Origin of the sequence: Apibacter muscae, from assembly GCF_007845595.1 — a bacterium.
Lineage (GTDB): Bacteria > Bacteroidota > Bacteroidia > Flavobacteriales > Weeksellaceae > Apibacter > Apibacter muscae.
In genome coordinates, this window is sequence record NZ_SELI01000017.1 from 115344 (window position 1) to 173014 (window position 57671).

General features: G+C 30.3%; 46 protein-coding genes (2 of these 46 cut by a window edge). 32 read left to right on the plus strand and 14 right to left on the minus strand.

The window, feature by feature from the left end:
* Window positions 1-1118: the 3' portion of a TROVE domain-containing protein gene (locus tag ETU10_RS05040; RefSeq protein ID WP_146310366.1), read on the plus strand. 463 nt of this gene lie to the left of the window's left edge; only the last 1118 of its 1581 coding nucleotides appear in the window; its start codon lies off the left edge, out of view; its stop codon occupies window positions 1116-1118.
* A gap of 96 nt (window positions 1119-1214) precedes the next feature.
* Here the strand turns inward: ETU10_RS05040 and nadC are convergent, their stop codons facing one another.
* From nadC to nadA, 3 genes are all read right to left on the minus strand, one after another.
* Window positions 1215-2075 carry a carboxylating nicotinate-nucleotide diphosphorylase gene (nadC, locus tag ETU10_RS05045; protein WP_146310368.1) on the minus strand — a complete coding sequence of 287 codons (861 nt, stop codon included), beginning with the start codon at window positions 2073-2075 and terminating at the stop codon, window positions 1215-1217.
* A gap of 2 nt (window positions 2076-2077) precedes the next feature.
* Window positions 2078-3652, minus strand: coding sequence for an L-aspartate oxidase (gene nadB, locus ETU10_RS05050; RefSeq protein WP_146310370.1), 1575 nt, complete (start codon window positions 3650-3652; stop codon window positions 2078-2080).
* A 72-nt stretch (window positions 3653-3724) separates the two neighbouring features.
* Complete coding sequence (nadA, locus tag ETU10_RS05055) at window positions 3725-4729, minus strand: quinolinate synthase NadA (RefSeq protein ID WP_146310372.1); 1005 nt, start codon at window positions 4727-4729, stop codon at window positions 3725-3727.
* 1596 nt (window positions 4730-6325) lie between these two features.
* Between nadA and ETU10_RS05060 the strand changes: the two genes are divergently transcribed.
* From ETU10_RS05060 to ETU10_RS05070, 3 genes are read left to right on the plus strand one after another with little or no spacing between them, the layout of a single operon-like run.
* The gene (locus tag ETU10_RS05060) at window positions 6326-7063 is read left to right on the plus strand and encodes a hypothetical protein (RefSeq protein WP_221410365.1); all 738 of its coding nucleotides are present in this window, start codon (window positions 6326-6328) and stop codon (window positions 7061-7063) included.
* 2 nt (window positions 7064-7065) lie between these two features.
* Entirely contained in the window at window positions 7066-9009 is a 1944-nt protein-coding gene (locus tag ETU10_RS05065; RefSeq protein WP_146310374.1) for a hypothetical protein, read from the plus strand.
* 1 nt (window position 9010) lies between these two features.
* A complete protein-coding gene (locus ETU10_RS05070; RefSeq protein WP_146310376.1) occupies window positions 9011-10357 on the plus strand; it encodes a hypothetical protein in 1347 nt (448 codons plus the stop codon).
* Window positions 10358-10372: 15 nt separating this feature from the next.
* Here ETU10_RS05070 and ETU10_RS05075 read toward each other — a convergent pair whose 3' ends face one another.
* From ETU10_RS05075 to ETU10_RS05085, 3 genes are all read right to left on the minus strand, one after another.
* On the minus strand, window positions 10373-11041 hold the full coding sequence (locus ETU10_RS05075; RefSeq protein ID WP_146262292.1) for an ABC transporter ATP-binding protein: 669 nt from the start codon (window positions 11039-11041) through the stop codon (window positions 10373-10375).
* 23 nt (window positions 11042-11064) lie between these two features.
* A complete protein-coding gene (locus ETU10_RS05080; protein ID WP_146310378.1) occupies window positions 11065-12723 on the minus strand; it encodes an ArnT family glycosyltransferase in 1659 nt (552 codons plus the stop codon).
* A gap of 101 nt (window positions 12724-12824) precedes the next feature.
* Window positions 12825-13874, minus strand: coding sequence for a branched-chain amino acid aminotransferase (locus ETU10_RS05085; RefSeq protein ID WP_146310380.1), 1050 nt, complete (start codon window positions 13872-13874; stop codon window positions 12825-12827).
* Window positions 13875-13968: 94 nt separating this feature from the next.
* Here ETU10_RS05085 and mnmD point away from each other — a divergent pair, with 94 nt between their 5' ends.
* The 3 genes from mnmD (at window position 13969) to ETU10_RS05100 (ending at window position 15449) form a co-directional block, all read left to right on the plus strand.
* A complete protein-coding gene (gene mnmD, locus ETU10_RS05090) occupies window positions 13969-14640 on the plus strand; it encodes a tRNA (5-methylaminomethyl-2-thiouridine)(34)-methyltransferase MnmD (protein ID WP_146292687.1) in 672 nt (223 codons plus the stop codon).
* On the plus strand, window positions 14628-15062 hold the full coding sequence (locus ETU10_RS05095; protein WP_146292685.1) for an NUDIX domain-containing protein: 435 nt from the start codon (window positions 14628-14630) through the stop codon (window positions 15060-15062). The genes mnmD and ETU10_RS05095 overlap by 13 nt, the downstream gene beginning before the upstream one ends.
* 135 nt (window positions 15063-15197) lie before the next feature.
* A complete protein-coding gene (locus ETU10_RS05100; RefSeq protein ID WP_146292683.1) occupies window positions 15198-15449 on the plus strand; it encodes a hypothetical protein in 252 nt (83 codons plus the stop codon).
* Between the two features lie 72 nt (window positions 15450-15521).
* Here ETU10_RS05100 and ETU10_RS05105 read toward each other — a convergent pair whose 3' ends face one another.
* Together ETU10_RS05105 and ETU10_RS05110 are read right to left on the minus strand one after the other, a co-directional pair.
* Window positions 15522-16781, minus strand: coding sequence for a cation:proton antiporter (locus tag ETU10_RS05105; protein ID WP_146310382.1), 1260 nt, complete (start codon window positions 16779-16781; stop codon window positions 15522-15524).
* A 170-nt stretch (window positions 16782-16951) separates the two neighbouring features.
* A complete protein-coding gene (locus ETU10_RS05110) occupies window positions 16952-18205 on the minus strand; it encodes a CinA family nicotinamide mononucleotide deamidase-related protein (RefSeq protein ID WP_146310385.1) in 1254 nt (417 codons plus the stop codon).
* Between the two features lie 244 nt (window positions 18206-18449).
* Here ETU10_RS05110 and ETU10_RS05115 point away from each other — a divergent pair, with 244 nt between their 5' ends.
* From ETU10_RS05115 to tssD (ETU10_RS05195), 17 genes are all read left to right on the plus strand, one after another.
* Window positions 18450-20735, plus strand: a complete 2286-nt coding sequence (locus ETU10_RS05115; RefSeq protein ID WP_146310386.1) for a cation:proton antiporter — start codon at window positions 18450-18452, stop codon at window positions 20733-20735.
* Window positions 20735-21400 (plus strand): HAD family hydrolase, encoded by a 666-nt coding sequence (locus tag ETU10_RS05120; RefSeq protein WP_146310388.1) that lies wholly within the window; start codon window positions 20735-20737, stop codon window positions 21398-21400. The genes ETU10_RS05115 and ETU10_RS05120 overlap by 1 nt, the downstream gene beginning before the upstream one ends.
* Window positions 21401-22316: 916 nt before the next feature.
* Window positions 22317-23408 (plus strand): PKD domain-containing protein, encoded by a 1092-nt coding sequence (locus ETU10_RS05125; protein WP_146262282.1) that lies wholly within the window; start codon window positions 22317-22319, stop codon window positions 23406-23408.
* A gap of 16 nt (window positions 23409-23424) precedes the next feature.
* Window positions 23425-25881, plus strand: a complete 2457-nt coding sequence (locus tag ETU10_RS05130) for an AAA family ATPase (RefSeq protein ID WP_146310390.1) — start codon at window positions 23425-23427, stop codon at window positions 25879-25881.
* A 20-nt stretch (window positions 25882-25901) separates the two neighbouring features.
* Window positions 25902-26348, plus strand: coding sequence for a hypothetical protein (locus ETU10_RS05135; RefSeq protein WP_146262280.1), 447 nt, complete (start codon window positions 25902-25904; stop codon window positions 26346-26348).
* A 2-nt stretch (window positions 26349-26350) separates the two neighbouring features.
* Window positions 26351-27721, plus strand: coding sequence for a DUF5458 family protein (locus ETU10_RS05140; protein WP_146262279.1), 1371 nt, complete (start codon window positions 26351-26353; stop codon window positions 27719-27721).
* 53 nt (window positions 27722-27774) lie between these two features.
* Window positions 27775-28371, plus strand: coding sequence for a hypothetical protein (locus tag ETU10_RS05145; protein WP_146310392.1), 597 nt, complete (start codon window positions 27775-27777; stop codon window positions 28369-28371).
* A 2-nt stretch (window positions 28372-28373) separates the two neighbouring features.
* Window positions 28374-29087 carry a hypothetical protein gene (locus tag ETU10_RS05150; protein ID WP_146310394.1) on the plus strand — a complete coding sequence of 238 codons (714 nt, stop codon included), beginning with the start codon at window positions 28374-28376 and terminating at the stop codon, window positions 29085-29087.
* A gap of 21 nt (window positions 29088-29108) precedes the next feature.
* A complete protein-coding gene (locus ETU10_RS05155) occupies window positions 29109-29543 on the plus strand; it encodes a GPW/gp25 family protein (protein WP_146310396.1) in 435 nt (144 codons plus the stop codon).
* Between the two features lie 3 nt (window positions 29544-29546).
* On the plus strand, window positions 29547-31400 hold the full coding sequence (locus tag ETU10_RS05160; protein ID WP_146292671.1) for a type VI secretion system baseplate subunit TssF: 1854 nt from the start codon (window positions 29547-29549) through the stop codon (window positions 31398-31400).
* Window positions 31397-32050: a C40 family peptidase gene (locus ETU10_RS05165; protein WP_146310398.1), complete on the plus strand. Its 654-nt coding sequence runs from the start codon at window positions 31397-31399 to the stop codon at window positions 32048-32050. Before ETU10_RS05160 ends, ETU10_RS05165 begins: the two co-directional genes overlap by 4 nt.
* A gap of 5 nt (window positions 32051-32055) precedes the next feature.
* Window positions 32056-33003 carry a type VI secretion system baseplate subunit TssG gene (locus ETU10_RS05170; RefSeq protein ID WP_146262273.1) on the plus strand — a complete coding sequence of 316 codons (948 nt, stop codon included), beginning with the start codon at window positions 32056-32058 and terminating at the stop codon, window positions 33001-33003.
* Complete coding sequence (locus ETU10_RS05175; RefSeq protein WP_146262272.1) at window positions 33000-33989, plus strand: TssN family type VI secretion system protein; 990 nt, start codon at window positions 33000-33002, stop codon at window positions 33987-33989. The genes ETU10_RS05170 and ETU10_RS05175 overlap by 4 nt, the downstream gene beginning before the upstream one ends.
* Window positions 33990-34008: 19 nt before the next feature.
* Complete coding sequence (locus tag ETU10_RS05180) at window positions 34009-35169, plus strand: hypothetical protein (RefSeq protein WP_146262271.1); 1161 nt, start codon at window positions 34009-34011, stop codon at window positions 35167-35169.
* 12 nt (window positions 35170-35181) lie between these two features.
* Window positions 35182-35706 carry a type VI secretion system TssO gene (tssO, locus tag ETU10_RS05185; protein WP_146310400.1) on the plus strand — a complete coding sequence of 175 codons (525 nt, stop codon included), beginning with the start codon at window positions 35182-35184 and terminating at the stop codon, window positions 35704-35706.
* A gap of 99 nt (window positions 35707-35805) precedes the next feature.
* The gene (gene tssD, locus ETU10_RS05190) at window positions 35806-36192 is read left to right on the plus strand and encodes a type VI secretion system tube protein TssD (protein ID WP_146262269.1); all 387 of its coding nucleotides are present in this window, start codon (window positions 35806-35808) and stop codon (window positions 36190-36192) included.
* Between the two features lie 124 nt (window positions 36193-36316).
* Window positions 36317-36712, plus strand: a complete 396-nt coding sequence (tssD, locus tag ETU10_RS05195; RefSeq protein WP_146262268.1) for a type VI secretion system tube protein TssD — start codon at window positions 36317-36319, stop codon at window positions 36710-36712.
* A 67-nt stretch (window positions 36713-36779) separates the two neighbouring features.
* On the opposite strand, the gene ETU10_RS05200 is transcribed toward tssD (ETU10_RS05195), so the two are convergent.
* Window positions 36780-37706, minus strand: coding sequence for a manganese-dependent inorganic pyrophosphatase (locus tag ETU10_RS05200; RefSeq protein WP_146310402.1), 927 nt, complete (start codon window positions 37704-37706; stop codon window positions 36780-36782).
* A gap of 193 nt (window positions 37707-37899) precedes the next feature.
* Between ETU10_RS05200 and ffh the strand changes: the two genes are divergently transcribed.
* Window positions 37900-39252, plus strand: a complete 1353-nt coding sequence (ffh, locus tag ETU10_RS05205; protein WP_146310404.1) for a signal recognition particle protein — start codon at window positions 37900-37902, stop codon at window positions 39250-39252.
* A gap of 77 nt (window positions 39253-39329) precedes the next feature.
* Here the strand turns inward: ffh and ligA are convergent, their stop codons facing one another.
* The gene (ligA, locus tag ETU10_RS05210) at window positions 39330-41324 is read right to left on the minus strand and encodes an NAD-dependent DNA ligase LigA (protein WP_146310406.1); all 1995 of its coding nucleotides are present in this window, start codon (window positions 41322-41324) and stop codon (window positions 39330-39332) included.
* 63 nt (window positions 41325-41387) lie between these two features.
* Window positions 41388-42191, minus strand: a complete 804-nt coding sequence (locus tag ETU10_RS05215) for a glycosyltransferase family 25 protein (RefSeq protein WP_146262264.1) — start codon at window positions 42189-42191, stop codon at window positions 41388-41390.
* A gap of 111 nt (window positions 42192-42302) precedes the next feature.
* On the opposite strand from ETU10_RS05215, the gene ETU10_RS05220 reads away from it, so the two are divergent.
* Window positions 42303-43112: an enoyl-ACP reductase FabI gene (locus ETU10_RS05220; protein ID WP_146310408.1), complete on the plus strand. Its 810-nt coding sequence runs from the start codon at window positions 42303-42305 to the stop codon at window positions 43110-43112.
* Between the two features lie 178 nt (window positions 43113-43290).
* On the opposite strand, the gene ETU10_RS05225 is transcribed toward ETU10_RS05220, so the two are convergent.
* Window positions 43291-43827 carry a hypothetical protein gene (locus ETU10_RS05225; RefSeq protein WP_146310410.1) on the minus strand — a complete coding sequence of 179 codons (537 nt, stop codon included), beginning with the start codon at window positions 43825-43827 and terminating at the stop codon, window positions 43291-43293.
* Window positions 43828-43924: 97 nt separating this feature from the next.
* Here ETU10_RS05225 and abc-f point away from each other — a divergent pair, with 97 nt between their 5' ends.
* The 3 genes from abc-f (at window position 43925) to ETU10_RS05240 (ending at window position 52364) form a co-directional block, all read left to right on the plus strand.
* Entirely contained in the window at window positions 43925-45835 is a 1911-nt protein-coding gene (gene abc-f, locus ETU10_RS05230) for a ribosomal protection-like ABC-F family protein (protein ID WP_146310412.1), read from the plus strand.
* A 38-nt stretch (window positions 45836-45873) separates the two neighbouring features.
* Entirely contained in the window at window positions 45874-46200 is a 327-nt protein-coding gene (locus tag ETU10_RS05235; RefSeq protein ID WP_146292661.1) for a zinc-ribbon domain-containing protein, read from the plus strand.
* A gap of 359 nt (window positions 46201-46559) precedes the next feature.
* A complete protein-coding gene (locus ETU10_RS05240; protein ID WP_146310414.1) occupies window positions 46560-52364 on the plus strand; it encodes a DUF3320 domain-containing protein in 5805 nt (1934 codons plus the stop codon).
* Here ETU10_RS05240 and ETU10_RS05245 read toward each other — a convergent pair.
* Together ETU10_RS05245 and ETU10_RS05250 are read right to left on the minus strand one after the other, a co-directional pair.
* A complete protein-coding gene (locus tag ETU10_RS05245) occupies window positions 52357-53403 on the minus strand; it encodes a retron St85 family RNA-directed DNA polymerase (RefSeq protein WP_221410366.1) in 1047 nt (348 codons plus the stop codon). The two genes, ETU10_RS05240 and ETU10_RS05245, sit on opposite strands and share 8 nt — an antisense overlap.
* A 434-nt stretch (window positions 53404-53837) precedes the next feature.
* Complete coding sequence (locus ETU10_RS05250; protein WP_146310418.1) at window positions 53838-54785, minus strand: DUF4822 domain-containing protein; 948 nt, start codon at window positions 54783-54785, stop codon at window positions 53838-53840.
* Between the two features lie 354 nt (window positions 54786-55139).
* On the opposite strand from ETU10_RS05250, the gene ETU10_RS05255 reads away from it, so the two are divergent.
* The 3 genes from ETU10_RS05255 to ETU10_RS05265 all read left to right on the plus strand — a co-directional run.
* Window positions 55140-56435 carry an amidohydrolase gene (locus ETU10_RS05255; RefSeq protein ID WP_146310420.1) on the plus strand — a complete coding sequence of 432 codons (1296 nt, stop codon included), beginning with the start codon at window positions 55140-55142 and terminating at the stop codon, window positions 56433-56435.
* A 108-nt stretch (window positions 56436-56543) separates the two neighbouring features.
* Window positions 56544-57245, plus strand: coding sequence for a PspA/IM30 family protein (locus ETU10_RS05260; protein WP_146310422.1), 702 nt, complete (start codon window positions 56544-56546; stop codon window positions 57243-57245).
* A gap of 48 nt (window positions 57246-57293) precedes the next feature.
* Window positions 57294-57671 carry the start of an OB-fold-containig protein gene (locus ETU10_RS05265; RefSeq protein WP_146262254.1) on the plus strand. 387 nt of this gene lie beyond the right edge of the window, so the window shows 378 of its 765 coding nt (coding positions 1-378); its start codon is at window positions 57294-57296; its stop codon lies off the right edge, out of view.

Here is a 57671-nt window from a genome sequence, read left to right on the forward strand (position 1 = left end):
AATTCGCCAAATATAATTCTAAGTCTGAAGTTAGTTTACGTGATGCCTTATTTTTAGTTCATCCCAAGCCTAAAGACGAAAATCAACAAGAAATTTTTAACCGTATAGCTACCAATACATTAAACACTCCTTACACTTGGGAGACAGAGATGTCAGAACTAGGAAAGAAAAATTTCTCATCTGAGATTGAAAAGAAAAATGCCGTAGCCAAAAAATGGGAAGAATTAGTAGAAAGCGGTTCCTTAGGCTATATGGCTGTCTTAAGAAATATAAGAAATATTTTAATAAAAGGTACGGATCGTTCTCTGGATACATCAATTCAAATCCTTACCGATAGAGAACGTATTCATAAATCTAAGCAAATGCCATTTCGTTACCTATCTGCCTTTATTGAGATTGATAAATTGTCACAAGAAGATCAAATTTTTGAGAAGATCAAAGAAAAAACTGTAAGAGTTAAACATGCTTTAGAAATAGCTTTGCTTATCGCTTGTGAAAATATCCCCTACCAAGAAGGGAAAACAGCCATATTATCAGACAATTCGGGAAGCATGTATGGAGACTATGCCGGGAAATCCTTAGTATCAGCCATGAGTAGCCGTAAAACTGCCGATATAGCCAATTTATTTGCTGTACTTTATTGGGAAAAATGCAGAGATACGTGTGTGGGACTATTTGGAGATCATTTAGTTAATGCTAAATTAAGCCGAAATGAAAATGTGTTTGAAAATTTTAAAAGAATTGATGAAGCCGCTAAAGAATGCGGACCAGGCACAGAACGAGGCATCTTTGCATACATGGAAGAGATAATTAAAGAGAAAATAATTATTGATCGAATGATCATTTTCTCAGACTGCCAAATTGGAGATGGATGTAATTGGTTTGATGATAGGGGAAATACTGGAAATAACTTTAACTCTCTATTTAAGAAATATTTAAAAATAAATCCTGAGGTGAAAGTTTATACGGTAGATTTAAAAGGTTATGGTAATTCATTAACTAAAAGTTCCAAAAATATGGTGTATATTAGTGGTTGGAATGAACGGATTTTTGACATGATTTATTTCATTGAACAAGGATCTACCATTGTGGATGAAATTATGAAAATTAAATTATAAAATAAGGCTTTACGGATGCCGTAATATAGAGTTACTTCGATTTACAGAACAACAGTCTCTATATGAATGTTGCTCAGTAAAGCTTATTTTATTCAATTATTTAATGGCTTTTAGGCTCATATCCTTAACAGATGCGCCATAAATAATTGAACCTGAAGAAATATAATCAACTCCTATAGAGGCTATTTCCAATATTCTTTCTTTGGTTATTCCTCCGGATGCTTCAGTCTTTGCACATCCATCAATTAAAAGTACTGCTTTTTCCATTTCTTTAATGGTCATATTGTCTAACATAATTATATCTGCTTTAACGTCTATCGCTTGCTGAACTTCTAATAAATTACGTGTTTCAACTTCAATTTTTAAATCCAATTGTTTTTCCTGCAGGTATTTACGAACGGATGTTACTGATTGTACAATTCCACCAGCAAAATCATTGTGATTATCCTTAAGCATAACCATATCAAAAAGTCCATACCGATGATTAGTAGCTCCACCCATGTAAACTGCCCATTTTTCACACATACGAAAGTTAGGAGTAGTTTTGCGTGTATCTAGGATTTTAGTTTTTGTACCTTTCACTAAATCGCTCATTTCTTTACTTAATGTAGCTATACCGCTCATGCGTTGCATACAATTTAAAACGAGTCTTTCCATGGATAAGATAGATGATGCATTTCCGGATACAATAAAAGCTATTTCTCCTTTCGAAACTTGTTCTCCATCATTTTTCAAAACTTCAATTTGAAGGGATGGGTCATAAAAATTAAAAATCTCTAAGGCTAGATCAATTCCGGCTAATAAACAATCTTCTTTAATAATAAGATGTGCTTTTTGTTTGGAATGTGCCGGTACACTTCCAAGGGTAGAATGGTCGCCATTTTCAATGTCTTCCTTTATAGCTTCTGTAATGAAATGCTTTAATCTATCTTTAGTAACGTAAGGGGGTCTATTCATCTTTAATTTAAATCTTTGTTATAAAATGCTCCATTATTTCTTTTTTGTTCAAGGCTTTGGTTAATAATTAACCAGGCAACACTAACCAAATTTCTAAGTTCTGATAATTGTGGAGAAAGTCTGGACAAATGGTATAATTCTTTTACTGCTTTATATATTTCTTCCTCTTTCTGTTTAGCCATTTCTAGCCGTCGGTTGCTTCTCACAATGCCTACCAAATCACTCATCAAAATTTGTAAATCTTTACGAAGGTAATTAAGAATAGCCATCTCTTTACTTACTTCCATGCCTTTTTGGTCCCATTCTGGAATTTTATCAATTTTGTTGTATTGGAAGTTATCACTATTGAGCTTTTCAGTGGTTTTCATAGCACTTCTATGGGCGAAAACTAATGCTTCAAGTAAGGAGTTTGAGGCTAAACGGTTGGCACCATGAAGACCTGTATTGCTACATTCGCCTACAGCAAACATATTTTCTATAGTACTCTGTCCATAGATATCCACATCAATACCTCCGCAAAGATAATGACAGGCAGGAACTACAGGTACAAGATCCTTAAACATATCAAAACCCTCTTCTTTGCATTTTTGATAAATATTGGGAAAATGTTCAAGGAACTTCTCGTGATCAAGATGACGGCAATCTAAACAAACATAATCATCGCCGCGTAATTTCATTTCACTGTCAATAGCTCTTGCTACGATGTCTCGGGAAGCTAATTCCTCTCGTTCATCATATTTATGCATAAATTTTTCACCGGAAGTGGTTCTTAATTTAGCTCCAAATCCACGTACCGCTTCTGAAATTAGAGATAACTGACCAGATCTACGGCTATAAAAGGCGGTGGGGTGAAACTGAATATATTGCATATGGCTGATTTTAGCCTTAGCTCTATGGGCTAAACCAATGCCGTCTCCTGTGGCTATAAGGGGGTTGGTGGTATTTTTATAAACATGTCCGCATCCACCAGTAGCCATAAGGGTTATTTTGGAAGACATTTTTATGATTCTTTGTTTCTTTAAATCAAGTACATATGCTCCAAAGCAATTTTGATTATATTTATTGAAAGGCTCATTCGGGATATGATGTTCAGTTATGAGGTCAATAACATAATGATAATTAAGTAATTGAATGTTTTTATATTTATTTATAGCTTCAAGTAAAGCGCGTTCAATTTCTGCTCCCGTAATATCTTTAAAATGCACCACTCTATTTACTGTATGTCCTCCTTCTCTTCCTAGGTCGTAGGTTTGTTTATCATCTTTGTCAAAGTTAGTACCCCATTCCACAATTTCTTTAATTCGTTCCGGTCCATCTTTAACTACAATTTCTACCACTTCACGGTTGCATAATCCATCGCCAGCACGTAAAGTATCTTCAATATGCTTATCAAAACTATCTTGAATAAAATCCGTAACAACAGCTACACCTCCTTGTGCATATTTAGTATTGGATTCTTCATCATCAGCTTTGGTTAATATTGTAATGCTAGCTTCTGGGGATTTTTGTGCTATTTTAAGAGCATAAGATAAACCTGATATGCCTGAACCTATAACTAATACATCTGTATACAACATTAGCGGTGTGGGATTTTTATTGGTGTTTACTATGAAATTTATGGATAATTCAAAATAATTAATGTTATTGTACTACTTAATTTGAACTGAAAGTTCTAACATTTTGTTAATAGATTTTAAGGCTTTAATCCGCATATTTTCATCCAGAAGTATTTCTGGTAATTCGTATTTCATACACAGATATAATTTTTCTAAAGTATTCATCTTCATATAAAAACACTCACTACAATTACAAGATTCATCTTGTATTAAAGCGGGGATCAGTTCTTTATGTGGAGCTCGTTTATGCATTTCATGTAGAATACCTTCTTCAGTTGCTACGATAAATTTTTGGGAATCATTGTTTACTACATAATCAAGAAGTCTAGCGGTAGATCCTATATAATCTGCCAAAGCCAATACATTTTTTTGAGCTTCTGGGTGCGCGATTAGTTTAGCACCCGGATTCTCTAGCATTTGCTTGGCAATACGTTCGGCGGAAAATGCTTCGTGTATAATACAGGCTCCATCCCATAGTATCATGTTCCTACCAGTTACTTGGTTAATATATCTTCCTAGATTTCGATCGGGAGCAAAAATAATTTTTTGATTTTCTGGTAGTGATTTTATAATACTTTCAGCATTGGAAGAAGTTACAATTATATCACTTTCGGCTTTAACACCTATATCACAATTGATATAACTGACAACAATAGCACTGGGATATTTTTCTTTCATTTTGCGCAATCCATCTCCACTGCAATTATCAGCAAGAGAACAACCTGCATGTAAATCAGGTAAAACTACTTTTTTGGTAGGATTCAGAATTTTTGCTGTTTCAGCCATAAAATGAACGCCACAAAAGACAATCATATCTGCTTCTGTTTTCTCGGCAGCTCTTGCTAGTTGTAAGCTATCGCCTAGAAAATCAGAAAGATCTTGAATTTCTTTACTTTGGTAATAATGTGCAAGGATAATTGCATTTTTTTCTTTTTTAAGTTTTTGAATCTCTTTAACAAGATCTAAATTTTCAGGAACTATCAAATTCAAATAGCCTTTTTCCTTTAAAGATTCTATGGCATTATTCAATGTTGGCATGTTACAATTCAATTAATAATTGATAAATATAGATAAAATTCATTGAATGAATTTATAAATGAACTGATAATATAAACAATAATGTCTTTTTAGATATAACTTTATATCATGCATTAGTTTTCTTTAAGAATTTAAATGATTTAAAGACTTCTATTCTTAATTAGAATGATTGTAAGAATTTTCTTTTAGAATTTTAAATTTAATTTTAATAAAAAGTGCGCAAATATACTTCATACATAAGCCTTTACTTTGCATTGTAAATTTATATATGGTCTTTGAAATTGAGTGATTGAGATGGTTAAGAATTTAAACTTTATTATAAAATTATTTTTCACTAATGCAATATTTATGTATATGGTTGCAATTAATTAGGTTAATACAAATAATTTCCATCTATACTGGTTATTTATTTAAAAATAAATAATTTTTTGTGTAATATTTTATAAAATAATGTATTACACTATTCATATTATGCCCTTGTAGCTTAAAAGGTAAAGTCTATGGGAAAAGAACCGGTCGAGCCATAGAGTGTACGGATATCCCCGTTATTTTGGCGGGTAGAATTTGCAGATGCACCGAAAATATTTTAAAGTAAGTAGGGAAGCGCATTTAGAGCCGTACTGCTCCGTAAGGAGAATGTGAGTTCGAATCTCACCAAGGGAACAAAATTGGTAAACTAAAGTTCTGAATTTCTATTAATCAACGTATGATTCGCTGTGGTTTTATTAGTAGGAATTGCTAAATATACCTATTTTGATATCTGTATAATCTATAGATGTTCAATTTTAGATATTCTATGGTTTTTATTTATTATGGTATTTAAAACATAATATCACTTGGTTTAATTTACGTGTTTCTAAAATTTATATTATTCACTTTAAACTTTATGAATATTCAACCGACTTCATTAATTTCAAATAATTATTGGTTTAAGTTTATTTCTGTGTTTTTTTAACTTACGATTTATCTTTTATTTACAATATATTGAAAAATAATTGGTAATAAAGGAATTTTTTTTTGAAAATAACCATATTATAATGCAACTAAAAAATATTATTCCGTACCAAGAAATTAAAATTGTTGAGTATATATGAATACCTAGATATATTACTTATTGATTTCATTTGCCTCGTTGCCGAATGGTAATCAGAACAGGAAATAAATAAATCTCTTGCATTCTTTATTTTTAGAAGCATGGGAGAATATGAAGAAAATGAATAAATAAAAACAAAGGGAAACAAAACCAAGATTGGAGCCTCGTTTATATTTAGTAGCTCAACATATTTCTAATTTAAGTGAAATATAATTAAAAACATATTCTAGCGATATATAATATTTTTATTCATTGTTTAGGCCTTTATTACAAATTAAGAAGAGTAGGATAGGGAATACTACCTTTCACCCATATAAACAGTAAAACCATAATATTTCTCAACCACATCAATATTATATTTAATTCTAATTTTTGACTAATTAAATATGCCTATATAAAAATGAATTTCAATATTTTAAAAGATGATTTTGCTACAAATTTTAAATTATTTAGAGGGAATCCTAATAAATAAAAAAATAAGTTTAAGCTAAAGATAAAATAAGATGAATAAAAATATGCTTATATTTAACGGCTATAAACTAACTGCTATAATTATGGATCTTTATAAAACTTTTCTCATTAAAAATTGCAAATTTTTTCTTCTTTTTATACTGTCTCCTTTTCTAATTTCATGTTTTGAAATATTAGAAGAGGTGGATATGAATGCAGATGGAAGTGGGGAGATGACCATGACAATTAATCTCAGTCAAAGCAAAAATAAAATAGCCTCCATTATGTTGTTAGATAGTATTAATGGATATAAAGTTCCCAGTAAAAAAGATATTCAACAAGATATAAATGGTTTATCCACTAAACTAAAAAATATAGCAGGGATCAGTAATGTAAAAACGACTACAGATTTCACTAATTATATAGTTTCCGTAAGTTTTTCTTTTTCAGATGTATCTGTTTTAAATAAAGCAAGTAAAGATATTTTTGCGGCTTATAAAATGAAAGTTGAAGAGACTCCGGTTTATTCTTACAATAAAACAAGTAAAACCTTCAATTATGATTATAAAAATGGAAATAAAGAAGCTTACAATAAACTGAAAGCAGCAGATAAGGAAGTTTTTAAAAATGCAACTTATACCCAAATCTACAGATTCACCTCTACCATTGAAAAAAGCAACAATGCACAAGCAAAAATTTCTAAGAGTAAAAAAGCGATAATGCAGAAAAGTCTAATTTTAGATTTAATAAACAACAAAGTAAATATATCCAATCAAATAAAACTAAATTAATAATGAAATTACTACTATCAACCCTCTGTACCCTTTTGTATATAAGTATTTTTGCACAAGGGCAATTAGTTAATAAAATTCCACAAGATGCAAATGCAGTAATTCATGCAAAAGGGAATAAATTTTTAGAAAATATATCCCTACAGGAACTAAGCAAAACTAATTTAGGAGATAGCATTCTAAATAAAATATTCGGAAAAAAAAGAAACGGTAAAGATTTTAATGATTTAGGAATAAACTTTTCTTCCGATTTCTTCTATTTTAATCAAACAACCGATAGTATAAACTACAATGCACTATTATTTTCAATATCAGATGCAAATAAATTTGAAGAACTATTAAAAACTAAACAAGGAAAAAATATTAAAATTAAACAACAAGGAACTATAAAAGAATTTTATAAAAACAATAATCTAATACTTTGGGATAACGAAAAAGCAGTGGTTGTTTTCGGAGATTTTAAAAATAATTTTTTTGATGATTCTACTAATGTTGCACGTTATGGGGTGAATAATTCAGATGAGTATGTTTATAATTCGATAGATACCTTAGCTGCTACAGATGTTATGGAATCTGCCTCAGTAGAAGAATCTGATGAGGTAACTGACTATCCGGTGGCAACAATTGCTAATCCTGCTGAAAACGATGAGGAAACAACCGTCGCAGAAACCTCTACGGAAGATGATGATAGCGAATATGAAAATAGACAAAATTCTTATGAGAGAGAAAGGGAAAAGCAAGATAGTTTAAAAGCATCAGTTAATGAAAGATGGCTGAAAGAATATGCCTACAGAATTTATTATAGAAATACAGCCCCATCAATTTTAGATAATCCCAATTATAGAAAAGTAGAAGATAAAGAGGCAGCAATTACTTTTTTTACTGATAAATACGATAAAAGAAGATATTATTATGGTTGGTACCCAGAGAATAATGGTCTATTATCCACATATACTAAAAAATTTTTAGAATTTACAGGTTCACCACTAGCTTTAGGGGCTAAAAGTGTAAATGTAAAATTATACTTAAACAATCAGAATGTACTACTTAAAACAGCTGTTGAAGTAAATGAAAAAGATTTAGAGCAGTACAAGCAAATGTATAATTATAAATTGAATAAAAAGTTCTACCAATATATAGATGAAGATAAAGTTCCAGGTTTTATCAGTCTGTCTTTAAATACAGAAAAATACATGGAATTATATCCTAAATGGATGGCTAATTTAATTTTTAGTAAAGACGAAAAAGAAGAAGCTGAATTATTTACTGAATTTTTCAATATCATTTTAGATGAAAAAGCAATTGCCAAAGTAGCCAAAGGAGATGCCTTATTCCTTTTAAATGGCTTATCAGTCAGAGAGAGTACTTATAAAACCTATGAATATGAGGAAGATACTTATGATTCTAAAGAAGTAGAAAAAACTAAAAAAGAAACTTTACCCGAATTCCTATTTATGGCATCTTCTGAGGATACTCGCTTTCAAAAATCTTTGTTAAAATATGGAATGAAAAAAGGGATTGTATCTTTAGAAGATGGAATTTATACCATTGAAAATAAAGATTATAAAACCTATAAATTTTATTTGCTGATTAAAGACGGAATTATATTTATCGGCACTTCTCCTAATGATATTTCAAATATTAAAAACGGAACCTATGTGGCTAAAATAGGTAAAAAACAAAAAGAACTTCTATCTAAAAATAGTTCTGTTGTATATTTTGATCCTAAAAAAATAGTAAATCAAGTATCTATAGAAGAATTTGATGATATTAAAAAATTTGTGAAAACGCATAATTTATTAGATGAAATGGGAATTTCCTATGCAAAATATACAGGAATTTCAGAGAACTATATTAATACAGAAATAACATTTGAAACCACTGAAAAAGATGAAAATTCATTAAAATATTTCTTAAAAATGGTAGAAATATTAGCAGATTTTTAGAATGAAAAAAAAAGGGTATTGCATAACATTAACTATAATAATACTATTGGGTATCTCCTTATGGGGATACTTTCAATATCAAAAAAAACAATCCCATAAAGCAGGTATTTATAACCATGCCCATACCTTGGTTAAAATAGATACGTACGAAATTCTAAAAAAAGCAATAACCAACCAACCAAATACTTTAGACTCAGTAACCGTAATAAAAAAGATAATTAAAGCAGTTGAAATTCCTGCCAATATATTTATTTACAATGTAGAAAGGAAAGATAAATCTACCTTTTTCGGAAGTTTAAAAATTACAGATTATACTTTTTTTGAGAACTATACAGAACTTGGTTTAGAAAGAAAAGATATAGATTCTTATACCAAATTATTTATGGATAAAGACCATAAATGGGCTATCATGTACAACCAAACAACAGCTGTATTTGCTTATACCTACAAGGAAGAAAAAGTAATAGATATTATGCAGGAAATTATTCATAACAAAAATATAATACCTGTAGAAGATAGTAAATTTAAAGATATAATTAATAAGAAAGGACTAGTTGTATTTTATGATGGAGAAAATGAAGCAAATCTAAACTTAGAAGGAACCAAGATTAGCGGAACCATCCAGATAGAAACTAATAAAATAAAAATTCCAGCTACAATAGTAAGTCCGGATTTTAATAAAGAAAACATACTTTCCTTTTGGTTGCAAGCAGATGTGAAATCTTTTATACCCCATAAAACCTTTACAATAGATAAATATCAAATAAATACAGATAGTTTGCTATCCTCTTTTCAAAATGAAATACAATTAGAGATAACAAAACCAGTAATTCAAAAAGAATCCATAATTACCTATGATTTTGATGATAATTTTGAAAAGATAGAAATAGTTAAAACTAAAGAAACTCTAATCCCCGGTTTATCACTTCAAATAAAATCTAAGACTAATCAATTATATCAATACCTAGACAAACAGAAGATAATAACAAACAATGAAGAAGTTAATAGAAAAGTATTTCCTTTATACCAAGTATATGTAGGAAAGTCCAAAGAAGCGTTGGTTTTTAGCACACAGAAAAAACCGAAATTTGCTCCGCAGGTTCCATCCAATATCATTTTCTATCTGAAAATAGATTTTGATAAAATGAAAAAAGAGAAAGAATATTCCACATTATCTAAATACATTCAAAAATTCAAAAATTTAGAAATGAAAGCTCGAAGTTCAAATAATAAAATAACTTGCGATTGGCAATTTAATTTTTCTAATAATAACGAATATCCACTAGAGACATTAATTGATTTTATAAAAATAGTTAACAATCCTAAATTTGAAAATAATAAAGATTAATTTATATCTTGATTTTTATTCCGCTATAACACCATCTTTTATAACCAGGCATTTATCAGACATCTCAGCTAACTGATTATTGTGTGTAACAATTATAAAGGTTTGATTAAACTCTTGTCTTAGTTGTAAAAACAATTGATGAAGATCTTCTGCATTTTTAGAATCTAAATTACCCGAAGGCTCATCTGCTAAAATAACTTTTGGATCATTCATTAAAGCACGTGCTACTGAAACCCTTTGTTGTTCTCCTCCTGAAAGTTCGCTCGGTTTATGATCCAACCTGTGGGAAAGATTTAAGTACTTCAATAATTCAGATGCTTTTTTTTGTAGCTCATTTTTCCCTTTTCCGGCAATCATTCCTGGAAACATCACATTTTCTAAAGCGGTGAATTCCGGAAGTAGTTGATGAAACTGAAATATAAAACCAATGTTTTGATTTCTAAATAAAGATAACTCTTTATCTCGAAATTGTGTAACCGGAAGATTATCAATTTCAAGCAAACTATGATGCTTTTCAGGATGAGTAGGCTTATCTAGTGTCCCAATAATTTGTAATAAGGTTGATTTTCCAGCTCCTGATTCTCCAATGATAGAAACAATTTCTCCTGTTTTTATATGCAGAGAAATACCTTTAAGAACTTCTAAATTTCCAAAAGATTTGTATATATTTTTAACTAGAACCATAGTTATTTCAAAAGTAAAAAAAATTAATAAATTTTTGTCGTAATTTCATTAGAAATAATTTTGCCAGAAATGCCACAAGGGTTTAAAGTAATATATATAAAATATTCTCCCGGTTCTAATTGAGGGATGGTAATTCGTAAGTTACTACGAACAGTTTTGTTATTGGGAATACGAATTTTATCCTCAACAGGAAGAAGTATAACCGGCTCTAAATTTTTTTTTCTTAGGAAAAGAACCTTTATTGTTTGATTAGCAACAGAATTTAGATCAATGCTTGTTTTGTAGGGATGATTCCAATTAAGCTTCAAGTCAAAAGTTTGATTGGGTTTGGATTGTATTATTGTAGGCGATACCTTAACTTTTATTTCAGGATAAGAAATATAGGAGTGGATGAATTTATAATATTCTTTATCACCGTTTTCATTGGTAATAAACTTATCTGAAATATTGCCCAAACCAAAAAAAGTTATAGGTTTTCCTTGGATTAAATTTTCTGAATTCCAAAGATCGTATTGAGAAGATCTATGCCTATAAACTTGAAGGCTAATAGAAGGTTTCTGGTTATAAAAATGAAATAATGCCGCTTTTTGATATCTTTCAAACACAGCCATACCATTGGTAACTTTATTCGCCTTTACAACAAATTCTTTCAATTTATACATGGGTGAAGCATGAATTACCCAAGGGGATAAAATTAAAAATCTAAGTAAAAATAGTACTGCTAAGTATGTATATGAAAGTAAAATTATTCTCTTATTATTTAAAGATTTATATTTTAAATAAGTTAAAGGGATTATAGCTAAGTAAACGATTAAATTCCATTGAGGTTGAATAATTCTTTTAAATGAAAATAAAAAGAAAAATGCAATAGTTCCAATGCTAATCCACTGCAAGGATTTTATCCATAGAGAATCATATTTTTTTAATAAGCTTTTACCATAAAAATACAATAATAAAGGATTTGCAATTAACATTAATCCTAAAAGCCATGCCGCAGTAGGAAATCCATTAATTTCCTTTTTATTTCTTCCAAAAAGGTGGTATTCAATGGAAACCCAATTATGGTTGTATTGCCAAACTAAATGAGGGATATACAAAATTAAGGCTAATAGAATGCTGAAATAGAAACATTTATTTTTATAAAAAAATGGGATTGATGGTAGAAGGGTAAAAATAATTAAAATAGCTCCATGGTATTTAGAATACATGGTTAAAGCCATGGATAATCCTAAGAATATTGAATTTAGGGCGTTATATTTATTTATAAAACATTTCCATCTCCATAAAAATAGAGAACCAAATAAGAGCAAGGGTACGTCTGGAGTAGCCACAAAACCCATTCCATTAAAAATAGCCGTGGATCCAAATAAACCTAAGAATAAATAATTTTCATTTATAGTTTTAGGATTTAAAATTTTTAACCAAATGATATAAAAAAGGATATTTGAAAAGCAAGAGATCAAGCGAACCCCCAGCTCATTCTTTAAGAAGAATGAACCAATTTTTATAAATACTGCAACCATAGGCGGATGGTCGTAATAACCAAAATCTAAATGATTGGACCAAACCCAATAATAAGCCTCATCATCTATTAAAGGCAGGGTATACGCATGTAAAAGGTTGAATATTAAAAGAATCAATAAGAATATATATTGAATATTTTTACTATTTATTTTACTCATATTGAAACCTTATAAATAACAATCTTTATTTATTAAAACAAAACTTCTGAATATAGAAATAATCAGAAGTTTTGTATTAGAAGGATATTTAAAACGTACGATTAAATTTTTATTCTCCATCCAAACGGATCATCCAACTCATTGGTTTGAATACCCACCAATTGTTTTTTCAATAAAACAGCATAACTTTCTTCGTCTTTAAGAGTTGGTAACTCCATAATATTATCATTGTAGCCAACATGTGAATACCTATTTACAACTACAGCAGTTCCACATCCAAAAATTTCTTTTAATGTGCCCTGTTGATAAGCATTTACAATGCTATCTACGGATATTCTTTCTTCTCTAACCTCAATTTTATTGTGTCTAGCGACATTAACGAGACTATCACGAGTAACACCATTTAAGATAGTATTGGAAACCGGTGGCGTGTAGATAATATCACCAATTCTAACCATAACATTCATAGTTCCAGATTCCTCAAAATATTTATGTTCTTGGCTATCTGTCCATATAATTTGATCAAATCCCTGTTGATTGGCTAGTAGGGTAGGATAGAAAGATGCACCGTAGTTACCGGCACACTTAGTAAATCCAACACCACCACTAACTGCCCTAGTATAATGATTTTCAATTTTTATTTTCAAAGGCTTATCATAATAACTATCAGCAGGAGATGTCATTATCGCAAAAGTATATTTGTTTGATATTCTTGCAGAAAACATTTCTTCAGAAGCAAACATAGTAGGACGTATGTATAATGAGCTTCCATCTTTGGTAGGAACCCAATCTCTATCTAAATCTATAAGCGCATATAAACCCTCTAAAAAAATTTCTTTCGTAATTGGAGGCATGGCTAGCCTTTCCGCAGATTTATTAAAACGTTCAAAATTTTTTTCAGGTCTAAATAAAAAGACATCGTTATTTTTATCCTTATATGCCTTCATTCCTTCAAAAATAGCTTGTCCATAATGAATAGCCATTAAAGCAGGAGAATAGTTCATACCTCCATAAGGCATAATAACAGGTTTTCCCCATTGTCCATTTTCATACTCACAAATTAGCATATGATCTGAAATATTTACTCCAAAAGGAGAATTATTAGGATCAATAGTATCTAATTTTGAATGTTGAGTTTTTTTTATTTCCATTCTAAAATCTTATTTTTTCTCCTATCAAAATTACTAAATTAATTATCTAAACCATGAAAAAGTATAGTAAATTTGAGGATATAAATATAGTTATATGCTAAAAAGAGTAGTAGTTACTACCAAGGAAGGTTCAAAAACATTGCAAATCCCAGAATGGAATGAAAGTTATCATTCACAACACGGTATACTTCAAGAAGCTTCCCATGTATTTATCAAAAATGGATTAGAACTAATAAATTTATCAAAAATTTCAATCTTAGAAATGGGTTTTGGAACAGGGTTTAATGCGCTTTTAACGTTGTTTAAAGCCTTAAATTATAATAAGAAAATAACTTATTACACCTTAGAAAAATACCCTTTAGAAATAAACGAGCTTTTGGAATTGGAATACTGGAAATTAATTGATGATTCTAGGGCAAAAGATTATTATTTACAACTGCACCATTGTGAGTGGGGGAGAATTGTACAAATTCACGAAAATTTCGAAATTGTTAAATATCCTTCTGATTTTTTTGATTTATATAAATTACCTATACATAATATAAACTTAGTTTATTACGATGCTTTTGGTGCTAGAGTTCAGCCCCATCTATGGGAAGAAGAAATATTCACCCAAATAATTAATACAATGGCGCCTCAATCATTACTAACGACCTATTCAAGTAAGGGGAGTGCCAGGCGAGCCATGCAAAAAGCAGGGTTTTCTGTAGAAAAAATAGCTGGACCTATGGGAAAACGAGAAATGGTAAACGCATGGAAAATTTAGAAAAAATAAATGTTAGAGTTTACGCTCTTTTGATTAATGAAGGCAATATTCTATTTCTGCAAGAAAAATTTGCAGGAAAAAATATTATTAAATTACCCGGGGGAGGATTGGAGCTAGGGGAAGGAACCCAAGAAACCTTGGAAAGGGAACTATTGGAAGAACTTAATTTAAAGATTGAGGTTAAAGAACATTTCTACACACAAGACTTTTTTTTAAAATCAGAAATTACTCCAAAAAGCCAGTTATTGTCCATTTATTATTTAGTTGAATGTAAAGACCTATCAACTCTTAAAATAGTAGATAAAGATATAAAAAGTATCTTATGGCTACCTATTAAAAGTATTGATATTCATAGAATTGATTTGCCCATAGATCGAATAGTTATAAGAAAATTAATCCAGAATAAATTTTTTATGAGGTGAAAGTTTTAAACTTATTTTAATTCATTCTAAATCTAAATTTTTATAATTCAGTAATTTAGATTAATTCTTAAAACATTCTTATTTAATTTTGTTTTATAAGAAATTAAAAATAGAATAAATAAAAATATTTCAATTATGGATTTAAAATTAGCAAAATGTTGTGGAAATTGTGAATTTTTTTTAGACGGACGTATATGTTCAAAAAAAGAAATATCTGTTACACAAAATCAAGTATGCGATGCTTATGAATTCAAAGCCGTACTACATAGAGAAGACGATTGTTTAAAATGTTCAAAATTCCAAACTTCTAATTGTGCACACCCGAAAGTAGCAAGCGAAGGAATTATGTGTACCGTTTGGTATCCAAGAAATTCAGCAGTATCTTAAACTTTAAAAAAAGTATATTGTAAACGGGCATTTAATTCTAAATGCCCGTTTGTTTTCTAAGGTATTTAAAGATTATATTTTCTTTGCTAATTTACCCACTGTCATCCCTTGTACCAAAATAGAGAAAAGTACTACTACATAAGTAGTGGCAATGATAGCCTCTTTATAATTACTTTCCGGGATTGATAATGCTAAAGCGATGGAAACTCCTCCACGTAATCCTCCCCAAACCAGCATGGCAACCGTACCTTTATTGAACTTTTCTTTAAAAGGGATAATTAATATTGGAATTTTTATGGAGACATAGCGTGCAATTAAAACAATAATAATTGCACTTAAGCCTATAGACCAGTAATTAAGTAAATCTTGAATTAAAAGCAATTCAAATCCCATAAACAAAAATAATATGGCATTCATAACCTCGTCGATCAATTCCCAGAAATTTCCTACATAATTTTTTTCTGAAGAAACAGATTTCCTTTTTGCTTCACCAATAATAAGTCCAGCACCTACCATAGCTAGTGGAGCCGAAGTATGTAAATAACTAGCGATAAGATATCCACCCATTACTACGGCTAAGGTTATTAACACAGATACTTTATAGTCACGGCTGGTTTTAAAACCATAGGCTGCAAGATAACCTAAAGCTCCCCCCAATATAAGTCCACCAATCGCTTCTTTTACAAATAAATCAAAAATATGAGAAAATGAAAGATCCATATGCCCAGTTTCAACTACTACCGGATTGGCAGCTAAATTGGCAAGGATTGCAAATAATACTACTGCCACACCATCATTAAGCAAAGATTCTCCCGCAATTTTAGTTTCAAGAGATTTAGAAACTTTAACTTGATTTAAAATACTTAATACAGCAATAGGGTCAGTAGGAGAGATTAAAGCTCCAAATAGTAAACAATATATTAATGGTATGGCTAAATGTATATTAACCAATGGAAAAAAATAATTGGTAATATAATATAGACTCATACCAACAAAAATGGTAGATATAATTACTCCTATGGTAGCAAAGACAATTACAGGAATTCTTTGTTCCTTTAAATCGGATAAATTTATATGGATGGCACCAGCAAATAAAAGAAAATTTAACATGGAGCCCATTAAAATTTCCGTAAAGTCAAATTCTTTAATTAGAGAGGCAAAATCGTTTAAAGGCTTGGAGGTTAAATTCCCTAAAAGAACCAATATTATAGACATAACCAGCGCAATTACCATTATTCCGATCGTGGAAGGGAACTTTAAGAAACGAACGTTAATATAGGAAAAAATAGCAGCTAAGACAATTAATATAGAAAATGAATAATATAATTCCATAAGATTAACTTTATATTTTTTGCAAAAATATAAATTTAGATTTATAAATAATTAAATTATAGATAATCGCTTCAACTTAGTATGAAATAAATAAAATAAAAGCCAATCTATATAAGTTTGTTCTTATATACTATTAAATCAATTTATTAGTACTCTATTAGTTTAGTTGATTATTTATTCATTATAATTTTATTATATAATAATTCAATGGCTTTGTTTGAAATTCTAAGGATCATTTCTTCTCGGGTTAAGTTAGAATAAACAAATTTTTCGCTAAAAACCTCACCTTTATAAAATAAGCCTACATAGGCTAACCCAACTGGATTATTGTACTCATCTGTATTAGGTCCAGCCACTCCTGTTGTAGAGATAGCAATATCTGTTTGAAATATTTTTGCTGTATTTATAGCCATGGCTTCAGCTACTTCCTTGCTAACCACTGTGTGTTCATCGATTAGAGCTCTAGGAACATTAAGTATATTTTCTTTAATTTTGGTATTATACGCAATAATTCCACCTTTATAGTAAGACGAGCACCCTGGAACAGAGGTAAAACATTGAGAAAGTGAACCTCCGGTTATACTTTCCGCAAGAGCAATAGATAATTGTTCTTTTTTTAAGAAATCAGAAATTAGATCTATTATATTTATATCCTCTTTAGAAATTAAACGATCGCCTAAAATTTCAGGAAGTTTCTCAATTTCTTTAGAAACTAATTTTTCCATTAAATCTTTATCTTCACCTTTAATGGTTAATCTTAATTCAATTCTAGAACCCGCGGGTAAATAAGAAAGTGAAATATTTTTAGGGAGCTCATTTTCCCAATCAGTCAATGCAATGGCTAATTCGCTTTCAGGATAATTAATAACAGTTAGGGACTTTCTTAAAATGAATGGAAGTTTAAATTCAGATTTAATTTTTGGAATAATAGTTTCCTCCATCATAGCCCTTGTTTCGTAAGGAACGCCCGGCAAGTTTATTAGTATTTTATTATTTTTAGCTTTAGACCATAATATTGGAGCTGTTCCATATCTGTTTACGATGGCTAATGAACGTGAAGGAACCAAAGCTTGGTTTCTGGTTAATTCGTTAAGAATTCTTCCTCGTTCGGCATAAAGCTTACTTACATGATCCAAACAATCTTGGTTGAAAATTAAAACATCAGATAGGAAATCAGCAATGGTTTGTTTAGTTTTATCATCTTTAGTTGGACCTAGTCCCCCCGTAGTAAATATAAAATCAGCCTTAGATATAGTTGCTTGCAAAAGCTCGTTTTTAATAGTTTCAGGATCGTCAAATATCGTTGATATTTTAATGGTTGATATTCCTATACGGTCCAGTTGTTTAGCAATAAAGTTAGAATTGGTGTCTAAAGTTCTGCCAGATAATAACTCATCTCCAATAGCTATAAGGTATGCATTCATAATGATGTTTAAGATTTTAAATAGTCAAATCTAAAAATAATTAAAAAACTGATAAGTATAAACCTAAAATAACTTATAAAATATATAAGTTATATTCAAGACAGCAATAGAATTATAAACATTTTAATTTTTCGATAAAAATTGCTATCTTGCGATTATATGCATTATTTTATATTAAAAACATCTAATTTTTAACATAAAAAGCTTGTGTTTATATTGATAAATTTAAAATAACCAGATATTTATGGAGAACCATTTACCTAAATTGATTGTTGATTTAGCTTTAATATTAGGAGCGGGCGCAATAACTACAATAATATTTAAAAAAATTAAACAGCCACTTGTATTAGGCTATATTATTGCAGGATTTTTAGTAGGTCCACATTTTAATTTAATGCCTAATGTGGGAGACATGGCTAATATTAAGACTTGGGCGGAAATAGGTGTTATTTTTCTTTTATTTAGTTTAGGACTTGAATTTAGCTTTAAAAAATTAATCAACGTTGGTGGAGCAGCTTCTATTACTGCTATAGTTGAAATTGTAGTTATTATGATTTTGGGCTATTTAGTTGGACAATGGATGGGATGGAGCATGATGAATAGTATTTTTTTAGGTGGTTTGTTAGCCAGTTCTTCAACGACTATTATACTAAGAGCTTTTGATGAATTGGGGGTTAAAAGGAAGAATTACGCACGTATAGTATTTGGGGTTCTTATTGTGGAAGATATTGTGGTTATACTCTTAATGGTATTATTATCTACAATGGCAGTGACCCAACAATTCAATGGACCGGATATGTTTATGGAGTTTTTAAAACTTATATTTTTCTTATCTCTATGGTTCATATTTGGTATATTTTTAATACCTACACTATTACGTAAAACAAAGAAAATATTAGACGAAGAGACTTTATTAATACTTTCAATAGGACTTTGTTTGGGTATGGTAGTCTTGGCTACAAACATAGGGTTTTCAGCAGAGTTAGGTGCATTTGTAATGGGTTCTATTTTGGCTGAAACTACATCTGCTGAAAAAATTGAACATTCTTTAAAACCAGTAAAGGATTTATTCGGAGCTGTATTTTTTGTATCCATAGGAATGATGATTGATCCAATATCAATGTATGAGTACCGATGGGAAATTCTAATTGTAACTCTATTAACAATTATTGGTAAGTTTTTATTTACCACTATGGGAGCGTTGCTTTCTGGGCAACCATTAAAACAATCTGTTCAGGTTGGAATGAGTATGGCTCAAATCGGTGAATTTGCATTTATTGTAGCTGCTTTAGGCATGAGCTTGGGAGTTACCAGTGATTTTTTATTTCCTATAGCGGTTGGCGTATCAGCAATCACAACTTTTACTACCCCTTATATGATTAAATATTCTGAATCCTTTTATGAAATTATAAGTAAAATTGTACCACCACGAATATTAAGGTTGATTGATAAATATTCAGCAGGAACTCAAAATATTCAAGAAGAAAACAAATGGAAAAAATTATCCAAAGCATACTTGTCTTTAGTATTAACCAATGGAGTAGTCATTATTGGGATAGTATTATTAGTTGTCTACGTTGCTATACCAATTATAAATGAACAATTGTTAGGTGTAAGAATCTTTAATCCTTCTTTATTTAATATTATAGCAACAGTAGTAACAATTATTTTATGTACGCCTTTCTTATGGGCGATTGTAGTAAAAAAACCCGAAAAAGAAATTTTTACTCATATCTGGAAAGAAAATATTTATGCTAGAGGACCTTTAATTGCTATGGAAATAGCTAAAGTTGCGGTAGCAATCATATTATTAGGGTTTATATTAAACTTATTTTTATCGGGAATTATAGCTTCACTAATTGTTATACCTATAGTAATTGTGGGATTGTATTTTCTGTCCACTAAATTTGATTTTTTCTACTCACTTATAACCAAAAGATTTGTGTATAATTTAAATGAAAGAGATATAAAACAAAAAGAGTTAGAAAAAAGTGAAAATATAAAACCTAAAAAGTCATATCTATTGTGGGATAGTCATATTACAGATTTTGAAGTTAGCCCCAATTCAAAGTTTGTTGGAAAAAAATTATCAGAATTAGCTTGGAGAGAAAAGTTTGGAATTAATATAGCTTACATTAAAAGAGGTGATATTAAAATTTCAATACCGAGTGAGAATGATCGAGTATTTCCGTATGATAAATTAGGTTTAATAGGTACTGACGAACAAATTAAAAACTTTGAAATTAATATACAAACGGAATGTTCACAAGATGAAAATATTAATTCATTAAAGCAAAATGTATCCTTAAATAAATTTGCCATATTAGAAGATTCGCCAGTACTAAATAAAGATGTGAAGTTTCTTAGGGATTTAACTCAAGGTTTAGTGGTTGGAATCGAGAGAGGAGACGATAAAATTGTGAATCCATCCTCTCATACCTTGCTACAATTATACGATAGGGTTTGGATTGTAGCTGATAAAGAAAATTTACAAGGAATAAATACAACTGATACAGAAAATAAAGATTGATGATAAATACAGTGATATTTGACATGGACGGAGTGATAGTCAATACAGAGCCTATGCATAAAGCTTCCTTCTTTAAACATTATAAAGAATTAGGACTAAACATTTCAGAAGAGGAACATGATACGTTTAGAGGATTATCTACCAAAAATCTGTACCAGAAAATTAAAGAAAAATACAAGGTTGATGCTTCACTTGATGAATTAGTCAATCGTAAGAGAGAAATATTTTATAAGATATTTGAAACAAAAAAAGATTTAGATCTACTTCCGGGAATGAGAAATTTGATAGAGTCTTTATATAAAGAAAATTTTCAATTAATATTAGCAACCTCATCAGCAAAGGCTACCTTGTCGAAAGTATTTACCAGATTTAACTTATATCCATATTTTACTCATATCGTAAGCGGTGAAGATTTTCCACAATCAAAACCCAATCCAGCAATATTTTTAGAAGCTGTGCGTTTGTCCGGTAATTCCAAGCAAAATTGTATAATTATTGAGGATTCAACCAACGGAATAAAAGCTGCCAATGCTTCGGATGTTTTCTGTATAGGATATAAAAACGAAGCCTCAGGAGATCAAGATTTGTCAACGGCTGATCTCGTAATTGATGATTTTAATACTTTAACTATTGATAAGATTAGAAATTTAGTTAAACAAGACTAAACATTTAATAGTCTAGTAAATTTATTTGAAGTTAAAAAAAGAATTAATCTATTAAGGTTAATTCTTTTTTTTATAATTGACTATGATAATTACAATATTGAAACTATACTTTAAAATGCAAGTTAAATAGTTATCTCATATTTTATATTAATCTTAATAATACTACAAATGAGAACTTTTCAATATTATTAGAATGTTGTTATTACATATTTACTTAAAATTATAATCTATAAATGTAATCTAAATAAATTTTTTAAAATATAAATTACAATAAGCATCAATAAAGCTTTATTTTATATCAATAATTTATTTAAAGAAGTTATAATAAATATTAGTTGATTAGTATTTAGTAATAAAGACTATTTATAAACATAATATATATAAATATATGTATCTAAACTATATTTTTATAAAACAAATTCACTTGTTACAAATAATCAAATTTTTACTATAAATTTTATGTAATATTTTTTTAAATAATTACGTTATAGAATCATATAATTGTTTAAAAATATTAAATTAATGATATTGTAAATTGTGAGCTTTTTGAATTCATTATAAGATATTTACAGTTCTATTTAGATGAAGAATAATTATTAATTTAAATATGCTGGATTAATATATTAAATGAATTTAAATGATTAAATTTCAATATATTCCAATAATTAAAATATATAATAATAAAATATAATAAAAGAGTTTTATTATATATGAGTAAATTTTAATATTTAAACAATAATAATTAAAAAAAATATGTAATTTTACAAATCTATAATTTAGATTAATATTTATGCCTAAATTACTATATATAAAAATGTAATTTATTATTAATCAAGAATTACATAATAATTAATTGCTATGAATAATATCTTTTTGTTTTACATTAAGGGTGATTTAAATTTTATACTATTTTAAAATGGATTATAAAAGAAAAAGATCTTTATTAAATTACCTTAGAAAGCTTGATATACGCATACTTTTAGTGTTTATTATCTTAATACTTTTTGGGTTGTTTTTGTTTTTATTTCAGTTGTATAGACACGTAGATTGTAGTCAAATAGATTTTGAAATAATTTCAGAGAGAAATCAAGTCGGTGAAGTGATAAGCTTCAAAAATAAAACTCCAAATGCACAAACTTCTATATGGGATTTTGGGGACAATACGAAAGAATCAAAAGAAAAGGATCCATTACATAAATATGAAAAACCTGGAGTTTACACAGTAAGTTTGCAAGTAAATGGCTCTTGTGTATTTCAGAAAATTATCGAAATAAAAGATTTAGGAGCTATCATAGATGAATCAAGAGTGCCAAAAATAATAGCTCCGGAAAGTGTGACCGTAGGAGATCCAGTCAAGTTCTATTATAATTATAAAGGTGAAGCATTTTCGTGGGAATGGAATTTTGGCGAAAGTGGTCAGACTGATAATACCTTTGAATTTCCAGCTTATACTTACAGCATCCCAGGGATAAAAAGAGTTACTTTAATCATTAATGGTGATGTTAAGCATATGGGGAGCGTTGACATATATGTGAAACCTCGGAAGTTAGTTAAAACTAAAACAGACACTATACATTCTTATGAACCTGAAAAAGATGCAAATCTCTTTCAATTGCCTAAAGGATCTCCGCAAAAAGATCCTTTGGAAGAATTCTTGAGAAGAATACCAGGGGTACCACAGCCTAACCCTGTACAAGACAAAATTAAAAAAGCAAATGATAGTATAGCGCCAAATATATCCCAGTATCAATTTGAATTGTTATTGCTAGACGTAGCTAAGCAAGTAAAAACACAAGAAGATTTTGCGAAATATACCTGTGGAAATTATGATTTTCCAGTGGTTAAAAACAGTAAAAAAATAATGCCATTTACCCAATTTTGTGAGCAAATCAGTAATAAGAAAATAAAAATTGAAGCATTAAGACTTACAAAAGACAATAAAAATTGCATTAAGGGAATTGATATCACTTATAAAGTGAAAAAATCACTTATTTGGATTTACGACTAAAATAATATAAACTGAGATGCAGAAAGAAGAAGCTTTATTTCATGAAGAATTACATACAGCATTAGAGTTAGCAAGGAAGTACGCAACTGAAAACAGAAATGCAGAATACGGACCTTCACATCTTTTAAAAGCTATACTACATAGAGATCTTTCGTTATTAAAAGAGTTAGAATCAATGAAGAAAGATGTTTTCTTCATTGAAGAATGGGCTGAGGTGCGTATAGACGATGAACTTAAAGCAGGTCGTCCCACTCAACCTGAACCTAATGATGATATTGATAAAGTAATAAATGAGGCTGATGAAATAAGGGATATATTAGGAAGATCTGAAGTTGATTTGTATTGCGTAATGGTAGCATTAGCCACACCAGGAGTAGGATTTACCTACGATCAAATGAAAAGTTTTCCAGTAGTTAGAGAAGAATTGTTAACAGAGGTAGATCATAATACAACTTTAGAGGCTACAGAAGAAAAAGCGACCAATTCCAAATCCATTAAATACTTATTTAAATATTGCAAAGATAAATTAGTACAGGTACGAAAACGTCCTAAAAAAATTGTTGCTAGAGAAAAAGAGATTAAAGAAATCGTTGAGATCATTTGTAGATTCGTTAATCCCAATGTGCTTTTGCAGGGATATCCAGGAGTAGGGAAAACAGCATTAATTGAAGGATTTGTTAATCTTGTAGCAAATAAACAAGTTCCAGATAAATTAATAAAAACAAAAATTTACGAATTAGATTTAGGAACTTTAATCGCTGGAGCTTCTTACAAAGGAGAAATTGAAGATCGATTAAAAAAGATATTGCAAGAGTTAAAAACTTACCCACAAGCAATATTAATTATTGATGGTATTCATGTATTACTAGACAAGAATAGTGATAATGCTGGAATTTCAAGTATTTTAAAAAGTGAACTTTCCGGTCAAGAAGGATTAACATTGATTGTTACAACAACCATAGATGAATACACCAAAAAAATAGAAAAAGATGAAAGTCTTTCTGGAATGTTTGAGGTAATAAAAGTAGAAGAACCTGATGAAAAACAAGCATTTAGAATTATAAAATCAGCATTAACATCTTATTTGGTTCATCATGAAATAAAAGTTACGGATGACTCTATAGAGGAATCCATAAGATTGTCTAAAAGATATTTAAAAGAAAAAAGTCTACCAGAATCAGCTCTTAATTTATTGGATCGTACCATGTCTGTAATTAAAACGGCAGGTATATCTTTTTTAAAAGAGAAAGAGGTACTTCAAAAAAGATTAGAAAGCATAAAGCAAAAAGAAAGTTATACATCTAATAAAAGTTTAGAGTATAAATGGTTTTATGAAGATTTAAAAAGAAAATCCCAATATTTATTATCCCAAGAAAAGGAACTTAGTGAAGATATTGAAAAATTATCAGAAGAAGAATTATATAATTATCTAAATCAAATATTAGAAAAACTATCAGAAGCATCTTTGGCTAAAAAGGAGCATATTGAACCCATTGATTTAGCCGCTGTAGTAGCTCAAAAAACTGGCATTCCATTAGGGAAGCTTCATTCAGAAGAAAAAGACAGGCTACAAAACATGGAAGAGATTCTTAAGAAAAGAGTAGTAGGTCAAAATTATGCTATTCAAGTCATTACAGAAGCTGTTTTAGAATCAAGATCAGGCTTAAGTAAAGCAGGACAACCCATGGGTTCCTTTTTCTTCTTAGGACCAACAGGAACAGGGAAAACAGAGTTAGCAAAATCATTAGCGGATTTTTTATTCCAAGATGAAAATGCGATCATACGTTTTGATATGTCGGAATTCAAAGAAGAACATTCAGCAGCTTTATTATATGGTGCTCCTCCAGGATATGTAGGATATGAAGAAGGAGGATTATTGGTTAATAAAATTAGACAAAAACCCTACTCAATAGTTTTGTTTGATGAAATTGAAAAAGCCCACTCTTCCGTATTTGATGTATTCCTTCAAATTATGGATGAAGGGAAGTTGCATGATAGATTAGGAAAAGAAGGAGATTTTTCAAATGCATTAATACTATTTACATCCAATATTGGTGCACAGTTTATTGTCAATTCAGTTAATGAAGGAAAAGGTTTACCCCCTTCTAATCAATTAATGGAAATCATGACGAATAATTTTAGACCAGAATTCTTAGGACGTTTAACGGAAATAATACCATTCAGTCCAATCACTAAGGAAAATGCTTTAGGAATATTTAAAATTCATTTGAAAAAAGAACTGTTAGATTTAGTACAAAGCTTAAATATAAATCTTGAGATTTCAGACGAAGCCCAATCTTATTTAGTAGATAACGGATTTAACGCAACTTATGGGGCACGACCATTAAAAGGAATAATAAGATCTGAATTAAGAAGACCAATGGCTAAAAAGATTATCTCAGGAGAGATTAAAGAAGGAGACCAAGTGGAAGTATATCTTGAAAATAAACAATTAAACTGGAAAATAAAATAATAACTTAAAAATAAAATTCTATGTTGTCAAATTTTGGAATAGGTGGGAATGAAGTCCCATTAGATGCAAATGAAGCGATACTAGAGATCGCTCAAAACAGAACATTAATAGCACAAAAATTAACAGGAAATCCACCTGTAAAACCTGAGATTGTTGAAGGTTTAAATACCGTTGAACAAGTTTTTGAACATTTTAAGCCAGAAGTTAAAGTTAATTTTGAAGATGCAGAAGGAGCAACAAAATTCGAAGAGTTAAAATTTAAAAACTTAGGAGATTTTGGAATCAAAGGGATAACTGCCCAAAGCAATTTCCTAACAGATTTAAAAATGGAAAAAGAGCAATATCAAAAAATAATTAAACAATTAAAAACTAACAAAATATTAAAAGCAGCCTTAGAAGATCCAGATGCTAAAGAGGCTTTAATGGAATCAATCGAGGGGTTAATTAATGAATTAAATCAGAAATAATCATGCCTAAAGACGAAATAAAAACTCAGGTTCAAACCAAAGGGGTTTCCGTAGTAGAAACCGGAAGAAAAGCAGATGTTCAAAAAGGAATTGATAAATTAGCCAAATTCGGTGGATTTGATTTATTAGAATCAGCCATTGAAAATGTGCAAAACATGAATCCGGAAAGAAAGGCAAGACGTCAAATATTTTTAGGAGATTCAAGCAAAACCAATGAAAGAACTGCCCTTAAAAAAACTTTAGAGTTATGGTTGGAAGTATTAAAAGGGAATAACAACCTTACTGACATGGTAGCTCAAAGCGAAGATAAGAGTAAAGTAGCAGAAAAAACTTTGCTTAAAAACTTAGCTACTGCTGTAAAAGAAACAGAAGAGTTAGAAAAAGCATATAGAACTATTGCCTTGTTTTATAAAAATACGGAACAAGACAAAATAAAAAATGTATCTATTGTTAATGCAGAGATGGATCAATTAACAGATTTAGATAATACTCGTTTTATTGATGCTATACATAATGAATTGGTAGATAACTACGATAGATTAGACCTTAAAAACAACTATGGATTGTTAGTAATTCCTGGTTATTTAGGCGGAAACAAAGTGGTTGAAAAATGGGCAAAAATAGCACATCAAAATAAAGTTATGTTAGTAACGGATTTTGCTCATTTAGACGAACCGGACGATGTTATGGAAATGTTTGACGAAGCTTATTTAACAGGTGGAGATATCTACAGATCAAACGTTTTAATGACTTGTAATTGGCTAGTGGGTAGAGGTAAATTTGATGAAATTGAAGAAATTGATGATTTATATGTACCACCATCCGCAGCACTAGCAGGAAAAATATATAAAACTTTAATGTCCCAAGTTACAGCTGGTAAAAAATTCGGGGGAATTAACGAGGTTGACGGAGTTAAATTTGACTTGAAAAAAAGTGAAATTGCAAATCTTGAAAATATGGGATTAATTCCTATGGTTAATGAGTACGGTAAAGTAATGGCTTTCTCTGGAAAAACATTATTTAACGGTGATAACTTAGGATTACAAACCTATTCAGTTGTGCGTGTTTTTGACTATGTTACAAAAGTTTTAATGGACTTTTTAAACCGTAGAGCATTTGAAAACTTTACCGCTAAAACAAGAAAAGAAATTATGAATCAGATCGTAAGATTTTTAGATGGAATCACCGGTCCTGATAAATTAATTGAAAACTTTGAAGTAAGAAGATTTGAACAAGATCCCGTACAAAAAGATAGAATTTATTTGGATATACATATGAAACCATATTTCCCGGCTAAAAACTTCCTAATAAAAATGGATGGACATAAAGGAGACGATGGTAACGAATGGGATACTGAATACGAACAAAAATAAATTAAACTACATAAGAAAGGAGATAATTTCTCCTTTCTTTTAAAAACAATAGTATGTTTAAAAGGATTATAAGCAATATAATTTTACCGATTCTATTAATTAATTTTATACATCTACATTCTCAAGAACAAATTCTTGATACCTCGGACCATGAATTAATAACTATTTCTGAGGATACATTAGTTACAAGAGTAGTGGATTGTAATTCTCTATTTACATTAAACAATAGGAAAATAGATTATTTAAAGAATCGTCCATATATATATGCAGAACCTTATTACGAAAGAGCCTACAATGATAAGAAAGAATATGGAGTTTTTCAGTTAGGTAAAAGAAAAGGAACCAAGCCCTTTTTATATATTAAATTGTTTAAATTTAACACTTGCCTAAAACAAGACGAAGTTTTAGAATTTATATTGGATAATGATTATCGATATAGAATAAACAATATATACAAGCCCAATTGTGACGGTATATTTATAGGTGAAATTACCCATAAAGATATTAAGAAATTAGAGCAAGGATATGTGAAAAGTTTAAAAGTTTTGACTTTTGATGAAGATTTTGAATTTCATTTAACAGATGAAAAATCAGAAAAATTCAGAGATGAATTACAATGCCTAAGGTATCAAAATTTTAAATATAAATAAACATGCCAATACCTCAACTAGGTTTATCTCTTTCAATTACAGATAATGCAGGATCATCCATGTACACAGGAAATGGAGAAAGGGAAAAAATGGCTGAGTTCGACTCTGCTTTAAGACAGCACACCATATCCATAACTATTTCAGATGAAAAAATAAATGAAGTAGAGTTAGAAGTTCAAAAAGGAATTTTAAATAAAGTTAAAATTCCGACCTATAAGATGATGGTAACTGATGATAAAACAGAAGAAAAGACTTATTATGAAGTAACCAGAGATTCATTATTATTTAATAAGCTAAAAAATGAAGAAATCGGAGGTTTTTCTTTTTTAGGCTTAAATATTTTGAAAAAAAAGATGTACAATATTCCTGTTTTAACTTTTGAACCATTAACCTCTAAAATTGAAAAATTTGAGGTATCTAAATATAGAACTAAAAAACAGGATTACTTATCGTATAGTCTTTTAAGGAATAAAGAATCTGCGACACTAGTTGCAGGGAAATTGCCACCCAATTTTTTTAACACAATCGAGACCAATCATTTTTTCTATATCGTTGACCATAATGAAGGGCAAAAGTTTATGGGAGATATATCTTATAGAGAAAAATTTGTTCAGATAACCCCCAAAGTAGAAATCAACTTGATTAAAAGATCAGACCATATAAAAGAATATCAATTAGATAAAAGAGGAAGAATAAATAAAATTATTTATTTATAATAAGATAAGAACCATTGAGTTATGTACGGCATATACTATAAAAAACCATTAAATTTTAAAGATATAATTGAAAAAAAAGATTTGGAAAAAACAAATCTTGAAAAGTCAATTATGCAATATATAGATTTAATAGTAACAACTTCTTTTGGAGAATGCAAATTCCAAGAATTATTTGGATGTAAAGTTTGGGAAATGGATTTTGATCTTTTATCAGACGATAATTCTTTAAGAGATAGAATTAAAAACAATATCAAAGATGCATTAAAAATGCACGAAGGCAGGCTGGAAGTAACTGAAATTGTAGTTACCATTGGAGTTGGAAGAGTTGCAGCATTAAGCAACTCATATAGAGTAAAAAAAGGAGTGGTTGCCTTAATTAATGGCTTTATAAAAAAAACAAATAGACCATTTGTATATAAATCTGAGTTCTACTTAGGACCCTTATCTTACGTATAAATTATGGATACACAAGAAAGAATTAAAGACAGAATACTACGTAGAGCAGCACAAACCTGGGGATATACAGATAGTGAGCTAGAAACCTCTTTTGATCCAATCGTATCCTTACTTTTGGAAGCCTGTAGTTCTGAACTTGAAAAAATATCAGCGGAGCTAAACAATTCACGATCTAGAATTATTGAAAGATTGCTAGAGATCATGTCTCCGGAAAATAAAACGGGAGTAATTCCCGCGCGTTCTATCATGCATGTAGTTCCTCTAGAAAATAATTTTACAATTTCGTTAGAGCACCAATTTCAATGTAAAAAAACAATTCAAAACATTTATGATCCACTAAATCCTACAGTTAAAGAAATATGTTTTGGACCTACCTTGCCTTTCAAATTAACCCAAGCATCCTTAGAATATTTAGCCTATGGAAATTCCTTATTTTCTTTAAAAAGAATCATACACAAAGATCCATTAGGTAAAATAAAATCACATTTATCTCCAGGTGAACTTTGGTTAGGATTAAAATGTCCTAAGGATGAAACAGTCATTGAAAAATTAATGTTTTTTACAGATATCAGAAACATTTCTCAAAGAGAAGTATTTTATAACTATTTAAAACAAGCCAAATTCTACATAAACAATAAACAAGTATCCTTTAAAGAAGGATATAATGTTCCAAATTTTAAAATAGATATAGATGCCGTTGTAAATAAAAATTACAACAAAATAAATCAATTATATACAGATGTAAATAACTTCTATGCAGATAAATTCATACATTTAGAAGAGGATATATCACTAGAAGAAGAAGGAATTTTTGATTTACCTAAAGAATTAGAAGAAACATTTAAAGATAAAAATTTAAATATTCAGGAAAGTGGAGATATTGTATGGATAAAAATCCAATTTCCAGAAGTGGTGATCAATGATATATTGGAGAACGTAATGCTTTATGTTAATTCTATCCCTGTTTTAAACAAAAAATTATTAAATCAAAGTCAAACTATAGATTCATTTATAAACTATATCCCCCTTTCCTCTGATGATACATTCCTAGATTTAGGAATCATCCATGATTCCAGAGGATTTAAGTATCATATAAAAGAGTTTTCAGAAGGTAATTTAGAAATAGGAGATGCCACGCTAAGACATACAGGAGTTACCCGTTTTGATGAACGTAATGCCTCGGAACTAATACAATATCTCATTGAACTTCTAAAAGACGAAAGTGCATCCTTTACGGTGATTGGAGGAGATTTTATAGACGGAACGATAAGAGAGGTGAATCAATTAATTGCAACTTTAGAACAACATATAAAAGAAAAAAAATTCACTAAAACTAGTTTTCCTTACGTCATTATAAGACCAAAATCACCAGAAACGAAAGGAGATAATGATATGTTTACTATTACCTATTGGGTAACAAGCGGAGAAGATGCCAATGATTTAAGAGTTGGGACTCGATTAGATGGTGTATTGGCAGGGGATTTTGTTCCAAATTCAGCTATGTTAATAAGTACATCAGTAGGAGGAAAAACAAGACTAAGCACACAAGAAAAAATTATTTCTTATAGAGAAGCATTACTAACTAGAGGTAGAGTGGTAACATTTGCAGATATAAAAACGTTCTGTTTAAATCATTTCAAATTCTCAATCTCATCAGTTGAAGTCCGAAAAGGAACCAAAGTAGATTCATCAACCAACAAAGGATTTGTAAGAACCATTGATATAGTTTTAACAAGAAATGATAAAGCAGAATATCAGGTATCAGATTTTGAATGGCAATACTTATGTGATAACCTCTTACATAAATTAGATTACGTATCATCCAATGTATATCCATATAGATTAATTGTAAAATGAAAAAAATATTAGTAGTATTGTTATTAATTTTCTTCTTTGTAATGTCCTGTAGAAGTCGATATTATAAAGATATACCTTTTAAACTTGTTTATAACCAACAGGATATTGAGAAAAGTCTGAATGTACCTAAATATAAGTATAGCATTTTAGACACCTTAAATCAGGAATATGAAATGAACTTAACCGATAGGGAAGTATACTTAAAAGAAAAGTATTCTATTGTCTTAGGAGTTAAACCACAAGAAGTTAAAAATTATAAATTTTATGATTTTATAGACCAATGGCTGGGAACAAAATATTCCGGTGAAGGATTTACCCGAGATAGTCTAAATATGGCGCCATTTGTAAGTGCATTGTATCAATATACTTACAAAATTAAGCTACCCTCAAACGCTATGGGAATGTTTAAATCCAATCAAGTAAGTTTATTTACCGGAAGAAAATATTTAGAAGAAGGAGACATCTTATTTTTTAGATATGGTAAAGACAGTCCAGTTTCAGACGTTGCTGTTTATTTGAAGAATAACAGAGTTCTAACCACATCAAAGAGAGATGGCTTAATAATATCCGATTTTAATAATGACTATTTTCAATTAAGATATATATCTGCTGGAAGATTAATATTATCGGAAGATAATGAGTCCAACTAAATAAAATGGAAAATACAGAAAAACATACTATTCAAGAAATACTTAAAAACAGAATAAACTCTTTAACAGATGATTTAAGAGCAGAAGTTATAGTATCAGAATTAATCCATAAGATTAAAGAAGAGGATAGAAATTTTCTGGTAGATTTTAAAGGACAATTTAAAAGACCATTTAGAAAAGACGTTTTAGGCGCAGAAATCGTTGATTTTAATTTTGATACCACTCAATTTGTTAAAATAAATCTCTCTAGAGACGGAATTTTTGATACACTCCCACAAGGATTATTTCATGCCTCTGAAAAAAATAGGCAGAAAATAAGTGTAGATGAAATGACCCAAGAGTACAAAACTCATAAAGTAGAAGAAGAATATGCCAGAAAATTCTTTCTACCTTTTGAAAATGAATTCTTCCTTAAATCTATTGAAAGAGAAAATAAAGAGAAAGAAATATTATTAGAACTAAACGGATCTAAGCCCATAGATTTCTTTTATGAATTTTGGAATTTAGACAGAGATCTTCCAGAAATATTAATGTCTAAACTCATTAGAATACTTCCTTACACCAATCAAATAGTCGGGAATTTAGAACTAACAATCCATTGTCTAAGTTATTTAATTGAAGAAAAGGTTGAAATTGCAGAACAAACATATAAAGAACAATCCAGCACCGAACAAGATATAACTTTGGGCGATTGTCGTTTAGGATTAGACATGATTTCAGGTAGTGCTTATTTAGATTATTCATTATATCTGGAATTTAGAATAGGAGAGCTAAAAAAAACATCATTTGCAGAATATATTCACGAAGGGAAAATGAAAAAATTCTTAGAATTATTTTACGAATTTTTTTTACCGATGGAGATAGATGTAAAAACAACAATTTTACTTAATAAAGAAGAAGAAATATTTGATTTTAATAAGACAGCCGTATTAGGTATAACTACAAGAATATGAATTTTAGAACTTATTTTAAAGACTTAATAGACCCTACAATTATAGTTGGAATAATTGTGATCTTAATTGTTTTTACACTATTAACAATTTTTTTCGGGTCTAAAGTAGGCGATTTTAAACAAAAATATAAATCCAAGTATATAACTTATCTGATAGTATTATTTTTAGGAGTTTCATTAATAACCTTTATAGGTTCTTCAGAAATATTTAATAACCAATTGGATAATATTTTAGTTTTCTATCAAACTATATTTTTTATGGTTGGGGTTACGCATACCTATTTATATCGAGTATATTTTAATAGATTTGAAAAAAGAAGCATAAAGCAGAGTTGGGTAGAAGGATTGTTTACTCTACTAATATTTGTTTTTAATATAATACCTTTTGTACTCGTTTTTACAATTGTAAAAGGAAATACTTATGCTTATACAATGGCAGGTTCTACGGTATTTTTTATAGTGCCCTCTTTAATATTTTTAACATTTGAATCCACAATTTCAGTACCTCCTAAGATATATAAAACTTGGAAATTTCCCGAAGATCATTCATTTCCTGATCCATTAAATAGCGATTATAGAGATATGCTCGTAGTAACCTTTGTATTTTACAAAAATCCTGAATCAGATGTACGAACAGAGTTTAGAGCAAAAGCTCCAATAAGAATGGATTTTGGTCGTTTATTTTATCATTTTGTTAATGACTACAACATTAGAAATCCTGACGATACCATAAAGTTAAATGATACAGACGGAGAAAGACAGCACTGGGTATTTTATTTAAAATCAAAGTATCTAGGATTTGCAAAATTTATAAGACCTGATTATCCTTTATATATGAATAGTATAGAAGAGAATAGTGTAATTATATGCCAAAGAACCCCTCCATTAATCGATGCTGAAGAAGGATTAAAATATATGGAGAAGGAAATTGAAGGAGAGGAAAAAGCTAAATCTAAATCTAAAAAAAAAGAAAATAAAAATATTTAATTAAAGATAAATCCCTGCCATGCTAGAAAAATTAAGTAAATTTCCCGTGAATTGGGTAGATGGAATGAAGATAAATAAATCTCATTTCATAGCTATGCAAGAAAATTTTGCAGATGTAACAAGAGATGCAATAGGGAGCCATGTAACCCCTATAAGCTACGGCTTATTACCCGTACAAACCCCTTTGGAGTCCATTAAATTATCCCTAGTTATAGATAACCATAAGCTACTAAGAGTAAAAGTTGAAGAATGCCACGCCATAACTCCTAATGGATCAAGAATAGAGATTAGTTCGAAAGACAATGCTATTGATACACAAATGCCTTATCCGGAAGCAGTCTATGACATAGAACAAGGAACAGAATTAGTTTTATTAGCAAATATTGTTGTAAATCCGGTAGAACAGATTCCTTTCGGAGAATTAGATCCAGAAGAAAACCCTCCAAGATATCCATTTTTACATCCCACTTATAGATTGCATTTAGAATTAGAAGGACAAAGTTCACAGCAAGCGGCCCATAAATCCTTTCAATTAACGGTGGGGAAAATACTTGTAAATAGAGATCAAACCCGTTTACAGCCAAACTATATACCTCCTTGTACGATGACAAACAGTCATAAAGAATTAATTGATGCTCATACCAGAATTGATCGATTCATGGGACAATTAGAATTATTAGCCGTACAAATAGCCCAAAAAATAAACAGGAAACAGCAAACCAATGAACTAGCGGTAATGGTATTGAAGTTGTCGGAAATAATAATTACGTATTTAGGGAATGAGATAAATTCCTTACGTTGGATGGGGCTTTATTCTACTCCGGCATTTATGTTTGATAAAATAGTCCGTTTAGCAAGAATTATGAAGAATTACGTAGATGCTAAATCAGGAGCAGGGAAGGAAGAATTACTTAACTATTTAGCAGAATGGTGTGGATTATCTCAAGGAGATTTTGAAGTTTTATTTACAGATTTAGTGAATGTTGGATACAACCATATACAAATAGATAAAACATTAACACAAGTAGATAAATTTATGCAAACCATAGAGCAATTATTTATTTCACTAAATAAATTAGACTTTATAGGAAAAAGAAATGATACTGGAATATTTGTAAAAGAAAGATTAGAAAATGATCCGATTGAAAAAAATAAAAGGAGTAGATTTTTTGATGAATAAATAAATTAACCGATGGAAATACTAAATAAAAAAGAAAGATTTATTTCATTTATAATTTTTATAAGTCTATTTTTAATTACAACATTAATCATAATATGGGCATTGTTTTACAATATATATCTGCCTAAAAGAGAAAATGCTCAACTAAAAAAAGAAAATAAAGCGCTTATAACTGAATTTAGATACCAAGCTAGGTTTGAAAATCAAATGGAAGATTTAAAAAAATTTATTGATTCTATCGATTTACCTAAACAAGATCTAAACACAAGTTTCTATTTTCAACAAAAAGCTATAAATAAAATTATAGAAATAGAACAAGGAATACCTAAAGAAGACAGTGTAAGAAGAGGACTGCTTTACAAGAATTTTTTGCTAACAAGCAGGTCATTAATTGATGCAAAAAAAACAATTAAAACTTACGGTCAAAGTAAATCAGAAATAGATACTTTATTGGCACAGATTGTCACTTACAAAAAGCAAATTGAGCTAATGAAAAGAGACTTAGATATTTGCAGAATGTTAAATAAAAAAGATTAAGAATTAACTTTTTTTTAACAATTGTGGATTTTAAAAAATATGAAAAATGTACTTATATTTGTATTATAACTAAAATTATTTAATTTAAATTTATTTATTATGTCATTTAAAGCAAAATTAGAAGTAGCTGGAAAAACGTACAATGTACTAAATGTTAATTATTCTTTAGCTCAAGAAACAGATCCAACGGGTCGTCCATCTTCTCAAACTAGAGGAGGAAGAATTGAAGTTACTGTAGAATCTACTGGAGAAACTGATGTTTTCGAATGGATGACTAATAGTTTCGAAAGAAAAGATGGTAAAGTAGTTTTCATCAAAAGAGATTCTGATGCAACATTAAAAGAATTAAACTTTACTGATGGTTATGTAGTAAAATACAGAGAAAATTTTGATTCAATTGGATCAAATCCATTAACTGAAACTTTCACAATTTCCGCCAAAACTATTAAAATGGGAACTGGAGAGCATGTAAACGAATGGGTATAATTTATACCTAAAAGTTAGCTTTTAGTAAAAAACTTTTAACTCTTTTATCTTAAAGAGTAATTGAGAAGGGAGTTTTAAGCTCCCTTCTCTTGTAATATTAATAATCCCTAAGATAAAAATTTATATGTCGTCTTTTTTAGCAAAATTAGAGATGGAAGGAGATACTTACAATGTTTTACAGTGTAAATATGATTTCTATCAAAACATAGATAATGCAGGAAAACCTCAAGGATCTTGTAAAGGAGGAAAAATTTTATTAACCATTGAAAGTAGTGGTAAACCTACTTTTATAGAATGGATGCTATCATCTGAAAAAACCAAAGATGCAGTTATAGTCTTTTATAGGAGAGATGCAATGAGTAAATTGCAAGAAGTTAAATTTGAAAAGGGATATTGTATTGAATTTTCAGAAGAATTTGATGCTATCAATGATCAACCCATGAAAATAAAATTACTTATTTCTGCAAAAAAACTTTCCATCTGTACGGTAGGATTTGAAAATAGTTGGAAAATCAGTTAATTAAATAAAATTTATACTTGTTAAAAGGCTTTTATATATTATAAAAGCCTTTTTTTATAGGTAAGTATTATGATAATGCATCCATCAATGACGGAATAATTTGTTTTTTTCTAGAAACTACACCCTTTAAAAAAGCCTCGTTATCAATAAATTTAGTATTAAAAGCTTTCTCACATTCGTTTATTAGACTGCCAGCAGAAATCATTTTAGAGTCACCCTCTAAAATATTTGTAATAACAAAAACAAATAAATCCAAGGAAGATTCAGAAATTGTATGGTTTAGTACATCAAGGATTTCATTTTTTCTCGATAAAATATCAGAAAAATCTATAGCATTGACTTGCGATACAACAATTTTTTTTCCATGAACTTCAAAAGACTTAGCATCTAAATGAATGAGCTGTTCAGCAGTTTTATTGGATAGATTAGTCCCTGCCTTTAGTAAATCTAATCCATAACTATTAATATCAACTTCTGCGATAGAGCTTAATTCCTTGGCAGCTCTTACATCTTCTTCCGTGCAGGTTGGAGATTTAAAAAGTAAAGTATCAGAGATAATACCTGAGAGCATTAATCCTGCTATATTTTTAGGTATAGCAATACTATTTTCTTTAAAAATTTTTAAAATTATAGTTTGTGTACACCCAACAGCTTCTGCACGATAATATAAAGGAGAGGCAGTTTGAAAATTAGCAATTCTATGATGATCAATAACTGCAAGAATATTCAATTCTGAAATATCAGAAACAGCCTGTTGAAACTCATTATGATCTACAAGCATTACATCTTTAGTATCATTAGAAGCACGATCAATAATTCTAGGAGCATCAAACTTGAAATAGTTTAAAGCAAATAATGTTTCCTCGTTACATTCTCCTAATGCAACTGCTTCAGTATTTTTCCCTAACTGATTTTGAAGAAAAGAAAAAGAAATTGCTGAGGTAATTGAATCTGTATCAGGATTTAAATGTCCAATAACCAGTATTTTATTCATAAATTAAATTTAGATTATCAAATAATTTAGGTGTTTAAAATCAATATACAAATATACATTTAAAATATAGATTTAAAATGAGAGACAAAATGCTTTAGAGTTTTAAAATGTATTTTGAAAATATATAAATAATAGATAATTTTTTAATTAATGAAAACTTATCTATTTTTGCAATACATAAATTTGAAAAAACATGTTTCAAAGTTTACAAGATAAATTAGATAAAGCCTTACATAACATAAGTGGAAGAGGGAAAATTACAGAAATTAATGTTGCTGAAACCGTTAAGGAAATACGTAGGGCTCTAGTTGATGCAGATGTAAGTTACAAAGTAGCTAAAGATTTAACCAAGCGCATACAAGACAAAGCTTTAGGGCAGAATGTATTAACTTCCTTGTCTCCAGGGCAATTGATGGTAAAGATTGTACATGATGAACTTGCGCAATTGATGGGTGGTGAAAATGTAGGAATAAACTTATCTTCAAACCCTTCCATCATTCTTATTGCAGGTTTGCAAGGTTCTGGAAAAACAACTTTTTCAGGAAAACTTGCCAACTATCTTAAAACAAAAAAAAATAAAAAAGTTTTATTAGTCGCTGGCGATGTTTATAGACCTGCTGCAATAAATCAATTGAAAGTATTGGGAGAACAAATAGGAGTAGAAGTATTTTCAGAATTAGAAAATAAAAATCCTGTTGAAATTGCTCAGCATGCTATTGAATATGCCAATCAAAATAAATTCTCGGCCATAATCATAGATACAGCTGGTCGATTAGCCATTGATCAAGTAATGATGGATGAAATTAAAAACGTTCATCAAGCGGTCAATCCACAAGAGACTCTATTTGTTGTAGATTCAATGACAGGTCAAGACGCAGTAAATACTGCGAAAGCTTTTAACGAAGTCTTAGATTACAATGGGGTAGTTCTAACTAAATTAGACGGAGATACCCGTGGGGGAGCGGCATTAACCATTCGTACAGTGGTAGATAAACCTATCAAATTCATATCTACAGGTGAAAAAATGGAGGCATTGGATGTATTCTATCCAGAGCGAATGGCTGACAGAATTTTAGGAATGGGAGATGTTGTTTCTTTAGTGGAAAGAGCGCAAGAGCAATTTGATGAGGAAGAAGCCAGAAAATTACACAAGAAAATAGCTAAAAATCAGTTTGGATTTGATGATTTCTTAAAGCAAATCAAACAGATTAAGAGGATGGGAAATATGAAAGATTTAATGGGAATGATTCCTGGAGTAGGTAAGGCGTTAAAAGACGTAAATATAGACGATGATGCGTTTAAATATGTAGAAGCGCTAATATATTCAATGACTCCAGAAGAACGAAGAAATCCATCTATGATAAACACATCAAGAAAAAATAGAATAGCCAAAGGAAGCGGTAGAACCATTCAAGATATTAATCAGTTACTTAAACAATTTGAGCAAATGAGTAAAATGATGAAAATGATGCAAAGTCCGCAAGGAAAAATGATGATGCAAGCCATGGCAAAACAAATGGGTGGAGCAGGAGGTAAACCCTTTTAATAAACCAATTTTATATAAATAAAAAGGAGAATACTAATTTTAGTATCCTCCTTTTTTATTCATTTACAATTCTATGGTTAATTTATTAAATCTAAGAACTCTTGCTCATCTAGTATAATTACACTGCCTAATTCCTGAGCTTTTTTCAACTTTGAGCCCGCTTTTTCACCCACTATTAAATAATTTAAATTTTTACTTACTGACGACACATTTTTACCTCCATTTAGCTCTACCATCTGTTCCGCATTTTCTCTAGTAAAAACAGTTAACTTTCCGGTAAACAAAAAGGTTTTACCCTCAAGTTTATTGGATATTAAGCAATTATTTTCTTCAATTTCAAAATGTAAACCAGCCATTTTTAGCTTTTCAATAATTTTCCAATGGACATCATTACTAAAATATTCAACCAGACTTAAAGCTATTTTTTCGCCTATATCATCGGTATTGATCAGCTCTTCAACAGAAGCATTTCTAATATTTTCAATAGTTTTAAATTTTTTCACTAATTTTTTAGCTATTGTTTCCCCAATATGCTTGATGCCTAAGGCATACAAAACTTTTTCAAAAGGAGTTTTTTTAGAATTTTCAATTCCATTGATTATATTTTCTGCAGATTTATCAGCCATACGATCTAAATGGATCAGCTGTTCCTTTTTAAGCTCGTAGAAATCAGAAATATTTTCGATTAATCCATTTTTATAAAGTAAGGTTACTGTTTCAGCTCCAACACTATCAATGTTCATGGCTTTTCGTGAAACAAAATGCTCCAGTCTTCCTATAGCTTGAGGAGGGCATAGATCCTCATTGGGACAAAAATGGGCGGCTTCACTCTCTTTTCTTACAAGAGGAGTTTCACAAACCGGGCAATTTTTAATAAATTCAATTTTGGTAGTGTTTTTTTCTCTCTTATCATAATTTATATCCACAATCTTTGGTATAATTTCCCCCCCTTTTTCAACAAAAACATAATCATTAATCCTAAGATCCAATTTAGAAATAAAATCTTCGTTGTGCAAAGAAGCTCTCTTTACTACAGTTCCTGCTAATAATACAGGCAATAAATTAGCCACAGGAGTAATTGCACCAGTTCTACCTACTTGGTAATCGATACTTAATAATTTAGTTTCAACTTTTTCAGCTTTAAATTTGTAAGCAATAGCCCACCGCGGAGATTTAGAAGTGTATCCAAGTTCTTCTTGTTCACTTAATGAGTTCACTTTAATGACAATTCCATCAATTTCAAAAGGGAGGTTAAACCTTTCGGTGTTCCAATAATCAATAAATTGAAAAACCTCATCTAAATTTTTACATAGTTTAGCAAAATTTCCAATTTTAAAACCTAAGTTTTTAGCATATTGCAAGGATTCCCATTGAGTTGCATAAACATCATCAACCGAAATTATGTTATAAAGATAACAATCTAACCCTCTTTTGGCAGTTTCAGTACTATCTTGAAGTTTTAAGCTACCACTAGCGGTATTTCTTGGGTTTGCATAAGGTTCCAATCCTTCGCTAATGCGTAATTGATTTAATTTTTCTAAAGATTTTTTAGGCATTATTATTTCACCCCTTATAAAAAATCTTTCAGGATAATCTCCAGAAAGTTCCAAAGGAACTGAACGTATCGTTTTCACATTAGTACTTACATCGTCTCCTTGAAATCCATCTCCCCTTGTTATCGCCTGTTTAAATTTTCCTTGTTCATATAAGATACTTATAGATAAACCGTCGTATTTTAATTCACAAACAAATTCCACTTCATCGGAAATAGATTTTTTAATACGTTCAGCCCAATCATGAATATCATCAAAAGAGTAACTATTATCCAAAGAATACATTCGCTTTTCATGTGTAATTGTAGAGAAATTTTTAGTGATTTCTCCACCTACACGGTGAGTAGGAGAATTAGGATCATCCAATTCAGGATAGGCTTGTTCTAATTGTCTAAGTTCATTTAATAATTGATCAAATTCATAATCGGATACCTCAGACTTATCCAATACGTAATATTGATAATTCAGGTGATTAATCTGTTTGCGTAGCTCTTGAATTTTTATAAATATGTTGTCCATTATTAATAAATAATTGAAGATTGAAAAGATGCAATAAAAATATAATTTTATTAGAGAATTTTATCATCTTATCCTTTCATTTTTTTTTGCTATAAAGCTATTATAAACAGATTTCCATCCATGTTGAGAGATTAAGTAATGGTATTTTGGAAAAAAACGGTTTATCTCGTATAAAATTTCTTTTGGAACATTAGATTTCCGCAATTTTTTATTTAATTGAATTTGAGTGCCTAATTCAGCTCCTTTTACAGGAGAGGGGAGTAAATTGTATATTAATAAATTAAATTCCCATGGATGTTGAAGGTCGCAGTCTATAGGTCTTCGTATAACAGGAATAGGATTCATGATTTTTTTTAAAAATTTTCTGGCTCCGTTACGAGTCCATATAGCAGCCAGTGTAGTTATTGGAATGCTTGTTCCACAGGCCGCTAAAAAATAACCTTTGTATATATCTGTAATTTTTATGTGATGTCTTTTTCCATTGATTAATTTAAGAATTTCCCATTGATGTTTTTTTGAAAGATTGTTTTTATGATTTAATATGCTATTTTCTATAATATTTTTAAAATCGGTACATAAAATAGCATCATCTTCAATTATAAGCGCATATTCATATTTAGAAACTAGAAATGTTTTTAATGCTTTCACATGACTTAGATAACAGCCTATTTCTCCCGGAACCAAATCTCTGTCGTATTTGTTTTTAATTATATACTCATCTCCTTTTAATAAACTACCATCTACCGCAGGAATCCTTAAAAAGTTCATTTTTTGTTTTTTAAACTCACTTTCCATAAAATTTAGTCGATCTTTGGAACGGTTTAAATTAATTAAATAGGTTTCATAGAGGTTAAATGGTGAATTCATAAACTTAGTTTTGGTATGTAAAAATATTAATAAAAATCAATAAGAAAAATACACTCACTTCATGTTAAAAATAATTTCTAAATTTGTTTTATTAATTTTTAATGGAATAATATGTCTTACGGATTGCTGAAAGGGAAAAAAGGAATTATTTTTGGAGCTTTAGATTCTAATTCTATTGCTTGGAAAGTGGCAGAGCTTGCTCATCAAGAAGGAGCAGAATTTGTATTAACAAATGCACCAGTAGCCTTAAGGATGGGAGAATTGAATGGATTGGCTGAAAAAACGGGTTCAGACATTGTACCAGCAGATGCTACATCAATGGAAGATTTGGGCAAGTTGTTTGATCATACACTTGCAAAGTTTAAGAAAATTGATTTTATTTTGCATTCTATCGGTATGTCAGTAAATGTAAGAAAAGGTAAAGAATATACAGATATAAATTATGATTGGTTAATGAAAGGTTGGGATATATCCGCAGTTTCCTTTCATAAAGTAATGAAAACCGCTTGGGATAAAGATGCAATGAATGATTGGGGAAGTATATTAGCCTTGACCTATATAGCAGCACAAAGAACTTTTCCTGGATATAATGATATGGCAGACAATAAAGCCTATTTAGAAAGTATAGCTAGAAGTTTTGGTTATGAATGGGGAAATAAAAATAAAGTTAGAGTAAATACAATTTCACAATCTCCTACTCTTACAACAGCAGGACAGGGGATAAAAGGATTTAACGGATTTGTAGATTTTGCAAAAGAAATGTCACCCTTAGGGAATGCTACAGCAGATGATTGTGCCAATTACTGTATAACTTTATTTTCAGATTTAACTAAGATGGTTACCATGCAAAATTTATTTCATGACGGAGGTTTCTCAAATGTTGGAGTAAGCGAAATGGTTATGAATAGATTTGAAAAATAATTTTCCTCACATAAAAGTAAATATTTAGAAAATAACTAAGTGGATCTATATTTTGTAGATTCACTTTTTTAATACAATAATTCTCCTAATTGAAATTTTTTAAAGGATTAAATGTATTGATAAAAAAATAAAGCCTTACGATTCCGTAAGGCTTTATTTTTTTATAAGATTTAAAAGACTATTTTAACAATTTAGTTTTACTTTCATCAATATTAAAATAATTTATAACTGCATTATAATCATTATAATCAACCGGTGGGTTAGTACTTTGTGTTGATGGAAAGAAACCTGGAAGCACTACAATCCTAAACCACTGATTGGTTATGTATTCAGGATTTAAATTAGCAATATTTTTATATCCATCTACATAAATGGTGAAGTCTTCCATACTAAAATCGTAGTTATAACTTACTGTTCCGTAATTATCTACATACGTACTTGGTAGTAATTCCCATACTGGGTTTCCTGATGTGGTAACATTGGTTTGTCTGTAAATCAATAAATGTTCAGAATTACTTAAGGTAAAAGGAGCTCTAAAGATATAAGAAGAAGGATTAACCTCTGTAAAAGAGGTTACATTAATTTCATAAACTTCTGGTATTGTGTCTGTATCAGTGTATAAATTGTTATTACTATTGTTATCATCATTGCTACATGAGATAATGAAAAGATTAAGGATTGCAATAAGCAAAGTAAAACCAAGAATTTTTTTCATAAAATTTAACTTTATCAAAATTAATTAAGCATTTTGACAAATATAAACGAATTAAGTTTAAAGTACTACCTTTGCATGTTAAAAATTTTTAAGAAAAATGATTTTAGTACAGAATTTAGGACTTCATTTTGCCGGAAGATATTTATTTGAAGAGGTTAATTTTAGAATTAATAAAAATGATAGAATAGGGCTTGCAGGAAAAAATGGTGCAGGAAAATCAACTTTATTAAAAATTTTAGCAAAAGAACAACTCTCTACAGAAGGTAATGTTGAAAAGGAAGGAGAAGTAAGGATTGGTTTTTTAAAGCAAGATCTAGATTTTGAAAAAGGTAGAACGGTTTGGGATGAAGCAAAACAAGCTTTTAAGGAACTAAATCAAATTAACGATAAAATTGATAAAATAAATCATGAGCTAGCAACTCGTACAGATTATGAATCTGATTCTTATGCTAAATTAATTCATGATCTAACAGATTTAACCGACAGATTTTCACATTTAGGAGGATACAATATAGACGGTGAAATAGAAAAAATACTAAAAGGATTAGGGTTTAAAGAATCAGATTTTAATAAACTAACCGACGACTTTTCAGGTGGATGGAGAATGCGAATAGAATTAGCAAAATTGCTATTAGAAGAAAACGATGTACTTTTATTGGATGAACCTACCAACCACTTGGACATAGAATCCATAATTTGGTTAGAAGGTTTTTTAGTAAATTATAAAGGTGCTGTTGTTTTGGTTTCTCACGATAAACAATTTCTAACCAATGTAACCAATAGAACCATTGAAATTTCAAACCAAACCATTCAAGATTATAAGGCAAATTATACTAAGTACTTAATTCTAAGACAAGAAAGAAAAGAAAAACTTATACAATCCCAAAAGAATCAGGAACAGGAAATTAAAAGAACGGAGCAACTTATACAAAAATTCAGGGCAAAAGCAAGTAAAGCTTCTTTCGCACAATCCCTAATAAAAAAATTAGATAAAGTTGAAAGAATAGAAGTTGAAGATGAGGACGTAACCCGCTTTAATATCAAATTTGAACCAAGCGTAACACCTGGGAAAATCATTTTTAAAGCAGAAAAACTGGGAAAATCATTTGAGGATCATGTGGTTTTTCAAAATGCTGATTTTTTTATTGAAAGGGGAGAAAAAATTGCCTTTGTAGGTCAAAATGGGCAAGGGAAAACCACTATGGCGAAAATTATGGAAGGAGTAATTCCACATGAGGGATCGTTGGAGATAGGTCATAATGTACAAATCGGTTATTTCGCACAAAATCAAGCTGAAGTTCTTAATCCAAATAAAACCATTTTAGAAGAAGCAGAAGATTCAGCAACAGAAGAATCCCGCCCTAGAGTTAGAGATTTGTTGGGATCTTTCTTATTTCAGGGTGATGAGGTTCAAAAAAAGGTCTCTGTTCTTTCCGGAGGAGAAAGAAATCGATTGGCTTTGTGTAAATTATTGCTACGTCCGTTTAATACATTGATAATGGATGAACCTACCAATCACTTAGATTTACAATCCAAAGCTATATTAAAACAGGCATTAATAAATTTTCAGGGAACTTTATTATTAGTATCTCACGATCGTGAATTTTTAGATGGATTGGTAAATAAGATCTTTGAATTTAGAAACGGTGAAGTAAAAGAATTTTTAGGAGGCATCACAGAATATTTAGAATATAGAAAGAAAGAAAATATGAGGGAAGTAGATATGGAAAAATCTACACTTGCCAAAAAAGCATTTACCCAAGAGAATATTCCTTCGGCTCCCAAAAAAGAAGTTTCACTTAAAACAAAAGAAGAAAAAGCATTAGAGAATAAATTAGCTAAGTTGGAAAAAGATATGGAGGAGATAGAAACAAAAATAAAAAAATATGAAGATAACTTTGCTAAAGAAAACCCTACAGATGAATTTCTAAAAATATATGAAGAATTAAAACAAACATTGCTTAACTTAAATAAAGAATGGGAACAGACTTTTAACCAATTAAGTTAATTGAAAAAATTATAAATAAAAACTAAATTATTACTACTATGATTATATTTTTTGGTATTAGATATACCACAGGCAGGCTTATACTTACTGGTCAAGAATGTCCAGCATGTAAAGAGAATCACTCTTTAGCTGTAATTCCACAACAAGGTTATTTCCACATTTTTTGGATACCTGTATTTCCAATTTCAAGAGATTATATTCCTGTATGTAACTCTTGTGGGTCTACATTTATACACAAAAGACCTCCTATAGATAGAGAGGTTAAGTCCCAATACAAAACACCGGTTTGGACTTTTTCAGGACTCATAATTATAGGCATATTCTTACTTTATATATTTTCAATGATGCTTATATCTAAAATATAATAACTATTAAGATTTTTAATTAGAAATCTAATATTTATTTTTTATACTAAATCTTATTACCATAAAGTGTAATAAGATTTAGTATTTCCATTTATAGCTGAATTCGTAGCAAGTTTTCCAAGATTAGAAAAAAAGTTTTAAAAATTAATTTTTTTATCACGACATCTAATTGCATATCTAGAATGAAATTTGTACAATTTGTTAATAAGTATATTTATATCAACACTAATAGATAACAATGTATTTTTAAAGAACTAAATCATGAAAAATTCTTAATGATTATAGGATAGAATTGTTATCTTTAAGCATCATATAAAAGACACCAAGTATTTCTAAACAAATAAAAAAATTCACTTGCCATGGAGAATGATGGGAATAAACTTAACGTTGACTTTTTATATCTACCCGTTGTAAACTTTGCTATGCAGCAGAATAGAATCTCTCTCATACGAGATCTTTCAATTGAAAATCTTACAGAAGAAATAATAAAAGATTTAAGGATAGAATTAGTTGCAGACCCTGAATTTACAACAATAGTTGCTATATCCTTAGAAGGAATCCAACCAAAAGAAAAAGTTAGACTAGAAATACCTAAAATAAACCTATCAGCCAGTTATTTTGCACCACTTACAGAACAAATATCCGGACACATAGTGCTTAAAGTATATTCAAAGGAGAAACTTCTATTCGAAGAAAAATATCCACTCAACATTTTAGCTTACGATCAATGGGGAGGTATTGGGGTATTGCCTGAAATGCTCGCTGCATTCGTTACACCGAATCATCCTGCAACATTACCCATAATTAGGCGAGCAGCAATGATTTTAGAACAATGGACAGGCAACCCATCCTTAGACGAATATCAAAGTCGTAATCCAGACAGAGTACAAAAACAAATGGCTGCAATATACACAGCCATAGCTGAACAGGAAATTATATACAGTACTATACCTGTCAGTTTTGAAGACTATGGACAACGAATTCGGTTAGTAGATTCGGTATTAAATCAAAAACTTGGAACCTGCCTAGATATAGCTTTGTTATATGCCTCATGCTTAGAAGCAATCGGGATAAATTCACTGATTATTGTTGTTAATGGACATGCATTTGCCGGAGCATGGCTGGTTCCTGAAACTTTTCCTGATAGTATAATCGAGGATGTATCTCTTATTAATAAAAGAATTGCCGAAGGCATCAACGAGATCACACTAGTAGAAACCACTGGTATGAATATGGGGCAGAATGTAGAATTTGATCAGGCAGTTAAAAATGCAAACCATTGTATTTCACAGAATGGTTTCATACTAGCAGTAGACATCAAAAGAGCTCGTTTTTCAGGGATAAAACCCATACCTCAGCGAGTTTTAAATGGACAACATTGGGAAATAAAAGAAGAAGAACTTAGTCCTATTTCAGATAGATCAGAAATAACCCCACAAAATATTAATCCTTACGATTTGTCTGGAATAAGTTCAGAAGTTGTTGTTACCAAGCAATTATTATGGGAACGAAAATTACTCGATTTAAGTTTGCGTAATAATCTTTTGAATATAAGGCTTACCAAAAACACATTGCAGCTAATTTCTACCGATTTAGATATTTTTGAAGATGCTTTGTCAGAGGGAGAGGAATTTAGAATATTGCAAAAACCTACGGATTGGGAACATCCATTATTCGATTTTGGCCTTTATAAATCAGTCACAGAATCAGATCCTATAAGGGATCTTGTAAAATCGGAATTAACTCAAAAAAGGATTCGATCTTATCTCACTGAAAACGAACTTAGCAAAGCCTTGACCCACTTGTACCGTTCATCTCGTACAGCCATGGAAGAAAATGGGGCTAATACTCTGTACGTTGCCTTAGGATTATTAAAATGGTACGAAACCACATCAAGTGAGCGACCACGATATGCTCCCATATTGTTGATTCCTGTTGAAATCATACGTAAATCAGCAGCCCATGGGTACGTAATTCGTTCAAGAGAAGAAGAAATAATGGTAAATATTACACTCTTGGAAATGCTTCGTCAGAATTTCAACATTAATATTTCTGGGTTAGATCCGCTTCCTACAGATGGAATTGGGGTAGATGTAAAACTTATTTACACCATTTTTAGAAATCGAATAAAGAATCAGCCCAAATGGGATGTAGATGAACAAGCCATATTAGGTTTGTTTTCGTTTAATAAGTTTATTATGTGGAACGATATTCACAATAACGCTCATAAGCTTATTGAGAATCAAGTAGTTTCCAGTCTTTTGAATGGTAAAATAGAATGGAACACAGAAGAAAGTGTTGTTGATGCAAACACATTTGACCATAAACTTCTTCCTAACGAAATTATTTTACCAATTAGCGCAGATTCTTCTCAATTAGAAGCCATTTGGGAAGCCTCAGAAGGTAGAAATTTTATATTGCATGGTCCGCCGGGTACAGGAAAATCACAAACCATTACAAATCTTATCGCCAATGCCTTGTACAAGGGCAAGCGGGTTTTGTTTGTCGCTGAAAAGAGGGCGGCATTGTCCGTAGTTCAACAACGATTAGAAGCGATTGGTTTAGCTCCATTTTGTTTAGAATTACATTCCAATAAAGCTAAAAAAGGAATGATTCTTTCTCAATTGAAAGAAACCACTGAGATAGTAAAAAATATACCTCCAGAAAATTTTAAACAGGAAGCAGAACGTATTTTTGCTCTGCGTACGGAGATAAATGAGTATACGGAGGCATTACATAAAGTATATCCGTTTGGACACTCTCTTTACGAAGCCATTGTTAAATATCAACAAATAGATGCTGAACCTCAATTTAGAATACCGGAAACACTTTTCTCAGAATTAGACCTAAACAGAGAACAACAATGGAGAGAAACACTAGAACAACTTATCTCTGTAGCGGGTGCTTGTGGGCATCCATACCAGCATCCTCTTACAGGAATTAATATCGATGAGTATTCGCCAACAATTAGAGAGGAGGCTACAAAAATTTTACAGGATCTAATCAGATTGATCACTGATATTCAAAAAAACTTGGATCAATTACCAGATCTTTTTAATGAATTTGAAGTTAACAAGGACAAAAAAAAATTAGATACCGTAACATACTTCATTGATAAGTTATTAAGTATTCCTGAACTTACCACTGAATTACTAGTATCTCCTCAATTAAATGAGACTTTAGATGAATACAAAGATGTATGCATCCACGGAAAAAACAGAGATATTTTAAAGCAAAGTTTACTTTGCAAATTTTCAGAAGGAGTATTGTTATTAGACGCAAATAAAATGTTATTTGACTGGAATAGAGCATCTAATCAATGGTTTATACCTCGTTTTTTCGGTCAACGAACGATTAAGAAAAAATTGAAAGTATATGCAACCTGCCAATTGAACAAGAATCAAATAGCATCCACTTTAGAGGAAATTATAGAATTTCAATCAGAACTGAACCATCTCAAAAAATATGAAAATGATTTGCCTTCGTACTTTAAAAAGTATGGGCGTCAGGGAAACGAAAATTGGGAAACAATAGAGCAGATAATTGCAGATACCTTTGCTATCCATTCATTACTATTGGAACATACCAAAGATCTATCCAAAGCGACAAATTTAAAGCGTGTATTATCCCTTCAACTTCAAGATGGAATAAATTCCTTCAAACAAATGTATGGCAGTGCACTGATAAGTATAACCCATTTAAAACAGAATTTAGACCAGAAAGAAAAATTGCTATATGATAAATTAGGTGTAAGTAAAGATATATTATACCAACCATCTATGAATTGGATGGATTCCGCTTTAGGGCAGCTGAATATTTGGCAAAAAAATTTAGATAAACTTAAAGATTGGTTTCAATGGTTGGTTGTTTATAAAAAGATGAAAGCTATACAATTAGGGTTTGTGGCAGATCAATATAAAGAGCAGAACATTGAAACAGTTAATCTTTTAAACATATTCAACAAAAGCTTTTATAAATCATCTATTGATTATATTATATCCAAAGAGCCTAATTTACAATTATTTAAAGGAGAAATATTTAATGATAAAATAGAAAAATACATAAAGCTGGTTTCAGATTTCGAGGATTTAACCCGAAAAGAATTAGTAGCTAAACTATCCGCCAATCTTCCCTCTTTTACTCGGGAGGCTTCACAAAACTCGGAAGTAGGTATTTTGCAACGGAACATTCGAAATAATGCCCGTGGGATTTCTATTCGAAGATTATTCGATTTAATTCCGACTTTACTGCCAAGAATGTGCCCATGTATGTTAATGAGCCCTATATCTGTAGCTCAATATATTGATGTAGATGCAGATAAATTTGACTTGATAGTTTTTGATGAAGCCTCACAAATGCCAACTTATGAGGCAGTCGGAGCTATAGCACGAGGTAAAAATGTGGTGATCGTAGGTGATCCTAAACAAATGCCTCCGACCAATTTTTTCTCAGTAAACTCTACCGATGAAGAGAATATAGAAATGGAAGATTTAGAAAGTATACTGGATGATTGTTTAGCTCTTTCTATGCCATCTAAATATTTGCTTTGGCATTACCGCAGCAAACATGAAAGTTTGATCGCCTTTAGTAACTTGGAATATTATGATAATAAACTGTTGACCTTTCCATCTCCGGATAATATTGAATCTAAAGTTAAATTAGTCCCAGTTCAGGGCTATTATGACAAGGGTAAAACCAGACAAAACAAAGCGGAGGCACAAGCCATAGTAGATGAGATTGTTAGGAGATTAAAAGATGATAAGCTTAGAACCAAAAGTATTGGGGTTGTAACATTTAGTTCCGTACAACAATCACTCATCGAGGATTTACTCTCTGAGGTATTTAGGCTCGACTTTCAATTAGAAAGTTTGGCACTGGAATATGAAGAACCTATATTTATCAAAAACTTAGAAAATGTGCAAGGAGATGAAAGAGACATCATCCTGTTTTCGGTAGGATATGGTCCGGATAAAGAGGGGAGAGTAAGCATGAACTTTGGACCTCTTAATAGAGAAGGGGGAGAACGTAGATTGAATGTAGCCGTCTCAAGAGCCAGATATGAAATGATTATCTATTCAACTTTACGCTCTGATCAAATAGACCTAAATAGAACTGGAGCTGTGGGGGTTGCAGGGCTTAAGCGCTTTTTAGAATATGCCGAAAAAGGTGGAAGAATAGCTACTAGTACGCAAAATATAATTTCTGAATATTCAATAAACGATATAATAGCCGGTCAACTCGAAAAGTTAGGCTACAAAGTTGATACAAATATTGGTTGCTCGGGTTATAAAATAGATATTGGAATTGTAGATAAAGAGAATCCATCCAGTTATATATTGGGGATTATATGTGATGGAGAAAATTACAAAAGAGCGAAGATGCTTCGAGATCGAGAAATTGTGCAAAATAGCGTATTAAAAATGTTAGGTTGGAGAATACTTAAAATATGGACTTTAGACTGGTGGGAGAATCCCAATGCAGTTTTAGCAAATATAGAGAAAGCTTTAATTGAAAAAGAAAAGAATACTGTGGATATAGGCATTAAAGCTTCACAAAAAAAAATGGAGGTTAAAAATGAAATCATAGAAGATACATCATCTCCCACAGAACTTGTTGAAAATAAGATATATTCTTATCAAACGGCAACTTTAATGCCTTCACCCTATAGGAGCGAAGAATTCTTTTATTCTGGACACAAATCTATAATTCTAAATCAGATTAAAGAAGTGATGGAAACAGAAGCCCCCATAAGCAAAACCTTACTATCTAAAAGAGTACTTGCTGCTTGGGGTATATCAAGATTAGGGCAACGTTTAGACAGTTATCTGCAAGAGTTGTTGATGTCTACTTCCTTTTTTATATCACAAAATGAAGATTTATCTTTTTATTGGTTGAACGAAGAACAATATCAGCGATATGATTATTTTAGAACCGGATTGCGTGATGCGGTTGATCTTCCACCGGAAGAGGTGGCTAATGCAATGAAGTATATTTTGACTAATGAGATAAGCATACCCACCACAGATTTATCCAGACTGACTGCTCAGCTTTTAGGTTTTGCTCGAAATGGATCTAACGTTGATGCGGCTATGCATAGAGGGATGGTCAAAGCAATTAAAAAGAATTATTTGAAAGTAGAGAATGGACGCGCAGTAATCATGTAATCTTCAGTTTTTTTAATGCTGCAATCGACCTTTTTACATATTCATTCTCAGGTTCTACCATGAGCCAGAAATTGAGGTACCCCATTAATCGTTGAAGGTAAACAGGATCTGTTGAACCCCTAAATCTTTGATGTTCGACTAAACCTTTGGTTAATATGTAATGCATATTCTTTCGGATTTCTCTTCTTTTAGCTCTGGGTATGGTCATCTTTTGACCAGAACTAATAGAGACGCCGGTAACAATCTTTCGTTTCTTTTCTGTCAAGAAGCGAGTTTTTTTCCTTTGTATTATAAAATTTTCTTTTCTTATTATTACATCAATATCAGTAAGTAGAGGTTCAAAAGCAATATCAGTCCCTGAGAAAGTCAGATCATCAGCATAACGAGTATATCTCAAACTATTTTTCTGAGCAATGGAAGCTAATTCTATGTCCATATTAAAGGCAATTATGTTGCTAAGAGTAGGGCTTGTTGGCGCACCCTGAGGAAGTTTTCCACCTAAAGTACACAATTCAGCTAAAACTTGGGATATATTTACAGGGTATCCAATTTTCTCAAAAGTTTTTATTACTCTATCTTTTTTTATTGAACCAAAAAAATCAAAAAGATCAACTTTTAAAATATGATTATTTCCTAAATGGGCTTTAGCGTTATGTGTAACCGAAAAATTTTTACGAAATCCCATACTTGCAGGGTGTATATTCACAGTTAATAAAGTTCGTTTATAGATAATTCTCTGAATATTTAGCATTGCTTCATTAGGAGCAGATATGGTTCGATAGCCACCACTTCTTTTAGCTAGTTTAAAATGGCTATAATAGGCAGAAGTGTTTCTTAATATGCTGATCAATGTGTTTTTATCAATGATTAAGAAATTGGCACACCAAGTTATAGCTTCATCGTCGTAAGGTAAAGGTTTAGAAAATATACGGGCTAAGAAACTTTGTTTTTTAGCTTTTAAGACAGAGCCATTCTCTTTTTTTTCAACATCAACATTATTTCCGTCAAAGTTCAGAAGACGAAATAATAACCATAGCATTAAAACTATAAAGAATACGACTAAGATTATATTCATTCTTTAAATAAATAAAGAGAGGATGAGCGTTTACTTTCAGTAATACTTGGATTTATACCTAAGAATCTGAAAGGTTCAGGTAATAAATCGAAGTTATTACTGAATCTCAGAAAAAGGCATGAACCAACGAGGCGACTACACCTCTTTCTTGCTAAATTTTAACTCATCCTCTGAAATGCTAAAGTAGGTGTTTTATTTTAGTTATAAAAAAATTATAGCTTGCACTTCTAAGATTAATTAAAAAAAATAAAGCAGCATTGATTTTCAGTGTTGTATTATATTTGGATTGAGATCTACTAGAAGATATTGTATATAAATGTTAAAATTTAAAGGTGGGAATAAAAAAGACCTTAAGTAATTTACTTAAAGTCTCTTTTTGAAATAAAAATGGGTTAATTCTATAAAGGAGATTGCTCAAATCTTACTATTGTACCATTAAGATCCTCTTCAAATACAAATTTATTTTCAGTTAATTCAATTATATTTAATTTTCTAATCCCATTAGGTTCACCTTGAGGCGTTTTAAGATAGATAGTTAGAACTTTACCATCTAATGAGACATACCAGTCTCCATATCTAACACGCTCTTCTAAATTTTCAGAATTTAAAACTGTAAAATTACCATTGACATAATTTCCGTCTGTATTTTTTGGAAAATATGCATTAGAATTCATATTTTTAAAACTACTAATTCCTGAGCTAGCAGATGCAGGGTATTTATTCATATCTAAAATAACTGCATTTTCAATACCATTAGATACATCAAGCGCTTTAACTGTTTTCCAATTTACAGCAGCTAAATCCTCCGCTGGGATTTTAGGTTCAGCATGATTATCTACTCTATTAACTAAATCATAATATTTACCAGGATTAGCATCGTCATTAATTCTGTAGGTAAATAAAGAATTATTTAGAGCAACTACATCAAAAATCTTATTGGCCTCTACTTTATATATATTTAATTCATTGTTAATAGAATCAATTTTTGTATTGTCAGATTTATAAATAGATAACTGTTTTTTTGTATTGTTTTCAATTAAAGACCAGGTACCAAATAATTTAGTTCGGTTGTTTGCATCAACAACTCTAAAAGTTCCATCAGGTTTATAATAAGTATATCCAGAATAAGTGGATACAGGAGAGGTATTTAAGTCGAATAAATTTTTATTATTATCAAACGCTTCCGTAGATAACCAAATATGTTCAGAAAGAACAGGAACACCAGGGGGAACTATTTCTGGAGTGGTGGTTGAAGCATGAGCATTGTCGTCATTCGAACAGGAAATTGTAAATGATAATAATCCGATTGACGCTAGTAAAATCAAGGAATTTTTTTTGTTAAACATAATTTATATTTTTTTAATACGACAAATCTAATAAAATTAATATAAAAAAATTACAATATTACTTCAAAATGTTATAAAAAAATCTTTATTCAAAAAAATAAATGTTATATGTATTCCTATGGTGTAGGTATATAATTATATTTTATGCTATTAATAAAATATAACTATGGTAATTAGGTGTTTTTAGTATGAATCTGAATCATTAGTAGAATTTTTATTTTATAGATACTAGGATGGTATATCAATTAATATATGGATCAAAATATTTTATAGAAATATTGAAAGGAAAATGATAAAAATTTTAGTTATTTGTTTAAATTAATTTTATATTTAATAGAAATAAAACGAATAATTATGAATTCATTTACTGATGAAAATACAATTGCTCAAAAGAGTTCTAGGCCTGGATTTAATAAAAATGAAAGAAAAGAGAAAGATATTAAATTAAATAAACAGTCTTGGAAAAATGTGCGTTTGGAAGTAGGGTTTGAGTACGATGAGGAAGGAGAAGTTTGTAATACTAAAACTCAATTGTTTTATATAGAATCAGAAAATGGTATAATAACTAAAATTGAAGAAAATAAACCTGAGGTATCAGCTGTAGATGTTATGGGAAAACTGATGTTACCGCCTTTTAAGGATATGCATATCCATTTAGATAAAACCAATTACACTGAGCCATGGAAAGCAGCCAAGAAAAGAACAGGTGGAGTAAGAGAAATGATAAAGTTAGAGCAAGAAAATATGCCAGCTATATTGGGAAATTCAACTTTCAAAGCAGAAAAAATCATAGAACTATTGCAAGCTCATGGAGTTGCTTTTGCAAGAAATCATTTTAATATTGAACCCACATCCGGATTTAAATCTTTAGAAAATTTAAACAAAGCCCTAGAGAATAAAAAAGGAATGTTCTTTACGGAAACGGTAGCTTTTCCGCAACATGGGATATTTTATACTCCAACAGCCCCATTAATGAAAGAAGTCGCTCAAATGGATATAGATTTCATTGGAGGTTTAGATCCATATTCTTTGGATGGTAGTATTGAAAAAACCATGGATTTTATATTTCAATTAGCCTTAGATTATAATAAAGGAGTAGATATTCACTTGCACGATATGGATGAATTTGGTATAAAAACCGTAGAATATATCACTCAGAAAGTAAATGAGAACCCTCAATTAAAAGGGAAAACATATATCAGTCACGCTTACGTATTAGCGAATCTAAATAACTCACAATTAAGAGATATATCTGATAAATTAGCGGAAGCACAAGTAGGAATTGTTTCCACCCTGCCCTTAGGATCCATACGAATGCCTATACCTACCTTATATGAACACAAAGTAAAAGTTAGAACAGGTAACGATAGTATCATAGATCATTGGGATACCTTCGGAACCGGAAGTATACTACAAAAAGCCAATTTAATGGCACAAATGTACGGGTATAGAACTGAGTTTGAATTATCAAGATGTTTAAGAATTGCTACCACGGATGTTTTACCGTTAAACAATAAAGGAGAGAGAGCATGGCCTAAGATTGGAGATCCGGCAGATTGGGTGGTTGTAGATGCTTCTTGTTCTGCTGAGGCGGTATCAAGACTATCTGCTGTAAAATCTTTAGTATCAAAAGGGAAAATGTTATTTTAGAAGAAGTTGCTAAAATTTAAATTTTCTAGTGAAATTTTTATTATTTCTATACGTTATAAAATTTAGTAACTAAAATTTTATTAAATTCATAATATAAAAAATAATTAAATGAGCAATATTTTTAAAAGACTTTTACGCATAGGATCAGCGGAAATTCATTCAGTAATTGATAAGATGGAAGAACCAGTTCGAATGACAGAACAAGGGATTCGAGAAATGAAAGCAGATTTAGAAAATAGTTTAGAAGCCTTAGCCAAAATTAAAGCCTTAGCCATTCGTACAAACAATGATATATCTAAAAAGAACAAGGATGCAGAAGAATACGAAGCTAAAGCCATATTATTAATGACCAAGGCAAAAAACGGAGATTTAGATCCTCAACAGGCTGAAAAATTAGCAAAAGAAGCGCTCACCTTAAAAGCTCGTTTGATTAGCGAGGCCGAGATTCTAACAGCCGAAAAGACCCAACACGATCGAGTGGTGGAAAACATGAGCAACAATATAGATATATTAAAATTTAATATAAATAAATGGGAAAATGAACTTAGAATACTTAAAGCCAGAGTTAAAGTAAGTAAAGCAACCCAAGAGGTTAATAAGCAAATGGCGCAAGTAGATAATGACGGCACTATGAATATGCTGGAACGAATGAGAAATAAAGTAGCCGATGACGAGGCACTAGCAGAAGCATATGGAACACTTGCCAATAAGAATATCTCAGTAGATGAAGCCATAGATCGCGCTATTGGAGGGGACTCTTTAAAAGTAAATCAAGATTTAGAAGAAATTAAAAGGAAATTAGAATTATAAAATATATTTTCTAATTTAATAATATTAAAACTAACTCAAAATATTTAAATGCCAGAAATTATTCATAGTCTTTTTTATCCTTTGTCTAATGCAATTATGTCCGGCTTTATGGTTGTTATATTCATCTATTGGATATTCGCATTCTTGGGGGTAGGGCTGGATAGCTTTGATTTCGGATTGGATTTTGATGGACCTGTTGAAACCGATCTAGATGTAAATACAGCCGTTGAGCCTGATTCTGATGTAGACGCGAATACGCATGCTTCCACAGGCAAAGATGTAGCAGAACCGCATACGTATCATGAAAAATCTGAGACCGATACCTCACACGAAACTGGAGATCATTGGTTTGTACGTTTTCTTAAATTTATGAATGTAGGAAAAGTACCATTTATGCTAGTGTTATCTACTTTAAAGTTTTTTACA

Coding starts and splice junctions, on each gene's coding strand:
- ETU10_RS05145 (WP_146310392.1), top strand. CDS start 27,775: ATGTTTAAAAGGATTATAAGCAATATAATTTTACCGATTCTATTAATT.
- ETU10_RS05085 (WP_146310380.1), bottom strand. CDS start 13,874: ATGGAAATAAAAAAAACTCAACATTCAAAATTAGATACTATTGATCCT.
- ETU10_RS05200 (WP_146310402.1), bottom strand. CDS start 37,706: ATGAATAAAATACTGGTTATTGGACATTTAAATCCTGATACAGATTCA.
- ETU10_RS05095 (WP_146292685.1), top strand. CDS start 14,628: ATGGAAAATTTAGAAAAAATAAATGTTAGAGTTTACGCTCTTTTGATT.
- ETU10_RS05070 (WP_146310376.1), top strand. CDS start 9,011: ATGAAAAAAAAAGGGTATTGCATAACATTAACTATAATAATACTATTG.
- ETU10_RS05075 (WP_146262292.1), bottom strand. CDS start 11,041: ATGGTTCTAGTTAAAAATATATACAAATCTTTTGGAAATTTAGAAGTT.
- abc-f (WP_146310412.1), top strand. CDS start 43,925: ATGATTTTAGTACAGAATTTAGGACTTCATTTTGCCGGAAGATATTTA.
- ETU10_RS05215 (WP_146262264.1), bottom strand. CDS start 42,191: ATGAATTCACCATTTAACCTCTATGAAACCTATTTAATTAATTTAAAC.
- ETU10_RS05240 (WP_146310414.1), top strand. CDS start 46,560: ATGGAGAATGATGGGAATAAACTTAACGTTGACTTTTTATATCTACCC.
- ETU10_RS05260 (WP_146310422.1), top strand. CDS start 56,544: ATGAGCAATATTTTTAAAAGACTTTTACGCATAGGATCAGCGGAAATT.
- ETU10_RS05150 (WP_146310394.1), top strand. CDS start 28,374: ATGCCAATACCTCAACTAGGTTTATCTCTTTCAATTACAGATAATGCA.
- ETU10_RS05060 (WP_221410365.1), top strand. CDS start 6,326: ATGAATAAAAATATGCTTATATTTAACGGCTATAAACTAACTGCTATA.
- tssD (WP_146262268.1), top strand. CDS start 36,317: ATGTCGTCTTTTTTAGCAAAATTAGAGATGGAAGGAGATACTTACAAT.
- ETU10_RS05235 (WP_146292661.1), top strand. CDS start 45,874: ATGATTATATTTTTTGGTATTAGATATACCACAGGCAGGCTTATACTT.
- ETU10_RS05130 (WP_146310390.1), top strand. CDS start 23,425: ATGCAGAAAGAAGAAGCTTTATTTCATGAAGAATTACATACAGCATTA.
- ETU10_RS05065 (WP_146310374.1), top strand. CDS start 7,066: ATGAAATTACTACTATCAACCCTCTGTACCCTTTTGTATATAAGTATT.
- ETU10_RS05135 (WP_146262280.1), top strand. CDS start 25,902: ATGTTGTCAAATTTTGGAATAGGTGGGAATGAAGTCCCATTAGATGCA.
- ETU10_RS05125 (WP_146262282.1), top strand. CDS start 22,317: ATGGATTATAAAAGAAAAAGATCTTTATTAAATTACCTTAGAAAGCTT.
- ETU10_RS05120 (WP_146310388.1), top strand. CDS start 20,735: ATGATAAATACAGTGATATTTGACATGGACGGAGTGATAGTCAATACA.
- ligA (WP_146310406.1), bottom strand. CDS start 41,324: ATGGACAACATATTTATAAAAATTCAAGAGCTACGCAAACAGATTAAT.
- ETU10_RS05225 (WP_146310410.1), bottom strand. CDS start 43,827: ATGAAAAAAATTCTTGGTTTTACTTTGCTTATTGCAATCCTTAATCTT.
- tssO (WP_146310400.1), top strand. CDS start 35,182: ATGGAAATACTAAATAAAAAAGAAAGATTTATTTCATTTATAATTTTT.
- nadB (WP_146310370.1), bottom strand. CDS start 3,652: ATGTTGTATACAGATGTATTAGTTATAGGTTCAGGCATATCAGGTTTA.
- ETU10_RS05140 (WP_146262279.1), top strand. CDS start 26,351: ATGCCTAAAGACGAAATAAAAACTCAGGTTCAAACCAAAGGGGTTTCC.
- ETU10_RS05250 (WP_146310418.1), bottom strand. CDS start 54,785: ATGTTTAACAAAAAAAATTCCTTGATTTTACTAGCGTCAATCGGATTA.
- nadC (WP_146310368.1), bottom strand. CDS start 2,075: ATGAATAGACCCCCTTACGTTACTAAAGATAGATTAAAGCATTTCATT.
- ETU10_RS05220 (WP_146310408.1), top strand. CDS start 42,303: ATGTCTTACGGATTGCTGAAAGGGAAAAAAGGAATTATTTTTGGAGCT.
- ETU10_RS05115 (WP_146310386.1), top strand. CDS start 18,450: ATGGAGAACCATTTACCTAAATTGATTGTTGATTTAGCTTTAATATTA.
- ETU10_RS05110 (WP_146310385.1), bottom strand. CDS start 18,205: ATGAATGCATACCTTATAGCTATTGGAGATGAGTTATTATCTGGCAGA.
- ETU10_RS05105 (WP_146310382.1), bottom strand. CDS start 16,781: ATGGAATTATATTATTCATTTTCTATATTAATTGTCTTAGCTGCTATT.
- ETU10_RS05155 (WP_146310396.1), top strand. CDS start 29,109: ATGTACGGCATATACTATAAAAAACCATTAAATTTTAAAGATATAATT.
- nadA (WP_146310372.1), bottom strand. CDS start 4,729: ATGCCAACATTGAATAATGCCATAGAATCTTTAAAGGAAAAAGGCTAT.
- ETU10_RS05170 (WP_146262273.1), top strand. CDS start 32,056: ATGGAAAATACAGAAAAACATACTATTCAAGAAATACTTAAAAACAGA.
- mnmD (WP_146292687.1), top strand. CDS start 13,969: ATGCTAAAAAGAGTAGTAGTTACTACCAAGGAAGGTTCAAAAACATTG.
- ETU10_RS05080 (WP_146310378.1), bottom strand. CDS start 12,723: ATGAGTAAAATAAATAGTAAAAATATTCAATATATATTCTTATTGATT.
- ETU10_RS05165 (WP_146310398.1), top strand. CDS start 31,397: ATGAAAAAAATATTAGTAGTATTGTTATTAATTTTCTTCTTTGTAATG.
- ETU10_RS05180 (WP_146262271.1), top strand. CDS start 34,009: ATGCTAGAAAAATTAAGTAAATTTCCCGTGAATTGGGTAGATGGAATG.
- ETU10_RS05100 (WP_146292683.1), top strand. CDS start 15,198: ATGGATTTAAAATTAGCAAAATGTTGTGGAAATTGTGAATTTTTTTTA.
- ETU10_RS05245 (WP_221410366.1), bottom strand. CDS start 53,403: ATGCTATGGTTATTATTTCGTCTTCTGAACTTTGACGGAAATAATGTT.
- ETU10_RS05175 (WP_146262272.1), top strand. CDS start 33,000: ATGAATTTTAGAACTTATTTTAAAGACTTAATAGACCCTACAATTATA.
- ffh (WP_146310404.1), top strand. CDS start 37,900: ATGTTTCAAAGTTTACAAGATAAATTAGATAAAGCCTTACATAACATA.
- ETU10_RS05255 (WP_146310420.1), top strand. CDS start 55,140: ATGAATTCATTTACTGATGAAAATACAATTGCTCAAAAGAGTTCTAGG.
- ETU10_RS05160 (WP_146292671.1), top strand. CDS start 29,547: ATGGATACACAAGAAAGAATTAAAGACAGAATACTACGTAGAGCAGCA.
- tssD (WP_146262269.1), top strand. CDS start 35,806: ATGTCATTTAAAGCAAAATTAGAAGTAGCTGGAAAAACGTACAATGTA.